General features: G+C 44.1%; 60 protein-coding genes and 3 riboswitches (2 of these 63 only partly in view). Of the genes, 13 read left to right on the forward strand and 47 right to left on the reverse strand.

Going from position 1 to position 57,671, the window contains the following annotated elements; genetic code table 11:
• On the reverse strand, positions 1-741 hold the 5' portion of the coding sequence (locus tag M1J35_RS14425; protein WP_254651553.1) for a CapA family protein. Its footprint begins 417 nt before the window's first position; the window shows 741 of its 1,158 coding nt (coding positions 1-741); the start codon lies at positions 739-741; the stop codon falls past the left edge of the window.
• Between the two features lie 226 nt (positions 742-967).
• Positions 968-1,552 carry a glycerol-3-phosphate 1-O-acyltransferase PlsY gene (plsY, locus tag M1J35_RS14430; RefSeq protein ID WP_224519954.1) on the reverse strand — a complete coding sequence of 195 codons (585 nt, stop codon included), beginning with the start codon at positions 1,550-1,552 and terminating at the stop codon, positions 968-970.
• Positions 1,553-1,750: 198 nt separating this feature from the next.
• On the opposite strand from plsY, the gene M1J35_RS14435 reads away from it, so the two are divergent.
• From M1J35_RS14435 to M1J35_RS14480, 10 genes are all read left to right on the forward strand, one after another.
• Positions 1,751-3,031 carry a purine/pyrimidine permease gene (locus M1J35_RS14435; protein WP_034759276.1) on the forward strand — a complete coding sequence of 427 codons (1,281 nt, stop codon included), beginning with the start codon at positions 1,751-1,753 and terminating at the stop codon, positions 3,029-3,031.
• Positions 3,032-3,204: 173 nt separating this feature from the next.
• A complete protein-coding gene (locus M1J35_RS14440) occupies positions 3,205-4,188 on the forward strand; it encodes an ABC transporter ATP-binding protein (RefSeq protein WP_224519952.1) in 984 nt (327 codons plus the stop codon).
• Positions 4,185-4,841 carry an ABC transporter permease gene (locus M1J35_RS14445; RefSeq protein WP_254651554.1) on the forward strand — a complete coding sequence of 219 codons (657 nt, stop codon included), beginning with the start codon at positions 4,185-4,187 and terminating at the stop codon, positions 4,839-4,841. The genes M1J35_RS14440 and M1J35_RS14445 overlap by 4 nt, the downstream gene beginning before the upstream one ends.
• A 24-nt stretch (positions 4,842-4,865) precedes the next feature.
• Positions 4,866-5,765, forward strand: a complete 900-nt coding sequence (locus M1J35_RS14450) for an ABC transporter substrate-binding protein (RefSeq protein WP_254651555.1) — start codon at positions 4,866-4,868, stop codon at positions 5,763-5,765.
• 202 nt (positions 5,766-5,967) lie between these two features.
• The gene (locus M1J35_RS14455; protein WP_254651556.1) at positions 5,968-6,375 is read left to right on the forward strand and encodes a CoA-binding protein; all 408 of its coding nucleotides are present in this window, start codon (positions 5,968-5,970) and stop codon (positions 6,373-6,375) included.
• A 310-nt stretch (positions 6,376-6,685) separates the two neighbouring features.
• On the forward strand, positions 6,686-8,635 hold the full coding sequence (parE, locus tag M1J35_RS14460; protein WP_179126103.1) for a DNA topoisomerase IV subunit B: 1,950 nt from the start codon (positions 6,686-6,688) through the stop codon (positions 8,633-8,635).
• A gap of 3 nt (positions 8,636-8,638) precedes the next feature.
• Positions 8,639-11,077, forward strand: a complete 2,439-nt coding sequence (parC, locus tag M1J35_RS14465; RefSeq protein WP_254651557.1) for a DNA topoisomerase IV subunit A — start codon at positions 8,639-8,641, stop codon at positions 11,075-11,077.
• 260 nt (positions 11,078-11,337) lie between these two features.
• Positions 11,338-12,762 (forward strand): alanine/glycine:cation symporter family protein, encoded by a 1,425-nt coding sequence (locus M1J35_RS14470; RefSeq protein ID WP_034759253.1) that lies wholly within the window; start codon positions 11,338-11,340, stop codon positions 12,760-12,762.
• Positions 12,763-12,900: 138 nt separating this feature from the next.
• Positions 12,901-13,665 (forward strand): hypothetical protein, encoded by a 765-nt coding sequence (locus M1J35_RS14475; RefSeq protein ID WP_254651558.1) that lies wholly within the window; start codon positions 12,901-12,903, stop codon positions 13,663-13,665.
• Between the two features lie 67 nt (positions 13,666-13,732).
• Positions 13,733-14,191, forward strand: a complete 459-nt coding sequence (locus M1J35_RS14480; RefSeq protein WP_224519946.1) for a staygreen family protein — start codon at positions 13,733-13,735, stop codon at positions 14,189-14,191.
• A 528-nt stretch (positions 14,192-14,719) separates the two neighbouring features.
• On the opposite strand, the gene M1J35_RS14485 is transcribed toward M1J35_RS14480, so the two are convergent.
• Entirely contained in the window at positions 14,720-15,691 is a 972-nt protein-coding gene (locus M1J35_RS14485; protein ID WP_254651559.1) for an LAGLIDADG family homing endonuclease, read from the reverse strand.
• 206 nt (positions 15,692-15,897) lie between these two features.
• Here M1J35_RS14485 and M1J35_RS14490 point away from each other — a divergent pair, with 206 nt between their 5' ends.
• Positions 15,898-16,434, forward strand: coding sequence for a ribonuclease H-like YkuK family protein (locus tag M1J35_RS14490; protein ID WP_224519945.1), 537 nt, complete (start codon positions 15,898-15,900; stop codon positions 16,432-16,434).
• 176 nt (positions 16,435-16,610) lie between these two features.
• On the opposite strand, the gene M1J35_RS14495 is transcribed toward M1J35_RS14490, so the two are convergent.
• From M1J35_RS14495 to M1J35_RS14505, 3 genes are all read right to left on the reverse strand, one after another.
• Positions 16,611-18,170, reverse strand: coding sequence for a long-chain-fatty-acid--CoA ligase (locus tag M1J35_RS14495; protein WP_254651560.1), 1,560 nt, complete (start codon positions 18,168-18,170; stop codon positions 16,611-16,613).
• A 165-nt stretch (positions 18,171-18,335) separates the two neighbouring features.
• Positions 18,336-19,640, reverse strand: coding sequence for a nucleobase:cation symporter-2 family protein (locus M1J35_RS14500; RefSeq protein ID WP_254651561.1), 1,305 nt, complete (start codon positions 19,638-19,640; stop codon positions 18,336-18,338).
• Entirely contained in the window at positions 19,637-20,227 is a 591-nt protein-coding gene (locus tag M1J35_RS14505) for a xanthine phosphoribosyltransferase (protein ID WP_254651562.1), read from the reverse strand. The genes M1J35_RS14500 and M1J35_RS14505 overlap by 4 nt, the downstream gene beginning before the upstream one ends.
• Positions 20,228-20,339: 112 nt before the next feature.
• Positions 20,340-20,441, reverse strand: a riboswitch (purine riboswitch).
• A gap of 246 nt (positions 20,442-20,687) precedes the next feature.
• Here M1J35_RS14505 and M1J35_RS14510 point away from each other — a divergent pair.
• On the forward strand, positions 20,688-20,936 hold the full coding sequence (locus M1J35_RS14510) for a hypothetical protein (protein ID WP_254651563.1): 249 nt from the start codon (positions 20,688-20,690) through the stop codon (positions 20,934-20,936).
• Positions 20,937-20,988: 52 nt separating this feature from the next.
• Here the strand turns inward: M1J35_RS14510 and M1J35_RS14515 are convergent, their stop codons facing one another.
• The 40 genes from M1J35_RS14515 to M1J35_RS14710 all read right to left on the reverse strand — a co-directional run bounded on the left by M1J35_RS14515 (position 20,989) and on the right by M1J35_RS14710 (position 56,467).
• Positions 20,989-21,558, reverse strand: coding sequence for a precorrin-2 dehydrogenase/sirohydrochlorin ferrochelatase family protein (locus M1J35_RS14515; protein WP_254651564.1), 570 nt, complete (start codon positions 21,556-21,558; stop codon positions 20,989-20,991).
• Entirely contained in the window at positions 21,539-22,294 is a 756-nt protein-coding gene (locus M1J35_RS14520; RefSeq protein WP_254651565.1) for a sirohydrochlorin chelatase, read from the reverse strand. Before M1J35_RS14520 ends, M1J35_RS14515 begins: the two co-directional genes overlap by 20 nt.
• A complete protein-coding gene (cobA, locus tag M1J35_RS14525; RefSeq protein ID WP_098440314.1) occupies positions 22,295-23,059 on the reverse strand; it encodes a uroporphyrinogen-III C-methyltransferase in 765 nt (254 codons plus the stop codon). It lies immediately after the preceding gene.
• Between the two features lie 11 nt (positions 23,060-23,070).
• Entirely contained in the window at positions 23,071-23,295 is a 225-nt protein-coding gene (locus M1J35_RS14530; protein ID WP_224519938.1) for a DUF3906 family protein, read from the reverse strand.
• A 13-nt stretch (positions 23,296-23,308) separates the two neighbouring features.
• Positions 23,309-24,919, reverse strand: a complete 1,611-nt coding sequence (locus M1J35_RS14535; RefSeq protein ID WP_224519937.1) for a nitrite/sulfite reductase — start codon at positions 24,917-24,919, stop codon at positions 23,309-23,311.
• Between the two features lie 12 nt (positions 24,920-24,931).
• Entirely contained in the window at positions 24,932-25,534 is a 603-nt protein-coding gene (gene cysC / locus M1J35_RS14540; protein ID WP_224519936.1) for an adenylyl-sulfate kinase, read from the reverse strand.
• A gap of 21 nt (positions 25,535-25,555) precedes the next feature.
• The gene (gene sat, locus M1J35_RS14545) at positions 25,556-26,692 is read right to left on the reverse strand and encodes a sulfate adenylyltransferase (RefSeq protein ID WP_224519935.1); all 1,137 of its coding nucleotides are present in this window, start codon (positions 26,690-26,692) and stop codon (positions 25,556-25,558) included.
• A 43-nt stretch (positions 26,693-26,735) separates the two neighbouring features.
• On the reverse strand, positions 26,736-27,758 hold the full coding sequence (locus M1J35_RS14550; RefSeq protein ID WP_254653767.1) for a sulfate permease: 1,023 nt from the start codon (positions 27,756-27,758) through the stop codon (positions 26,736-26,738).
• 57 nt (positions 27,759-27,815) lie between these two features.
• Positions 27,816-28,514 carry a phosphoadenylyl-sulfate reductase gene (locus M1J35_RS14555; protein ID WP_254651566.1) on the reverse strand — a complete coding sequence of 233 codons (699 nt, stop codon included), beginning with the start codon at positions 28,512-28,514 and terminating at the stop codon, positions 27,816-27,818.
• Between the two features lie 103 nt (positions 28,515-28,617).
• The gene (locus M1J35_RS22850) at positions 28,618-28,773 is read right to left on the reverse strand and encodes a YezD family protein (protein ID WP_224519933.1); all 156 of its coding nucleotides are present in this window, start codon (positions 28,771-28,773) and stop codon (positions 28,618-28,620) included.
• A 77-nt stretch (positions 28,774-28,850) separates the two neighbouring features.
• A riboswitch (SAM riboswitch) is annotated at positions 28,851-28,956 on the reverse strand.
• Between the two features lie 165 nt (positions 28,957-29,121).
• Complete coding sequence (locus tag M1J35_RS14565) at positions 29,122-29,526, reverse strand: MaoC/PaaZ C-terminal domain-containing protein (protein ID WP_254651567.1); 405 nt, start codon at positions 29,524-29,526, stop codon at positions 29,122-29,124.
• Complete coding sequence (locus tag M1J35_RS14570) at positions 29,523-29,972, reverse strand: MaoC family dehydratase N-terminal domain-containing protein (protein ID WP_224519931.1); 450 nt, start codon at positions 29,970-29,972, stop codon at positions 29,523-29,525. Before M1J35_RS14570 ends, M1J35_RS14565 begins: the two co-directional genes overlap by 4 nt.
• A gap of 24 nt (positions 29,973-29,996) precedes the next feature.
• Positions 29,997-30,755 carry a 3-oxoacyl-ACP reductase FabG gene (gene fabG / locus M1J35_RS14575; RefSeq protein ID WP_254651568.1) on the reverse strand — a complete coding sequence of 253 codons (759 nt, stop codon included), beginning with the start codon at positions 30,753-30,755 and terminating at the stop codon, positions 29,997-29,999.
• A 21-nt stretch (positions 30,756-30,776) separates the two neighbouring features.
• Complete coding sequence (locus tag M1J35_RS14580) at positions 30,777-31,952, reverse strand: acyl-CoA dehydrogenase family protein (RefSeq protein WP_061809227.1); 1,176 nt, start codon at positions 31,950-31,952, stop codon at positions 30,777-30,779.
• Positions 31,953-31,978: 26 nt separating this feature from the next.
• Positions 31,979-32,953, reverse strand: coding sequence for a quinone oxidoreductase family protein (locus tag M1J35_RS14585; RefSeq protein WP_254651569.1), 975 nt, complete (start codon positions 32,951-32,953; stop codon positions 31,979-31,981).
• Between the two features lie 11 nt (positions 32,954-32,964).
• On the reverse strand, positions 32,965-33,738 hold the full coding sequence (locus M1J35_RS14590; protein ID WP_371928677.1) for an enoyl-CoA hydratase/isomerase family protein: 774 nt from the start codon (positions 33,736-33,738) through the stop codon (positions 32,965-32,967).
• A 13-nt stretch (positions 33,739-33,751) separates the two neighbouring features.
• Positions 33,752-34,834 carry a phosphotransferase family protein gene (locus M1J35_RS14595; protein ID WP_254651570.1) on the reverse strand — a complete coding sequence of 361 codons (1,083 nt, stop codon included), beginning with the start codon at positions 34,832-34,834 and terminating at the stop codon, positions 33,752-33,754.
• A 16-nt stretch (positions 34,835-34,850) separates the two neighbouring features.
• The gene (locus M1J35_RS14600) at positions 34,851-35,267 is read right to left on the reverse strand and encodes an acyl-CoA thioesterase (RefSeq protein ID WP_061809223.1); all 417 of its coding nucleotides are present in this window, start codon (positions 35,265-35,267) and stop codon (positions 34,851-34,853) included.
• Between the two features lie 77 nt (positions 35,268-35,344).
• Positions 35,345-35,911, reverse strand: a complete 567-nt coding sequence (locus M1J35_RS14605) for a TetR/AcrR family transcriptional regulator (protein ID WP_254651571.1) — start codon at positions 35,909-35,911, stop codon at positions 35,345-35,347.
• Positions 35,912-35,945: 34 nt separating this feature from the next.
• A complete protein-coding gene (locus M1J35_RS14610; protein WP_254651572.1) occupies positions 35,946-37,541 on the reverse strand; it encodes a long-chain-fatty-acid--CoA ligase in 1,596 nt (531 codons plus the stop codon).
• A gap of 45 nt (positions 37,542-37,586) precedes the next feature.
• On the reverse strand, positions 37,587-38,336 hold the full coding sequence (locus M1J35_RS14615) for an SDR family NAD(P)-dependent oxidoreductase (protein ID WP_254653768.1): 750 nt from the start codon (positions 38,334-38,336) through the stop codon (positions 37,587-37,589).
• 19 nt (positions 38,337-38,355) lie between these two features.
• Complete coding sequence (locus M1J35_RS14620; RefSeq protein ID WP_254651573.1) at positions 38,356-39,585, reverse strand: acyl-CoA dehydrogenase family protein; 1,230 nt, start codon at positions 39,583-39,585, stop codon at positions 38,356-38,358.
• Between the two features lie 33 nt (positions 39,586-39,618).
• Positions 39,619-40,392: an SDR family oxidoreductase gene (locus M1J35_RS14625; RefSeq protein ID WP_254651574.1), complete on the reverse strand. Its 774-nt coding sequence runs from the start codon at positions 40,390-40,392 to the stop codon at positions 39,619-39,621.
• Positions 40,393-40,567: 175 nt separating this feature from the next.
• Positions 40,568-41,953, reverse strand: coding sequence for an L-cystine transporter (locus M1J35_RS14630; protein ID WP_254651575.1), 1,386 nt, complete (start codon positions 41,951-41,953; stop codon positions 40,568-40,570).
• Between the two features lie 104 nt (positions 41,954-42,057).
• Positions 42,058-42,702, reverse strand: coding sequence for a thiamine phosphate synthase (thiE, locus tag M1J35_RS14635; protein ID WP_254651576.1), 645 nt, complete (start codon positions 42,700-42,702; stop codon positions 42,058-42,060).
• On the reverse strand, positions 42,699-43,508 hold the full coding sequence (gene thiD / locus M1J35_RS14640) for a bifunctional hydroxymethylpyrimidine kinase/phosphomethylpyrimidine kinase (RefSeq protein WP_254651577.1): 810 nt from the start codon (positions 43,506-43,508) through the stop codon (positions 42,699-42,701). Before thiD ends, thiE begins: the two co-directional genes overlap by 4 nt.
• Before the next feature lie 16 nt (positions 43,509-43,524).
• On the reverse strand, positions 43,525-44,547 hold the full coding sequence (locus M1J35_RS14645) for a thiazole biosynthesis adenylyltransferase ThiF (protein WP_254651578.1): 1,023 nt from the start codon (positions 44,545-44,547) through the stop codon (positions 43,525-43,527).
• Positions 44,544-45,308 carry a thiazole synthase gene (locus M1J35_RS14650; RefSeq protein ID WP_254651579.1) on the reverse strand — a complete coding sequence of 255 codons (765 nt, stop codon included), beginning with the start codon at positions 45,306-45,308 and terminating at the stop codon, positions 44,544-44,546. Before M1J35_RS14650 ends, M1J35_RS14645 begins: the two co-directional genes overlap by 4 nt.
• A 1-nt stretch (position 45,309) precedes the next feature.
• Positions 45,310-45,513: a sulfur carrier protein ThiS gene (gene thiS / locus M1J35_RS14655; RefSeq protein WP_254651580.1), complete on the reverse strand. Its 204-nt coding sequence runs from the start codon at positions 45,511-45,513 to the stop codon at positions 45,310-45,312.
• Between the two features lie 4 nt (positions 45,514-45,517).
• Positions 45,518-46,615 carry a glycine oxidase ThiO gene (gene thiO / locus M1J35_RS14660; RefSeq protein WP_254651581.1) on the reverse strand — a complete coding sequence of 366 codons (1,098 nt, stop codon included), beginning with the start codon at positions 46,613-46,615 and terminating at the stop codon, positions 45,518-45,520.
• On the reverse strand, positions 46,599-47,240 hold the full coding sequence (locus M1J35_RS14665; protein WP_254651582.1) for a thiamine phosphate synthase: 642 nt from the start codon (positions 47,238-47,240) through the stop codon (positions 46,599-46,601). Before M1J35_RS14665 ends, thiO begins: the two co-directional genes overlap by 17 nt.
• Positions 47,230-48,033: an energy-coupling factor transporter transmembrane component T family protein gene (locus tag M1J35_RS14670; protein ID WP_254651583.1), complete on the reverse strand. Its 804-nt coding sequence runs from the start codon at positions 48,031-48,033 to the stop codon at positions 47,230-47,232. Before M1J35_RS14670 ends, M1J35_RS14665 begins: the two co-directional genes overlap by 11 nt.
• Positions 48,030-49,457 carry an ABC transporter ATP-binding protein gene (locus M1J35_RS14675; protein WP_254651584.1) on the reverse strand — a complete coding sequence of 476 codons (1,428 nt, stop codon included), beginning with the start codon at positions 49,455-49,457 and terminating at the stop codon, positions 48,030-48,032. The genes M1J35_RS14670 and M1J35_RS14675 overlap by 4 nt, the downstream gene beginning before the upstream one ends.
• Positions 49,458-49,471: 14 nt before the next feature.
• Entirely contained in the window at positions 49,472-50,050 is a 579-nt protein-coding gene (locus tag M1J35_RS14680) for an ECF transporter S component (RefSeq protein WP_254651585.1), read from the reverse strand.
• Entirely contained in the window at positions 50,043-50,750 is a 708-nt protein-coding gene (tenA, locus tag M1J35_RS14685; protein ID WP_254651586.1) for a thiaminase II, read from the reverse strand. The genes M1J35_RS14680 and tenA overlap by 8 nt, the downstream gene beginning before the upstream one ends.
• 117 nt (positions 50,751-50,867) lie before the next feature.
• A riboswitch (TPP riboswitch) is annotated at positions 50,868-50,975 on the reverse strand.
• A gap of 268 nt (positions 50,976-51,243) precedes the next feature.
• On the reverse strand, positions 51,244-51,843 hold the full coding sequence (locus tag M1J35_RS14690; protein WP_254651587.1) for a response regulator transcription factor: 600 nt from the start codon (positions 51,841-51,843) through the stop codon (positions 51,244-51,246).
• Positions 51,840-52,976 (reverse strand): sensor histidine kinase, encoded by a 1,137-nt coding sequence (locus tag M1J35_RS14695; protein WP_254653769.1) that lies wholly within the window; start codon positions 52,974-52,976, stop codon positions 51,840-51,842. Before M1J35_RS14695 ends, M1J35_RS14690 begins: the two co-directional genes overlap by 4 nt.
• Before the next feature lie 123 nt (positions 52,977-53,099).
• Positions 53,100-53,297 (reverse strand): hypothetical protein, encoded by a 198-nt coding sequence (locus M1J35_RS14700; protein ID WP_254651588.1) that lies wholly within the window; start codon positions 53,295-53,297, stop codon positions 53,100-53,102.
• Between the two features lie 158 nt (positions 53,298-53,455).
• Entirely contained in the window at positions 53,456-55,987 is a 2,532-nt protein-coding gene (locus M1J35_RS14705) for a cyanophycinase (RefSeq protein WP_254651589.1), read from the reverse strand.
• 198 nt (positions 55,988-56,185) lie between these two features.
• Positions 56,186-56,467, reverse strand: coding sequence for a DUF6509 family protein (locus M1J35_RS14710; RefSeq protein ID WP_034759138.1), 282 nt, complete (start codon positions 56,465-56,467; stop codon positions 56,186-56,188).
• Between the two features lie 172 nt (positions 56,468-56,639).
• Here M1J35_RS14710 and M1J35_RS14715 point away from each other — a divergent pair, with 172 nt between their 5' ends.
• Complete coding sequence (locus M1J35_RS14715; protein WP_224519909.1) at positions 56,640-56,939, forward strand: hypothetical protein; 300 nt, start codon at positions 56,640-56,642, stop codon at positions 56,937-56,939.
• Between the two features lie 60 nt (positions 56,940-56,999).
• On the opposite strand, the gene M1J35_RS14720 is transcribed toward M1J35_RS14715, so the two are convergent.
• Positions 57,000-57,671, reverse strand: partial view of a phosphatidate cytidylyltransferase gene (locus tag M1J35_RS14720; RefSeq protein WP_224519908.1) — the 3' portion only. The gene runs 243 nt beyond the window's last position; 672 of the gene's 915 nt are visible here — the last part of the coding sequence; the start codon falls outside the window, past its right edge; the stop codon is at positions 57,000-57,002.

The following is a 57,671-nucleotide window of genomic DNA, read 5'->3' on the forward strand; positions in this document are numbered from 1 at the left end:
TCCCCAGTGAAGGCTCATGACCACTAAATCAACGTCCAAATTTTTGGCTTTCTGGATTTCCCCGATCATTTTTTGTTCATCTATTACATTAACCAAATACTCTTTACCTTCAGGGACAGGAATCCCATTTGTACCATACGTATAAGAAAGCAGGGCAAATTTGATTCCATTCACATTAAATGTACGGATCCGGCTTTGGTCTTCCGGGCTTTTAAATGACCCGACATACGGCATCGATATCTTCCCATAATAATCAATCGCATTCAATAGACCTTCTTCGCCCTGATCCAACGAATGATTATTGGCAGTGGTCACAGCATCCACTCCAACCTCCTGGAGTGTTTTAACCACTTCCTGCGGACTGTTGAATAGGGGGTAGCTTGAAACGCCAAGTTCCACACCACCCGGGGTTGATTCCTGATTGGCAATCAGAAAATCCGGTGCAGAAAGCATATCCTTAATGGGAGAGAACATCGGTGTAAAATCATACCCATTTTGTTTCTTTGCGTCATTATAAACGGTATCATGAATGAGGATATCTCCTATTGCAGCGATGGAAGCATTGGCTTTGATTGATTTACCCGACGCCTGCACTTCCCTGGTTGCATGGAGGAGGGAAGTTGCTTCAACTCCTTTTGTTGTGGAATTCCAGTCGGCATACTGCCTGTTTAGCAGGAAACCGATCATCAGCAGGAATGGAATACAGAGAATCATCCCTGTTATCATTCGCTTTTTATTCATATTCATCATCCTTTATTATGCTCTACTTCCATTTTACAAAAAAAGAAGTAGAAATGGGGATAAATTTAGAGAATTCTGAAGAATATTATCATTTTTTTGGGTACAGTTTTCATTCCTCATCTTTCTCAAATGAGAGAATGTGTATACCTGGTACGTCACACTAAAAAAAGCCACCTTTGCAAAGGTATCCGAGATTCCGGTACCCCGTGCATAGGTGGCTTTTTCGCTAGAGCCATTTAATTTTCGGTTCGGTTTTATTTTTGATCCGGACAATATTTGCCCTGTGTCTGTAAATGACAAAGATGGTGAGGATGCCCACAACAATGATGAGTGGAATGTCGCCAGTGAAGACCGAGTACGCAAAGGCCAGTACCGCTGCAATCATAGAGGATAGGGACACATATTTCGTTGCATACAAGCAAATAAAAAAGACAGCCAGTAAGATTAAGAAAAGAATGTAATTGTATCCCAGAAGGACACCAGCAGAGGTTGCAACTGCTTTTCCTCCCCTGAAGTTTGCGAAAACGGGATACATATGACCGATGACGGCGAATACCCCTGCAAGCAGCATATGTACGTCACTTGCAAACATCAATGGCAGCAAAGTGGCCAGGGTCCCTTTGAGAATATCCATGATCGTCACAATCATACCGGCTTTCACACCCAGGGTCCTGAACGTGTTCGTTCCCCCAAGGTTTCCGCTCCCATGTTCACGGATATCTTTGCCGTAGAAGGTCTTACCGATCAGTAAACCTGATGGAATGGAACCCAGTAAATAAGAAAGTATGAGTATAAGGGCAAAAATCATCATCACTGCTCCTTTGAAATAACTAATCCGTTCTTATTTTAACATGTTTTCCCTCCAATGGGGAGAAAATAAGCGAAAAAATTAGTACCTGTTCATAAAAGTAGATATTATAACTTAAAATTCCTCCTTCACCGTCATCTTATGAGACGAAGTATGGTAAAATGAACACACTTTACATAGTTGAAATGAAGGTGTACACAGATGCAAATACTTTTATCAGCTTTTCAATGGGTGGCCTTCATGGTGGCGGGATCCATCGCGGCACCCATCGCGATTGCTGACTTGTTCCAATTGTCTCCTGCCGATACAGCCGGATTCATTCAGCGGACCATATTCGTTTTGGGACTCGCGAGCCTGATCCAGGCACTCTTTGGTCATAAACTTCCAATCAATGAAGGGCCTGCAGGACTGTGGTGGGGCGTTTTTGCCATTTATGCAGGGTTTTCCGGAACTCTTTACAGCAGTCATGAAGAAGTTCTGACTGTACTGCAGGGGGGGATGATCGTCAGTGGGGTGATTTTTTTCATTCTCTCTTCCACAGGACTTTTAAAACGGTTATCCTCTTTATTCACTCCAACCATTACGTTCATTTATTTGATGCTATTAATTCTGCAATTAAGCGGATCTTTCATTAAAGGGATGTTCGGAATCCAGCATGAAGGACAATCAATGGATCCTCTAGTCCTACTGGGAAGTATTCTGACGATCCTTGCAGCCTTATACTTTTCAAGCCATAAGGTAAAGTGGATCCAACAATATTCCATCATTCTTGCCTTGATCGCAGGATGGCTCATATTCATCATCATGGGGCTTTCTGAGAGTACTTCCGTTTCAGACAGCTGGTTTTCTTTACCTCATGTGTTCGTATTCGGGGCACCAGTGTTTGATACGGGTGTCATCGTGACTTCCATTTTCATCACCTTCCTGTTAACGACGAATATGATCGCTTCCATCCGGGTGATGGAAGAGGTGATGAGAGCAAAGGGACAGCCTACATATGGACGGTATACGAAGAGCGGGTTCGCATCAGGGCTGAATCAGCTGTTCGGGGGAGTGTTTTCTGCTATCGGCTCAGTTCCCATTTCGGGGTCTGCAGGCTTTGTCGCAGCGACACGAATGTATTCCATCATCCCCTTCATCATAGGCAGCGGGATCATCATGGTCATCAGCCTGATTCCAAAGATCATGAATCTGTTCGCCAGTCTCCCTGCACCTGTAGGGTATGCCGTGACGACGGTCATTTTCATCAAGATGGTCGGACTCGCACTATCCGAATACCGTAAAGAGGAAGACATAGAAAGAATCCACTTTGTAGCGGGGATCTCACTCATTGTCGGGGTCGGAGCCATGTTTGTTCCGGCAGCGGCCTTCAAGGACATGCCGGTCGTCGTTGCTTCCATTTTGAATAATGGATTGATACTGGGGACGATAACAGCAATCCTAGTGGAACAATACATCATCAAAAAGTCCAGCAACCGATAGTGTGCTGGACTTTTTATCTTTTGAAAAGGAAGTAAGCTGTATGCCCAAGCCCCATTCATCACAAACTAATGGGGACAAGGGCATTTTCTTTTACAACATGTTTACCTTTTGTATAATGAGGGTATCCCTTCTATGTTTAGTAAAATTTCTCAGTACATAAAGCAGGTGTAAAAATGATTGAATTCCAAAATGTCACGAAAGTCTACGAGGATGGGACAGAAGCCATTAAGGGCATCGACCTCACGATTCCAAAAGGAAAGCTTGTTGCGTTGATCGGTCCGAGCGGATGCGGGAAAACGACAACGATGAAGATGATCAATAAACTGATAGCTCCATCAGGGGGTACCATCCGGATTGATGGAAGGGACATTTCAGAAACGGATGAAGTGGAACTCAGGCGGAACATCGGGTATGTCATTCAGCGGATCGGACTTCTGCCTCATATGACGATTGAAGAAAACATCAGTCTCATCCCCCGTCTAAAAGGATGGAAGAAGGAAAAATATGAAGGAAGAGTCAATGAGCTTCTTCATCTCGTTGGCCTTGAACCCGAAGTATACAAGAAAAGGTATCCACTCGAATTGAGCGGTGGACAGCAGCAGCGGGTCGGGGTGATACGTGCCCTTGCAGCGGAACCACCGATCATCCTCATGGATGAACCATTCAGCGCCCTGGACCCGATCAGCAGGGAACAGCTCCAGGATGAACTGAAAAGCATTCAAAATACGATACATAAAACCATTGTGTTCGTCACTCATGATATTGATGAGGCATTAAAAATCGCGGATGTGATTGCTGTCATGCGTGATGGTAAAATCGAACAGATCGCAGCACCCGCTGACCTTCTATCAGAACCCGCCAATGAATTCGTACGCGCCTTCATCGGTGAAAACCGACTGAGCGTTCATAAGCGGCATAAAAAGGTATCTGACATCATGAGGGATGATGAGAGGCATTTCCACGTCCTCCTTGAGGAACAGGAATACTCATTGATACCATTTGATGCCTCCATCCATGAAGCGGCAAGGCTGCTCCTGTCATCCGGTAAACCATATCTTATGGTGATAAAAGACGACAGGAAGATCGGGACCGTTACATCCAGTGACATTCTTAAGAATGTCGCCTCAGAAGGAAATAAGGAGGCGAGTTCTGTATGAATACATTTTCCCTCCTGTTCATCCAAACCATTTCAAACCGGTCGGATGCCATCTTAACAGGATTATTTGAACATCTTTATTTATCTTTTGTGTCGATTTTTATTGCGATTGCGATTTCCCTGCCTCTGGGTATTTACATATCACGAAAGAAGCAATCGGCCGAATTTTTCATCGGGATCACAGCTGTTTTTCAAACCATACCAAGTCTGGCCCTTTTCGGATTTCTTATTCCCCTCCTTGGTACGGGCAGTATCACAGCGATCATTGCCCTGACGGTTTACGCACTTCTTCCGATCCTGAGGAACACATACACAGGCATAATCGGGGTGGATGAAGGCGTGATCGAGGCAGGTAGAGGAATGGGGATGACCAACTCCCAGCTGTTATTCAAAGTGGAGCTGCCGCTTGCCCTGCCGTTTATCATGGCAGGGATCCGCACCGCTACCGTACTGACAGTAGGGGTCGCCACACTTGCCACCTTTGTAGGTGCAGGGGGACTTGGAGACCTTATCTACCGAGGACTTTCCACATGGAATAATTCACTGGTCCTTGCCGGGGCCATCCCAGCGGCACTCCTTGCATTAGGTTTTGATTTCATATTAAAAATCCTGGAGAAATTGACCACACCTAAAGGACTGAAAGCACGAAAATAAAGCAATATCCAAAGGAGAGTAAGAATGAAAAAGAAATTACAAGGTTTTATCATACTCACTGTATTATCCATCCTCATCGCAGGGTGCGGAAATGGCGGGGATAAAGATACCATCACCGTTTCAGGAAAGATGTGGACAGAGCAGTTCATCCTTACGCAAATGATGGCTGAACTTCTCAAAGAAAAGACAGATCTTGATATAAAAGTCGAAGAAGGGTTAGGGGAAGTATCGATTCTCACACCAGCCCTTGAAAAAGGCGACATTGATGTCTATGTGGAATATACAGGTACCGGCCTTGAAGCGGTCTTGAAAGAACAAGCAAAAGAAGGCGCTTCAGCAGATGAAATCCTTTCACAAGTGCGTAAAGGCTATGAGAAAAAGTTCGATGTCACCTGGCTGAAGCCACTTGGCTTTGAAAATACGTATACGCTTGCTTATACCGGGGATCAGGACTTCGATGCAAAGACTTTCTCAGATATCGTGCCACTTTCCAAAGACTTGAGCTTCGGTGCACCCCACCAGTTCTATGAACGCGAAGGGGACGGATACGATGCCTTCAGTGAAGCATATGGATTCGAATTCAAAGAAAAGAAAAGCTTTGACCCGAACATTATGTATGAAGCCGTTAAGAACGGGGATGTTGACATTATTCCTGCTTTTACAACCGATGGACGGATTCAGCGTTATAAGTTAAAAACGACAGAAGATGATAAAGGATTCTTCCCACCATACGATGCTGCGCCGATCATTCGTCAAGAAGTACTGAAAGAGCATCCTGAAGTAAAGAAAGTGTTGAATGAATTAGCAGGCAAAATCTCGGAAGAAGAAATGAGCGAAATGAATGCTAAAGTGGATATGGATAAACAAGATCCCAAAGATGTCGCACGTGAATTCCTAATATCCAAAGGCTTGATCAATAAGTAAGTAAAACGGGAGTGTCAATGGGGAAGAAGGTGCAGGGGATGGCAAAACGCTCCCTGACCTTTCTCTTGACACTTCCTTTTATTTAGATAATTTTATAAAATTTTGAAAAATTAAAGGGAAATATGGTATAAAAGAAGAATAGGACTTAAGAAACAGTGCAAGCATTTATCGTTAAGGATCAATGAAGGAGTGGTAAACAACCATGGAAAATCCATCACGACAAGAAATCGGAAACATCCTGAAACAATCAAAACGCATCGCCGTCATTGGTTTAAGTGATAATCCTGAACGGACATCCTATATGGTGTCTAAAGCCATGCAGGACCAGGGATATGAGATCATTCCCGTTAACCCTACCATCGAGTCGGCATTGGGTGTAAAGGCTGTATCCACCCTGAAGGAGATCGAAGGAACTGTTGATATCGTCAATGTATTTCGCCGCTCAGAATTTTTACCTGAAATCGCGGAAGAATTCGACCAGATCGATTCAAACGTATTTTGGGCGCAACTTGGTGTCATGAATGAAGAGGCATATCGCTTTTTAAAGGAACGTGGGTATACAGTCATTATGGATCGCTGTATTAAGGTTGAACATGCTTTAACCAAATAATCCTCACTCGTAACAAGCGGCTTTGACCGCTTGTTTTTTTCGTCCATACCTCACATTGACAATGGGAATAATCCTGTGGAAACAGGACATATTTTAAGGGGTTCACGGAAAATCCATTTGCGAAAATCAAATAAAACGCTACAATAAGCAATAGTGGTTTACCTTAGAGATTGATCAAAACAGGTAAACGAACAGATGTTCTTGTGTTATAGTTAATAGAGACATAACCAATAATAGCTTACAAGAACCACACTATTACGGTTAGAGAAGTTTTGAAAGGGGAATGTTCGTGGCCAACCAGAATAAGACCATGGATTACAATGATGATGCCATTCAAGTATTAGAAGGCTTAGAAGCCGTTCGTAAGAGACCTGGTATGTATATAGGCTCTACCGATTCAAGAGGCTTGCATCATTTAGTATACGAAATTGTCGATAACTCAGTGGATGAAGCATTAGCAGGCTTCGGGAATGAGATTATTGTTACGATACATAAAGATAATAGCATTTCAGTACAAGATAAAGGCCGGGGTATGCCGACAGGAATGCATAAGCTCGGGAAGCCGACACCTGAAGTTATTCTGACTGTTCTTCATGCAGGAGGGAAATTCGGGCAGGGAGGCTATAAAACAAGTGGTGGACTCCATGGTGTAGGAGCTTCTGTTGTAAATGCACTTTCCGAGTGGCTTGTCGTCACGATCGAACGGGATGGCATGAAATATGAACAGCGTTTCACTAATGGCGGTAAGCCTGAAACCACCCTCGAAAAGATCGGAAAGACCAAAAAATCAGGCACATGTATCCATTTCAAACCCGATCCCGAGATTTTCAGTAATACCACTTATAATTACGAAACACTATGTGAACGCCTGCGGGAATCTGCATTCCTGTTAAAAGGGTTAAAAATCGAAATCATTGATGAACGTCATGATCAGAAAGAAGTCTTTCATTTCGAAAGCGGGATCCAGGCATTTGTTCAATACTTGAACGAAGAAAAAGACGTCCTTCATAACGTAGCCTTCTTTGAAGGGGAACATCATACGATTGAAGTGGAGTTTTCTTTTCAATTCAATGATGGATTTTCAGAGAACATATTATCCTTTGTAAACAATGTCCGTACTAAAGACGGAGGAACCCACGAAGCCGGCGCGAAGACGGCCATGACCCGTGTCTTTAATGAGTACGCCCGTAAAGCGGGGATTTTAAAGGACAGGGATAAAAATCTTGAAGGGACCGACATTCGTGAAGGACTGGCGAGTATCGTTTCTGTACGTATACCAGAACATCTTCTTCAATTCGAAGGGCAGACAAAAGGGAAACTGGGGACAAGCGAAGCACGATCAGCCGTTGATGCAGTCGTGTCAGAACATCTTCTCTATTTCTTAGAAGAGAACCCTGATACGAGTTCCCTTCTTATCAAGAAATCCATTAAAGCGGCCCAGGCCCGTGAAGCGGCACGTAAAGCAAGAGAAGATGCACGAAATGGAAAGAAGCGGAAGCGTTCTGAAACCGTCCTATCCGGTAAGTTAACACCGGCCCAATCCAGAAACCCACAGCGTAACGAACTTTATCTGGTAGAGGGAGATTCAGCAGGAGGTTCTGCAAAACAAGGACGCGACCGCAAATTCCAGGCGATTCTTCCACTTCGGGGAAAAGTCATCAATACGGAAAAAGCCAAACTTCAGGACATCTTCAAAAATGAAGAAATCAACACGATCATCCATGCCATAGGCGGTGGAGTCGGTCCTGAATTCAATGTGGACGACATCAATTATGACAAGATTGTCATCATGACCGATGCGGATACGGATGGAGCGCATATACAGGTACTCTTACTGACCTTCTTTTACCGGTATATGAAACCATTGTTAGAAGCAGGAAAAGTGTATATCGCCCTTCCCCCCCTGTACAAAGTGAGCAAGGGAACCGGAAAGAAACAGAAACTTGAATATGCATGGACGGATGATGAGCTTCAAGGGGCCATCTCCAAAGTGGGGAAAGGATATATGATCCAGCGCTATAAAGGTCTTGGAGAGATGAACGCAGATCAACTGTGGGAGACGACGATGGATCCCGAAACACGGGCGTTGATCCGGGTACGCATTGATGATGCTGCACGAGCAGAACGCCGTGTGACCACTCTTATGGGTGACAAAGTAGAACCTCGCCGTAAATGGATTGAAAGCAATGTAGCCTTTGGATTGGAAGAAGACGGAAGCATTCTCGAAAACGAAAACATTACGGTCCGAGAGGAGGGGTAATCAATGACAACTGTAGAAAGATATCAAGACTTACCTCTGGAAGAGGTGCTTGGCGACCGATTTGGACGTTATAGTAAATACATCATCCAGGAGCGTGCATTACCGGATGCACGTGATGGATTGAAACCGGTACAAAGGCGTATTCTTTACGCCATGTATGTGGATGGGAACACTCAGGAGAAAGGGTTCCGGAAATCAGCGAAAACCGTCGGTAACGTTATTGGTAACTATCATCCCCATGGTGATACATCTGTGTATGATGCCATGGTACGGATGAGTCAAACGTGGAAGGTCCGTAACTACCTGGTGGAGATGCACGGGAACAACGGGAGCGTCGACGGAGATCCGCCGGCTGCGATGCGTTACACTGAAGCCCGTCTTTCTGCGATATCCATGGAGCTTCTTCGTGACATCGATAAAAAAACCGTGGAGTTTGTTCCGAACTTCGATGATACATCAAGTGAACCGACTGTTTTGCCGTCACGGTTCCCGAACTTACTCGTCAACGGTTCCACCGGTATTTCGGCAGGTTATGCAACGGATATCCCGCCTCATCACCTCGGTGAAGTGATTGATGCAGCCATCATGCGGATGGACAAGCCTGAGAGTACAGTCGATGACCTTATGACGGTCTTAAAAGGACCGGACTTCCCGACAGGGGGCATTATCCAAGGGGTCGATGGCATCCGGAAAGCCTATGAAACCGGAAAAGGAAAGGTTGTCGTCAGAGGGAAAGCAGATATCGAAAATATCCGTGGCAGCAAACAACAGATCGTCATTACGGAAATCCCTTATGAAATCAATAAAGCCAATCTCGTCAAAAAGATGGATGAATTCCGTGTGGACCGAAAAGTGGAAGGGATTGCAGAAGTCCGCGATGAAACGGATCGCGATGGGATGCGCATCGTCATCGAACTGAAAAAAGATGCGGATGCATCAGGTGTCTTAAACTACCTCTATAAAAACAGTGATCTTCAAATCACCTATAACTTCAATATGGTTGCCATACATAATAGACGTCCTAAGTTGATGGGATTACGTGAACTGCTCGATGCATACATACAGCATCAAAAAGAAGTGGTGACCAATCGGACCAGGCATGATCTAAATAAAGCAAAGGACCGTCAGCATATCGTTGAAGGTCTTATGAAAGCACTGTCTATATTGGATCAGGTGATTGCAACCATCCGTGCTTCAAAGGATAAACGTGATGCAAAGGATAACCTGATTCAAAAGTTCCAGTTTACAGAAGCACAGTCTGAAGCGATAGTCAGCTTGCAGCTTTATCGTTTGACGAATACAGACATTACCGCCCTTCAGGCAGAAGCGGAAGAATTGGCGAAAACGATCGAAGAACTTACGGCAATACTGGAAAGTGAAAGCAAACTTTACAGTGTGATCAAAAAAGAACTAAAAGCAATCAAAAAGCAATTTGCTGACGCCAGACGAACTCAAATCGAGGAAAAAATTGAAGAAATCAAAATCAATCTGGAAGTGCTGATTGCCAGTGAAGATGTCATGGTCACCGTGACCCGGGATGGATATATGAAACGAACCAGCCTTCGTTCTTATTCTGCATCAAATGGTCAGGATCTTGCCATGAAAGAAACAGACAGGCTCCTGGGACAATATGAAATGAATACGACAGATGTCCTTCTCGTATTTACAAACAAAGGGAACTATATTTATTGCCCTGTCCATGAGCTTCCGGATATCAGATGGAAGGATCTAGGTCAGCATGTAGGGAATATTGTCCCGGTCGACCGGGATGAGCAGGTTCTTAAAGCGATTCCGGTTAAGGAATTCGACCCGTCGCATTACTTACTGTTTGTCACCAAGAACGGTATGATCAAGAGGTCAGAGCTGCCTCAATATAAAGCACAACGATATTCCCGTCCGCTGGTGGGAATCAATCTTAAAGGTGACGATGAGCTCGTTGATGTCCATATAACAGATGGATCACATGATGTTTTCATTGCCACGCACTTAAGCTACGGCCTTTGGTTCGCAGAAGAAGATGTGAACATCGTAGGACCAAGGGCAGCGGGAGTGAAAGGGGTCAACCTCAAGGATGACGACTTTGTCGTATCCGGTAAGATCATAAGAGACCCAGCGAAAGACTTCATTTTCCTGGCTACGCAGCGTGGGGCCGTGAAGAAAATGAAACTGGCGGAATTCGAAAAAACGTCACGTGCTAAACGCGGAGTCATTATGCTTCGGGAATTGAAATCCAATCCTCATCGTGTAGTGAGCATAGAAGCAGTGAAAGATACAGATAAAGTAGGGCTACTAACAACTAAAGGGAAAGCAGAAGAGGTAAATGTTTCAGACCTTCGACCAAATGACCGCTATTCAAATGGTTCATTTGTGATTGATGAAGGGGAGAGCGGCTCCGTTTGTGAAACCTGGGCAGAATCCCGTACATCCGAAGTAAAAGAATAGACATTCAAAAAGCGACCAGAATTATTTCTGGTCGCTTTTTTCCATCATAAGGGTAAGGATGAATGGTAAATGTATATTCATTCAATATTGTAGTACAATGCCGGTATTGGATTGTACTACAATTCATATTCTTTCAAAAATATGAATCTATCTGTTGAAGAAAAACCTTTTTTTTGATAGATTAAAACAATGTCTGAATGGGTAAACATACAATGGCCCAACCATTATTTGTAAAAATAAAACAACTAGGGGGAACATTTATGGAGTTATTAACAAGTATCGTAGGCACCTTGAATGATTATATGTGGTCATACATACTAATCGTGGCATTAATCGGACTCGGATTATATTTCTCGCTACGCACACGATTCGCACAGTTCCGTTATTTAGGAGAAATGGGGAGACTATTAACGGATAAAACGACCATTTCTTCAGAAGGAAAACGAGGGATTTCTTCTTTCCAGGCATTCACCATCAGTACGGCTTCGCGAGTCGGTACCGGTAACCTTGCCGGTGTGGCAACAGCGATCGCAGGCGGAGGGCCAGGAGCTGTGTTCTGGATGTGGCTGATCGCCTTACTCGGTGGAGCAACCAGTTTCGTGGAAAGTACACTCGCTCAGATCTACAAAGTGAAAGACGGAAAGGACGGTTATCGTGGTGGGCCTGCTTACTACATGGAAAAAGGATTAAATGCTCGTTGGATGGGGATTCTGTTTGCCATCATCATCACCTTCTGTTTTGGTCTTGTATTTAACTCTGTCCAATCCAATACCATATCACTTGCTATGGAAGAAGCCTATTCATTCGATCGAATGACAGTCGGCATCATTCTGGCAGTGCTAACTGCACTCGTCATTTTCGGTGGGGTCAAGCGGATCGCGAGTGTCACTCAAATCGTCGTTCCGATCATGGCCGTTCTTTATCTGATCCTTGCTTTCTATATTCTGGTCACCAACATCACCATGCTTCCAGACATGTTTGTGGTCATCTTTGAGAATGCATTCGGTATTCGAGAAGTAGCAAGCGGCGGAGTAGGAGCAGCCATCATGATGGGAATCAAGCGTGGATTATTCTCGAATGAAGCGGGTATGGGTAGTGCACCTAACGCAGCGGCGTCTGCAGGGGTTACGCACCCTGTTAAACAAGGATTGATCCAAACGCTGGGTGTCTTCACAGATACGTTACTGATCTGTACGGCTACTGCCTTCATGATCATCTTATCCGATCAATATACAACCGGGATCGATGGCATTCAACTGACTCAGGCAGCTTTGAGCTTCCATGTGGGTGCATGGGCGGATACCTTTGTCGCTGTCGCCATATTCCTGTTCGCTTTCAGTTCAATCATCGGAAACTACTATTACGGGGAAACCAATATCGAATTCATTAAATACAGTCCGGTCTCCCTATTTATCTATCGAATCGCTGTTCTTGGCATGGTGATATTCGGAGCCGTTGTGAAACTCGATATCGTATGGAGCTTAGCCGATTTATTCATGGGTCTGATGGCCATCATCAACTTGATTGCCATTACATTACTAGCCAAGATTGCCATTGCTGCATTAAGGGATTATAGAGAGCAAAAAAGGCAGGGGAAGGATCCTGTTTTCTACTCTGATTCGATTAGTGGGTTAAAGGGCATTGAAAGCTGGGAAGCAAAGCCTGAAGCAAGAGAACAACAATAGCAAGAATGGACCGGCCTGAATAGGGGCCGGTCTTTTTCTTATTATGTAAAAGGAATAATAAGATGGATATTGATTACATAGAATTACCTTCTCTGGAGAAAATAATGATGAATAATTTTCCACTGAGGAGAGAGAATCATGAGAAAAGAATTACTATTTGCATTCGGTGCCTTTTTTATTATGTCGCTCCATGCCATTGCCGGGAACTATTCCACTGAACCGATGGAAAAACAACCAGTAAATGAAATGACTTTAAAAGTATATAAAAAAGATGTAACCGGTGATGGTAAGAAAGATACGATCACACTCAAAGCGATTCCTTTTTCTCCTGATGCCCTGTTTCTCAAACAAATTTGGGCGGATATCAAGACGTCCAAGGGAAGCGACATCCGGATTGATTATGAGGGTGGTTATGAACCGAAAATTCAATTTGTCGATCTAAATCATGATGGTATTAAGGATATGCTGTATTCAGCTGCAACAGGTGGCAGCGGCGGCCTATACAATATGGCTCTCGATACATTGGCCGACAATAAGCTCGTCAATATCGGATTGGCTGAGCCCATTACGATTCAAGCTCAATTTGAAGATCAATACAAGGCATCCATTACGTTTGTGGATACAAACCAATCCTACACAGTGGATTTAAGCGATCGGAAAGAGGAATACGAAAGACTGGGAATTTATACCGACGGCAATCTAAATGAACCTATGGAATTAATGGTGGGACCGTATGCGTTTTTCGAACCGGTCAAAATCCTTGGGAAACGCGGAAAAGGGCTGAAGGGATATCAGCAAATCAGTGGTGCCTACCATGCTGATGGTATCGGTACAGCCACTTCTTATTGGTATTATGAAAAAGGTGAATGGAAGTTGATCAAAATCAAGTGGAAAGAAAATTGAAAGAGAACCGTTTCTAGGCAAACGTCATACTCTGTAGTAAGCCCATTACTGTAAAGGAGGCTTATGCATGAGTGAATTTAAGCCTGAAAAGTTAACGGTTCAATATCTGCCGCCTGCGTCCGTCTTTAATCCCATTGATAACAGGAAGTACACGTTAACCCATTCCGATACGACAGGCGAACTATACTTAAGTATCGGCTGCCGCTATGATCTTGAAAAGATCAATATGACCATGAGGGACGAAGTGTTGGGAGAATGGAGACGGAATCTCGGTCAATATACGCTGACCGGGACTGTATATATCAGTGGGGGGGAATTCGATCAGCAGCTTTCCAACGTACGATTCATGATCTTTAAGAAGGAGCTGCCACTGGCCCTCGCAGCAATGGTGAACGGGGATAAAGGCTTTTACACGTATTATCCATGGCTTCTTGATGCACCCATTATCATCTGTTTTGAATCCATATTCCCTGAATATCAGCAATCGCTTTATTTTGGAACACCAAGGCAATATCTCATTAAATAATGCATAAAGCATAGAGAGGACCGAGGGACTCTTTATGCTTTTTTATAGTGGGAATTACCATACGAATTAGAAAATGTGATCGATTATTGGACGAAAAATCATATGGGGAGTATGAATCGTCACTCCGATATTATGTAAACTAAAGTAGCTGAATAGACAGAATCCAGTAATTAGGAAAGGAACATTAAAATAACAAGAATGCTTAAATATTTCGATTGGAAACTTAAAGAGTCAGATAATAGCATTTGAATGGTGATAAGAATTGATTCTTTATAACTTGCTTTGGATTTATAGCCAGATAACTATTGATAGGATTGAAACATTTGATAACGATATAACAAATTACAGATAATCATGATTGATCATCCTTATTTTTTCTTCTGTCTCATTATAAACAGTATACTTGTGATACGAGACTGAAATGAGTGATTTTATTTAGGTTCCTATAATTTACATTATGGTAACTAGAAAAATGACATTGCGTAAATTCACCTGCTTAGTAAATGAAATAAAAAAACTTCACTTTTATTAAGTGAAGTCTCTTACCACCTTTTTAATCAGATTGAATTGGTCCTCGAATTCTAAATCATTCCTTAACCATATATCCAATGTTTTTAGATCTATTCCAATTCCATTACATGCTTTATTTACATCAATACAATGGCTATACAACTCTAAGAAGTTCTTCTTTTTTTCTAAAATTGTTTTCGCCATACTGATTTTATTGATAAGTTCTGTAGCTTCTAAAGATTCCTTTTCAAATTCTGAATACTTCCGTTCTAAATATATTTCTTTTTCTCTGTAGATCCAATCAGCAAACATTTTTAATGATAATCTACTCACAATGAATAGTCTGTAATGATTTCTGACTAACTTCAGTTTTGTTGTGAAGCCTCTCAGGTCAAATACTGACTTCAAAGATAACAGAAAGCCTAAGGAATTGCCCACGAAGGTTACCGTATACCCTTCATAGTTCACATTCCCATCCCCATCAAAGTACCCTCTCACAAAATGACTCAAATACTTTTCTGGAATTTCCGGTATCTGAAGTGCATTTGATTTGTCACTGGTCATTCCGTGCAGGTTCATCAAGTCATATTTCATAACCTTGCTCCCAATAATAAGTGTATATACATCCGTATTATTCATCACTAATGGATGATTTGACTGAAGTTCCTCCCGAATCTGCTCTAGTATATCGGGATCCTTTTGAGAAAAACAAACCGTATGATTGCTGCTGCTGATATACCCGTCTGCAGCAAAAAACCCGAGTATATAGGCCATGTTGTTGCTCCAGGTCTTAAAGTAATCCTCATTAACCCTGTATTTTCGTTTCCAGCTCCCGTGTGGGTTTCTGACCACTTTATTCTTTTGTAATACTGAATTGATATAACGGGCGGATACATTCGCTCTCCGGGCAATTTCAGCTGTTCTTTCACCTTCTTCATACATCTTTATAATTTCAGATTTTTCTAGGGTGCATTTCTTATTTCTAGTCATATAAAGCACCACCTTTATTCATATGTACCTCTATTTTACCGAACAAACGTTCTATTATCAAAGATAGAAACTCAAAATATTTATAGACTTAGGTAAAATCATAATCATAGGTAATCATTTCACACTAAATAAATTCTCATCATAGAATATAGATAAAATCTACACCTTACACTCACAAATCGGTTAAGAAAGCTGTGATTGAAAAGATGAAAAACGGTAAACATCATCACTTTTCATTTCAAAATCTACAGGAAATCGGGATGTCATTTGACCAGGTCTTTGAACATATTGTGAAATTCATGCAATCAGAGCCAAACGGCCACTATCGATTAATGGTTGGGACTGATTCTCAAGTTCATCACTCACATACGACCTTCATAACAGGAATTGTCATCTTAAATGAAGGAAAAGGTGTGTGGGCATGTATAAGAAAACTGATAATCCCAAGAAGAATGCTGCAATTGCATGAGCGGATCTCATACGAGTTATCATTATCCGAAGAAATTGTTTCGCTGTTTACTGAGGAAAGAAAAACTCAGTTAATCGATATCGTCCTTCCTTACATTTATGCCGGAGCCTCGTTTACTATGGAGGGGCATATTGACATCGGAAATGGGAAGCAGAATAAAACGAGTAAGTTTGTAAAAGAGATGGTTTCAAGGATGGAAGCCACTGGTGTGGAACCGAAGATTAAACCTGATGCTTTCGTGGCTTCGAGCTATGCCAACCGTTATACAAAATGAGCCATCTATCCTCCCTCACTTCTTCAAACCCTCATAACAAAACGCCTGGAAAAGTATTTCCAGGCGTTTTGAATTTCATTATCTTTAAAATTCTTCATATATCTCTTGTTTTCTACCTTACATGCTTATTTTTCCGTTTTAGAACATATGTTTCATTTTGATTCAACAGCCCTTTATTATTGTTTTTCCTGGTGTTTAAAATTCTCCCTCAGCAGGAACTTTTGAATTTTCCCACTTGCATTACGTGGAAGCTCATTCACAAATACATATTCCCGTGGCCTCTTATAATCTGCCAACAGATCACCATTCTTCAAAAATAAATCTAGATCCCCCGATGAAAGAGAAGGATTTTTCGATACCACTACTGCCCAAACCTGCTCTCCCCATGTTTCATCAGGCTGACCGAGGACGGCGACATCCAACACATCTTCATGAACATGGAGGGCGTCCTCTACCTCACGGGGATAGACGTTCTCCCCTCCTGTAATCACCATATCATCTACCCTGTCGGCCACATACAAATATCCTTCCTCATCCATGAAACCTAAGTCACTGGAGTGGTACCAGCCTTTATACAACGCTTTTTCCGTCGCTTCCTTCCGGTTAAAGTATTCAAGCATCGTGCATGAGCCCCTGACAATGATTTCCCCGACTTCACCGGGTTTACATGTATCTTCAGGATCAGAAGGGCCATTCTCATTCGGTCTTACCACTCGTATTTCATGGTTATAAGCGGCACGACCGGCGGAACCAGCCTTCGTCAGCTGTTCATCCTGGAGCAGGAACGTAACCGCTGGCCCCATTTCCGTCTGACCATACGCCTGGATCAGGTCGACATTCATCGTTTCATGAAGAGCCCTGACAAGAACAGGCGCCATCGGGGCAGCCCCGTAGAGACCGATTCGAAGTGATGAAGTATCATACTTCTCCACCCCATGCTGGAGAAGCATATTCCACATGGTCGGTGCCGCGAAAAGATTGGTGACTTTCTCACGTTGTATGACATCCAATACCGTCTGGGGATTGAACTGATGAACGATGATATTTTTCGCTCCCGCTTGTACCCGTGGAAGGAAACAACAATGAAGTTCGGCACAATGGAACATGGGCGCTGTCACAAGTCCGATATCATTTGGTGTAAGCCCCATAACCGATGTACAAATCAAGCTTTGCTCCGCCATATCCCGGTGTCTGTGGAGCACTCCTTTTGGTCTGCCGGTGGTACCGCTCGTGTACATGATGGCATATTTGTCCGTGTCTTCTACTGAAAAATCAGCAAGTGCCGTGGAACAAGGACTCACTACCTCATGATAGCTTTGAGCAAATGCTGGCGTGTTGTCCCCCACATACCAAAAAAGGGTCCGAGGAAAGTTCTTGGATATCCCATCAATCGGTTGGGAAAGAGCTTCTTCAAACAGTACGACCTTAGGTTCTGCATCTTCCAATATAAAGTGTATTTCCTTCCCTTTCAGCCGGAAGTTTATCGGATTGATCACGGCACCGATTTTCCCGCATGCAAAATAGACATTGGCTAACTCCAATGTATTGAATAGATACGTAGAAACCCGGTCCCCTTTCCTTACGCCTGCTTCCAAGAGGGCATTGGCCACACGATGTACTTCATCCTGCCACTCCCCAAAGGTCAACCGTTTACCAGTCTTCTCTTCTACGATTGCCTCCTTATTGCGGAATTTCATTACCGTTTGGTCAAAAATAGATCCAGTGGTTGCGTACATTTTCTTCCTCCTTCTAAGTAAGGTGTTCCATTCTGACACATTCCCTACCCATAATGTTCGTGACCGGTGTCCTTTTCCCCTCCTTGATATCAGATAATTCAGAAATATAACATGAAGAAAAAACCGTCATCTCTAAATGGAATAGAAATGACGGTTTTATCAAAATTATGAAGCTTTTTGCTCCCTCACCACAACATTCAACTTACGTTTAGATAACACATTAAAAAAGATATTCAGCCCAATCGCGGTTAAACTTCCGGCCACGATTCCGTTATCCGTCAAGATGCGGATGCTTGTTGGCATTTGAGCAAACAATTCAGGGACAGCCGTTACCCCAAGTCCCATTCCTACAGAACACGCGATGATTAATAGGTTCTCCTGTGAAGCAAAATTCACGTGACTAAGCATTTTAATTCCGTACGCGACCACCATACCGAACATGGCGACCATCGCACCTCCCAATACGGAAGAGGGAATCACAGTGGTGAGTGCTCCGATTTTCGGGACCAGACCAAGGATCACAAGGAAGGCACCCGTTGCATATATCACATTATTCCTCTTCACACCTGAAAGCTGAACCAATCCGACATTCTGGGAATACGCCGTATACGGAAATGCGTTGAATAATCCACCGAGGACGATGGCCAATCCTTCTGCACGATACCCTTTTGCTAAATCTTCTTCTGAAATCTTTTTATCAGTGATATCCCCAAGGGCGAAATACACGCCCGTTGACTCTACCAGGCTGACCATGGCTACAAGAATCATCGTGAGGATGGCTGTTATTTCAAAGGTCGGCATCCCGAAGTAGAATGGTTTAGCCATATGAAACCACGAAGCATCGCCAACAGCACTGAAATCGACTTTTCCGAGAACGAAAGCGACCGCCGTTCCTGCCATCAGTCCGAGCAAAATGGATACTGAGCGGACAAAACCTGTAAAGAATTTATATAAGAATAATATGAATACCAACGTTCCAAACGCTAATGACAAATTTTCCAATGAACCAAAATCCGCACTCCCCTGACCGCCTGCCATATTGTTCATGGCAACAGGGATCAGTGTGATTCCAATAATCGTCACGACAGAACCCGTCACGACTGGCGGGAAAAAGCGGACAAGCTTCCCAAAATATTTACTGATCGCAATGACGAATAGACCTGAAACGAGAATCGATCCATAGATGGCTGAGATCCCATATTGACCTCCAATCGCGATCATGGGCCCGACTGCCGTGAACGTACATCCCAGTACAACGGGTAGTCCGATCCCAAAGAATCGATTACTCCACACTTGCAGCAGGGTAGCGATTCCACACATGAAAATATCGATGGATACAAGATACGTAAGCTGTTCTCCCGAAAGTCCAAGGGCCCCTCCGACAATCAAGGGGACAATGACCGCACCCGCATACATGGCAAGAACATGCTGGATACCAAGTGAAGCCAGTTTAAGAGGTTGATCCTTCATGATACAGTCGCATCCTCTTCCTTAAATTGTACTTCTCCGTTTTCAAGGGACTCAATTTCAGCTAAAGATTCCACTCTATAGCCCGTATCCCGAACGATTTTCCCACCATTTTGAAAAGACTTTTCAATGACAATTCCGATTCCGGCAACAACCGCTTCCGCCTGTTTCACTAAGTCGATCAACCCCAATGCTGCCTGCCCATTTGCCAGGAAATCATCGATCAATAAGACTCGATCATTTTTTTGTATGTACTCCCTCGAGATGGAAATGGTATTTTCTTCTTGCTTTGTGAATGAATACACCTTTGAAGTAAGAACTCCCTCTGTAAGCGTCAACGATTTCTTTTTTCGTGCAAAGACAAGTGGAACATTCATCTGAAGGGCAGCCATCACACCTGGCGCGATCCCTGATGATTCAATGGTCAGTATCTTTGTGATTCCTTCTTCTTTGAAACGATACGCAAATTCTTTCCCAATTTCCATCATCAGTTCCGGATCAATTTGATGATTTAGGAATGAATCGACCTTTAATACCGTTTCCGAGAGGACGACACCCTCCGCTTTGATCTTATTTTTTAATACATTCATGTATGAACCGCTCCTTTACCTGTTGTAGATACTAAAAAACCCAAAGGATATTGTGCTCACATCAGAGTGAGACAATGACCTTTGGGTTAGGCAAAGAGCGTCCATAAAGACGCATCTATCATTGCTCACCCATAGTCGGACCATTTACGGTAATCCGGTAGAAACTCGCGGGCCATATCCCCGCTATTATATGAGTGAAAAAGTAAGATTGTTTTGATAGTGGTTAGTATACCGTCAACTTATCCTTTTGTAAAGACTCATTTCCTAACATTAAAACAAATTTAAAGTTAAATGTTCGTGAAAAAAGAAGTGTTTTCTAACGATTCCCTTTACAAAGGGAAATAGGTTCAGAAAATATCTCATTGATAAAATAGATAAAAAGTCATATCTTCAATGGTCAGAACTATAATCATATTATGTAGTGATTTTTTCATCTTTATTGGAAAACAGGAGGGATTTTATGAAACAAAATGCCGTTGCCATAGGTCTTAAAGTATTTGCATGGTTTTTATTTTTTGCCGGTAGTATTACCGCAATGAAATTGGATGTTTCTAAATCCGGTATTTTCGGGATCGAGGATATGACATCTGCCATTTGGCTGCTATATCTTCTTTCTTTGGGAGCAACGATGTTTTTCTTAGGATTAAGTGAGCTTGTACATTTGAATCAGCAAAAAATAAATCAGAGCCTTGTAGAGGGCGGATCATAATCTTCATAGATGACAAATGAGTAAAGCATGGGGAAACTATACTCCCCATGCTTTACTCATTTTCCATTACCTCAAGCTTATACGAAAGTTCTCTTAACAGCTTTCTTTTTTCCCATTCAGGTAAATCCGATGCTTTGATATCCTTTCTCTCAGATGAAATGATTGCAAGCTTCTCAATGAAGGAATCATCAAATGATTGAGACAGTTGATTCGTAAGCTTCTTTGCTAAGAATGGACTAGCACCGCCTGTAGAAACAGCAATGGTGAAAGTCCCTTTTTGTGTAAAGGAGACCATCTGCATATTTCCACAATCCCCATCGTCCACTACACATAGAAGCTGATTTCTGTCGGAGTACTTTTTCACCTGCTCGTTCACCGATCGCTTATTCGTGGCAGCGATGACGATGAACGCTTCATTCACATCATCTTCCAGCACTTCTCTCTTGATCCAGACTATTTTCTTCTCTTCATGTAGTACTCTGATCTCATCGACCACTTCAGGACTGATGATGGTAATATTTGCTCCCTGCTCAAGAAAGACAGAGAGCTTACGAAGTGCCACTTTTCCTCCACCTATAATCGTCACTTGCTTATCCTTCACATCAATCATGATTGGCAGCATAGTCTTCTCCTTTGACCCACAGAGATTCATTTACCCGGTCCAGAAATGCCTGCTCCACAAGAGGGTCATACCCTAAATAGTTCGCCAGGAGGATATGTTGATTATGGGTTCTGCGGATTTCTTTCTCGATCCCTTTCATCAATAACCCGGTGAATAGGAGATAAGGCACGAAGACGACGTTTCCCTCTGTATTTTTTAAGGACTCCAGAGTCTCTGTAAAGCTCGGTGAGGCTGCCGTTAAATAGCATGTTCTTACCTCGCTTATCGCTGTTTTTCGGTGGACAAGCTCAGCTAGTGCACTGAGATCCGTCTTGACATCCGGGTCTGAACTCCCCCTTCCGATTAAAATGACCGTAGTTAATGGATGACGTGGAGCAGCCTCCTCGATTTTATTAATGACACTTTCGACCATCCGTTCGTGTACGCCGATTGGACGTCCGTATTTCACCCTGATATGAGGATATAACCCCATGCATCTTTGGATTTCATCAGGGATATCCTTCTTGGCATGGACCGCCGTCAGAAGAAGGAGTGGTACGACAGTCAGGTGAGTGGCCCCTCTGTCTACGCATGCACGGAATCCTTCTTCAATGGAAGGGCTGGCAAGTTCAAGGAAGCTTATTTCCTGAATATCCGCCTCGACATGTTTCTGACATCGCTTGATGAAGGCAACAGCTTCTTCACGGGCTTTCACCAAACGACTGCCATGGCACACATACAATACCGCACGTTTCATCTATAAAGCCTCGCTCATGATCATTTTCTTTTCAAACCATTGAATTTTCTCACGGTACCGTACCACTTCGCCTACGATGATCATGCTTGGATTTTCTATTTTTTCCTCTTTCACGATATCAATGATGGTATCAAGGGTCCCTGTAACGGTCTTTTGCACTTCTGTCGTCCCCCAGTGAACAAGTGCCACAGGGGTATGCTTGGATTTGCCATATTGTATGAGCTTTTCTCTGATATAAGGGAGGTTGCTGACTCCCATATAGATGGCCAGGGTATCGATTCCCTTCGATAAGCTTTCCCATTTTTCATCTTCAAGTTGATTGTTTTGTTTATGCCCCGTCACAAATGCAACGCTTGAGCTTGCATCCCTGTGAGTGACGGGTATCCCTGCATAGGCAGCGGCTGCGATTCCTGACGTGATACCCGGAATGATTTCAAAAGGAATCCCTTTTTTCGCGCATGCTTCCGCTTCTTCACCGCCTCTTCCGAATACAAAGGGATCTCCCCCCTTTAACCTGACCACCACTTTTCCGCTTGCCGCGTAGCGTACCAGAAAATGATTGATCGTGTCTTGTTTCATCGTATGATAGTTTGGCAGTTTTCCACAGTAGATCAAATCTGCCCCTTTCTTCGCGTATGTGAGAAGTTCCTTGTTCACCAGGCGATCATAAAGAATGACGTCTGCTTTTTGGATGGATTTCAGCGCTTTTACCGTGATCAGTTCCGGATCTCCGGGTCCCGCTCCGACTAAATATACCTTTCCCATTGTTTCCCTCCTCAGGATGTAATGATGGTTTCCTGTTCGTACAGGACAAATCCTGCACCATTTCCCCGGATTCTCTTTTTTTCATAAAGGGAGATATCCTCGACATCCGGCTTTTTCAAAAAATACTTCTCAAGTTCGACCTCAACCAGATCAAACGCTTTTTCATCCGTGTCAGCTGCTACGACGACAATCGTGACAAGGTCCCGGGCAGTGACTTCAAATCGATATAAATTCATCTATCTAGCCTCCTTATGCTTCCTGCAGCAGTTGATCCAACGATTCCTGAAGAGGAGTGGTACCGACTCGGTTGATATAGTCAAAGAACGTTTCCCCTTGTTCCTTTGTTTGTTTGAAATAAATCAAGAGTTGCTTGACGACTTCGGACAGATTGGCGGCTTCCACTTTCCCTTTCAGCTTTTCATTCAATTTCCCGCCGTCCTGAAGGGTACCCCCTACATAGATTTCAAAGGCTTCGATCATTTTCTTATCTTTCGTCCTCATTTTGATTCCCTGGAGACCGATGTCTGCAATTTGTCGCTGACCGCATGAATTGGGGCAACCCACCATATGGATTCTCACTGGGACATCCAACGTCAATTCCTGATCCAAGTCATTGGCGATCTGTCTCATCCGCTCCTTTGTCTCTACCAAAGCAAGATTGCAATATTCGATTCCTGTGCACGATACAGAGTACCCGATGAAAGATAAAGGACTCGTTGAAATCCGGTCAAAGATCTTTTCGTTAAGCAAAGCATCCACATGCTCATCGGGGATATTCGGAATGATGAGATTCTGAGAATTACAGTTTCTGAGTTCACCATTTCCATATTTCTTTGAGATCCTTGCAAGCTCGAACACTTCATCGGAGTTCAGCCTGCCGACAGGAACATTCAGCCCCACGTAATTAAGTCCTTCCTGTTTCTGTGGGTGGACCCCGTAGAAGTATCCAGCGTTCCATCCTTTCACTGCGTCTGTCCCTGCCGGAAGAAGCTCTACATACTCCAGCAGTTTTTCCTTGAACTTCTCAGGCCCCCAGTCGGCCATTAAGAATTTCAAACGGGCTAAATGCCGTTTTTCACGATATCCGTAGTCGCGAAAAATGGTCGTAAGGGCAATCGTTACGTCTTTCACCTGATGGGGAAGGACGAATACGTCCAATTCTTGTGCCAGAAGAGGTCTCGAAGACAAACCACCTCCGACCTTCAGGTGAAATCCGTTCTTCTCTTTCCCGTCTATCTGCTTTTTCGCCGGAAGGAAAGAAACACAGTTGATTTCGGCATTCGCTGCATTATTGAGATTGGCGGAAATCGCTACTTTATACTTTCTCGGTAAATTCGAAAAGTCTTCGTTATGCTGGAAAAAGTCATAGACTTCCTTCACAACGGCTCTTGTGTCAAAGAGTTCATCCGGATCGATGCCAGCAAGAGGATTTCCGACGATGTTACGTGTGATATCCCCACATGCCCCTGCAGAAGACAATCCCACTTTTTCCAGACGCTTGAAGATATCAGGGATTTGTTCAATCTTCAACCAGTGGAACTGGATGGCCTGACGGGTCGTGATATCATAGACGTCCCTGCCGTATTCCTTACAGATGGAAGCAAGCTCCCTTGCCTGATCATACGATAAGATGCCGGAAGGGACATTGACCCTCATCATGAAATATCCGTCTTCTTTAGGTCTTTGCAAGTAAAGGCCAGCCCACTTGAATTTATCCCATTCCTCTTTGGGGATGGAAGAGAATCCGTTTTTGGCATAATGCGGAATATCTTCGAATATCTTCAATCCGTCTTTTTCGAGCTTCCATTGTTCTGTTTTGTTCAGCTTTTCATTTGACTCCCAAGATTTCTTATATGCCATGTTTTTCTCTCCTTATATCAATTGTTTTTGCTTTAATTCCGTCAAAAGACTCTCTACACATTGTTCAATTGAGTTCCTTTCTGTATCCAGGACGATTTCCGGATTTTCCGGTTCTTCATACGGAGCACTAATTCCCGTGAAATGGGTGATCTCCTGTTTACGGGCTTTTTTGTATAACCCTTTTGGATCACGCTTTTCACATTCCTCCAGGGAACAATGTACGTATATTTCCAGGAATTCTTCAGGGCCGACCAGGCTTCTCACAAGATCCCGGTCTTTTCTGAAAGGTGAAATAAACGCGGTGAGCACAATTTGACCGCTATCAATGAAAAGTTTCGACACTTCACCTATCCGTCTGATGTTTTCTTTACGGTCGTCCTCGTTAAAGCCCAAATCCTGATTCAATCCATGACGGACGTTATCTCCATCCAGAACGTACACCTGCTTTCCCTGATTAAAAAGGGAGGCAGCAAGTGCATTCGCCACTGTCGATTTACCTGAAGCGGATAATCCTGTGAACCAGAGAATGAAACTTTGATGACCATTCTTTTTCCTTCTATGCTGCTTGGTGATTGTTGATTCATGCCATACAATGTTTTCTTGTTTTTCACTCAAGCTATCTTCCTCCCCGGCCGATTATTTGGATTCTTGTTTGAGACCCTTGATCAATACATCAATGACCTCTGGACGACTGAATGTTGAAGGAGGGACTTCCCCGTTCCTCAGCATTCCCCTTACTTTTGTTCCGGATAGGATGACGTGATGCTCTTTTCCATGGGGACAGGTTTTTGTCGTCGCCATCCCCTCACATTTCTCACAATAGAAGCTATGTTCGAAGCGAAGAGGGGTAATCCCGATCTCTTCTTCCGTAAACTGATCAAAAATCTTTTGGGCATCATAGGTTCCATAATAATCACCAACCCCTGCATGATCCCTCCCGACAATGAAGTGAGTACATCCATAATTTTTTCTCACTAACGCATGAAAAATGGCTTCTCTAGGCCCTGCATATCTCATAGCAGCAGGAAAGACGCCGAGAAATACACGGTCTTTCGGGTAATAGTTCCTCAGGAGAACGTCATAGCTCTTCATCCGGATTTCAGCAGAAATATCATCCGCTTTCGTTTCACCCACCAGCGGATTTAAAAATAAGGCATCCACCGTTTCCAAAGCCGTTTTCTGAATGTATTCATGCGCCCTGTGAACAGGGTTTCTTGTCTGGAAACCAACAATCGTTCTCCATCCCTTATCATTGAACCTTTTACGTGTTTCAACTGGATCGAAGGTATACTCCCTGAAAGGCTTGGAGAGCCTTTTCACTAGTGTAATCTTACCTCCGACATACACATCACCGCGCTCGAATAGCTTCTTTACTCCGGGATGTTCCCCGTCCGTCGTTCCATAGACAAGAAGGGCTTCTTTATATTTGTCAGGTTCGTAGATATCCTCTACGTCGATAACCCCGTATGTTACTCCTTTATAGACCAGTCTGCTCCTTTTCCCTATCTGTACAAAACCAGCCTGCTCCTTATCGATGGGCAAAGTGATGGGAATGCTCCATACACATCCGCTCTCAAGCCGTAATGATTCCACCACGGTCTGATAATCCCGATTGGACAAGAATCCTTCTAAGGGACTGTAAGCACCGATTGCAATCAGTTCCAGGTCACTCAATGCGATGTCGTCCAATGGCAATTCGTGTACGATGTCCTTATAGGATTTTTCAGGTAAATAAGATTGGACCAGTACTCCTCCGTGTGGCTGTAAACTCATGTAAAATATCCTCCTTAACATATTTGTTTAATCGGGATTAAAATCAAATGCCTCCTCCATCTTCGTGGACAGACCGTCTTTCCTCATGAATGACCCTCATCAGGGACAACGCACCTACTGTGGCAATAATGACGCTTATCGGTACAACAATTGAGTACAGATCACTATCGATCAACAATTTGACCAAAAAGTATGAAATACTGAGTGAAATCAAGGGGGAGACCACCCAGATTTTGACGATTTTTTTGACGATTTTCTTTTGCAGCATGTGCTTGCCGTTTTTAGATACACCCAAACCAATAATGGAAGAGGACGTAACCTGAGTCAGAGGGATCGGCAATCCATACAGAGAGCTCAAGATGACGAGGAAGGCTCCTGTTGAGGAAATGACAATTCCTTCAGCTTTAGAATATTGCGTAATTTTCTTGCCGTTTGTTTCGACTACTTTCTTTCCCAGTAAAACAGCTCCCAGTGCAACAAATGCACCACCAATCAAGATTCCACGTGAAGGTGATATCAGCTCTGCCCCCACCAAAGGACCAACGGCATTGGCAACATTATTCATGCCTGCTGAGAAAGCTTCAAAGAATCCAGCGATGATCAACAGATAAGCAAGCCACTGTTTATCAAAATGATACCCCCGCTTTTCAAGCTGAACTAAACCCAATCCTGCAAGCCATGTTACGAAAAAGGCGATGACAGGGACGATCACCCAGAAAGACATGATCGTAATAAGTGATTTTACATACAGAACCTGATAAGCTACCCCGACTCCTACAACCGCGCCAACCGTTACTTCACTCGTAGATAGCGGAATGCCGATCACATTCGCAAGAAACAATGAAATCGTTGCGGATAACAAAATAATGAGAACGACCTTTATCGACAATAGATTCTGTGGGATGATCCCAGAACTGATTGTCTTTACAACCTCTCCACCACCCAGAACCGCTCCACTCAGGACACCTGCCGCGCATATCCATAGCGCTGTCCGGATGTTCTTTATTGCGCCTGCACCATATGCCACTCCCATTGACGCTGCCGCTCCGCTGGCACCAATGTTCATGGCGAAGAACAAGCTGATCAGAAGGGCCGAGATTTCAAGCAAATCCCGTCACCCTATCTAATGGAGACCGCATTCTGTCTTTCCTTTTCCTTTCCATCTTCCGGAGCGAAGATCATTGACATCAATAGCCGGTGTGGTGCAATGGAAGCAGCCAATGCTCGGATACCCTTGATCGTGAAGGGGGTTATAAGAAAGATTATGCTTATGGGTATAACGCCAGATCTCCTTCCACGTCCAGTGAATCAGCGGACAGATTTTAACGGATTGAAATTTGTCATCTTTATTGATGAATTCAACATGTTGTCTTGTTGGGGATTGTTCCCTCCTTAATCCTGAAATCCATGCGTGCCCCTTGGATAATGTTTCTTTTAACGGGTCAAGCTTCCGAATTTGACAGCATTGGTTTGGTTTGGTTTCCCATAACTTATCCCCATATGCCTCTGCCTGCTCCTTGAGGGTCAACTGAGGCTTTTTCATATGGATGGTCAACTCGGGATACGCCTTCTTCACTTTCTCGATGATTTCATACGTTTCCTTGAAATGAACCCCTGTATCAAGGAATACAATGGTTGCCTGCGGTTTCACCTTGGATATGAGATCGATAAGCACAATGCCTTCTATCCCGAAACTGCACGCATATACAACCTCGTCACCATAATGATCATATGTCCATTTCAGGACGTTAAGCGCTCCTTTATAGACAGGATCCACTTCAAATTCCATGGATGCCTGTTTCCAAGTCTGATACGTTAACATAGTACACCCCATTCCCTGACGCTTATCCAAAGAAAAAGAGGCGGTAACAAAATATAAGGAGTCCCTATATTTTTGCTACGCGCCTCTAGTTTGTCTAGTCAGCTTATTTTATTCGGACTTTCTCATTTTTCTCTAATTGAATGACTTTTCCATCCTGTACGATAATCGTGATTGAACCAAAGCTCATGGTTTCAAGCATGGACTGGATTTTCTCTGCTACCAAGTCAAACTGTACATGCTGGTTCTTCTCTTTTTTCACATGATACCCCCAATTTTCTTCTTATCCAGATCAGAAAAAAACAACTTCCCATTTTGGAAAGTTGTTCAGGTAAGGTTACCTTATCTTCCAAAATGACTTCACATTTTGCTGGAATTAGCACCTTACAATACGTAGGTTGCTGGGCTTCGCAGGGCCAGATCCCTCCACCACTCTGGATAAGAGTTATTCATTTTAATATTCTAAATAATATCACAATTACAGCAGAAGTCAACCCGAGTTTTTCGATCGGATTTATGTCTTTTGTCTTATTTTATTCAAACATCATTCCATACATGTTTATTCGATTGGGGGTGGTTCTACGACAATTTTTCATAAAGCATTGCGCAACTATTCAAGGACCCTAAACGCGACGTTACCCTCAATTACGTTCTTCCCGGCTTGTTTTGTGGCTAAAACCTTAAAATGAAGGAGGTTTTCCTGTTTGTCCGTCAATTCTGCCCGTAATGTCACCACATCATGTAACATGACCATCCCTTTAAATCGTACCGAGTAATCCTGGATAAACCCTTCCTCATAGTGTGGGCTGAAAAGTTTGGACACATTGCCCATCGTCCACATTCCATGAGCGATGATTCCTGGAAGACCCAGCTTCAAGGCTTCATCATCGATGGTGTGTATCGGATTGTAGTCTCCGGAAGCTCCTGCGTATTTGATCAGGTCCATCCTCGTGACCGGAGCGAGTTCAACCGGGGGGAGTGTATCTCCTATTCCGAATGATTGTAGTATTGTCATTTACTCAACCTCTTTCTGACTTCTTCTGTAATAATGACAATCGCCTGGGAAGTGAAGATTCTTTCCCCACGAGAATCTTCCCCGACATCTTCGATGACAAGGAATCCCAGTTTCCCCCCGGTACCTTCCCGTTCATAATAGTTTTTTATTTCCGTATAACATTGAATCGTTTCCCCTACCTTCAAAGGTCTTTCATAATGAAAGGATTGTTCACCGTGAATCAACCCATCATTCGGTAAATGAAAGCCTTCGATCGAACCATAGTCGAATACTCTCGGAAAGGTGGGAGGGGCAATGTTCCCCCCATAAGAGGAGGACTTCCCGGCATCTTCATCCACATAAAAGGGATGGGGATCGCCAATGGCGTCTGCAAATTTCCGAACCGCTCCTCTTTCCACTGCATTTCGGGTGGAAGTAGACCTCTTTCCGATATAGGATTCAAACATATTCTTCACCTCTTTCTTCTTTATTCAGGCTTTCGGCCCTCCAGCAACGTAGAGAACCTGACCATTGACGAATGAAGATTTTTCATCTGCAAAAAAAGCGACGGCATTTGCAATATCTTCAGGAGTCCCGCTTCTTCCAACAGGGATTCCCTGGAGACTTGCTTCCACTAATTGATCGAAAGTGATCCCGATCCGTTTCGCAGTTTCTTTCGTCATATCGGTTTCAATAAAGCCCGGTGCTACAGCATTCGTGGTGATTCCGAATGGACCAAGTTCTATGGCAAGGGTTTTCGTCAAGCCTTGAAGACCTGCTTTAGCCGTTGCGTAGTTTGCCTGCCCGCGATTTCCCAATGCTGAGGTGGATGAAATATTGATGATGCGTCCGTACTTTTGTTTGACCATGTATTGTTGGGCTGCCTTCACTACATTGAATGAACCCTTTAAATGCACATCCATGACCGTCTCCCAATCGTTTTCGGTCATTTTGAATAACAGATTATCCCTGATGACCCCTGCATTATTCACCACAATGTCCAGGGAACCAAAAGATTCATATACTTCCTTCATAGCATTTTCAACTTCCCGGGATTCTACGACATTTGCCACTTTTGTATACAATTCATATTGTTTAAATACCTCACTCGCTTCATTCAACGCATCCTCATTGACGTCGATGATGGCCACCTTGGCCCCTTCTTCAGCCAGTAATCCGGCAATTGCCCTGCCGATCCCTCTGCTTCCACCTGTAACTAAAGCCACTTTTCCTCTGAATCGCTCTCCCATTTCGTCTGCCTCCATTTCTGTTTATACAAATTGCCCAAGTTTCACATGACCTTTTAATAAGTTCCTTGAAATGATCAGTTTTTGAATTTCATCGGTTCCATCATAAATGCGCCATAACCTTGCCTCCCGGTACCATCGTTCGATCGGCAGCTCTCTTGTATAGCCCATACCACCATGGATCTGGAGGACGCGATCTACGACCCGATTCCCCATATTGGATCCATATAGCTTGGCCATCGACGCAACGTGACGATTGTCTTCCCCTTGATCGAGTGTGAATGCTGCATTTAGCACGAGCCAGCGGGCCGCTTCAATTTCCACGGCTGAATCCGCAATCTGCCACTGAATCGCCTGCCGGTCCGCGATAGGTTTTCCAAATGTTTCTCTTTCTTTCGAATAGTCGATGGCCATTTGAAGAAGTCTTTCTGCTGCTCCCACCGCCTGGGCCCCAACAATCCAGCGGGCAAATCCGATCCACTCCAATCCCAGATTGTAGCCGCCATCGATTTCACCAAGGATATTCTCTTCAGGAACCCTTACATCATCAAAGAAAAGACTTGCCGGGCCCCATTCCCCCATTGTATGGATATATTCGGATTTCCAGCCCATGCTTCGATCGGCGATGAAACAAGTGACTCCTTCCCGACCTGTCCGACGATGTTTTTCTTTATCCGTCACGGCCATGACCATGACGAAATCTGCTTCGTTTCCACCGGTAATGAACGTTTTCTCACCATTTAATATCCATTCGTTTCCGTCTTTCACGGCTGTGGTCCGGATATTACGGGTATCAGATCCCGCTCCGGGTTCGGTCATGGCAAAACATGATTTCTTTTCTCCATTGATTGTCGGTATCAAATAGTTTTTCTTCTGCTCATCGTTGGCGTAGTACAGAATGTTATCCGCATATCCTCCAAAGGAGAACGGAACAAAGGTCTTGGAAATTTCCATATAGACGATGGCCATCATCATTTGACCGAGATCAGCCCCTCCGTATTCCTCGGGAGTGTTGATTCCCCAGAAACCTGCATCCTTGGCCTTCATTTGCAGCTCTTTCTTTTTTTCCGGAGAGAGGCTGGGCTTTCCCTCCCTTTCATTTCGCAACACTTCATTTTCTAAAGGAATCAATTCTTTCTCTACAAATTTCCGGATGGTCTTTTGGATCATCTTTTGTTCATCTGACAAGCGTAAGTTCATTTTTATTCCCCCCTAATAAGATAAAATTATGGCTTCAGGATCACTTTTCCCACTGTCTGTCTTCCCTGCATGAGGGAGTGGACCTTTGCCGCTTCTTCCAATGGGAACACGTGCCCCACTGTGACCTTTAAATCTCCGTTCGCCACGTAATGAAAGATTTCATGAAGGGTTTTTTGGGTCAACTCAGTGTCCCTCATCAGAGGAGGAAGGAAAAAACCGGTGACCGATTGATTTTTTGCCATTAAGGAAGAGGGATAGAATCTGCTTTGCTCCCCGCTTGCTACACCGTAGATGATCATTCTCCCGAAGTGGGCAAGGCATTTTAATGTTTTGTAAAAGACGTCACCACCTGCCATCTCCAGCGCAAGATGCACACCCTTTCCACTTGTAGCATCCAGAACTTTTTTCTCCCATTCTTCCTCTGTATAATTGACCAGTACATCTGCTCCCATATCTTCTGCTAAGCGAAGCTTCTCCTCGGTGCTTGCAGTGGCGATCACTTTACCTGCACCGAATCGCTTTGCGAGTTGAACGGCTAAGAGCCCTACACCACCTGCAGCCGCATGAATGAGGACCGTCTCACCCTGCTCGAGTCTCCCAAGTGTTTTCAAAATATGATACGCACTCAGTCCCTGTACAGGTATTGCAGCCGCTTCTTTAAAATCCAAGCCATATGGAAGGGGGATGATGGATCGTTCATCTGTCATGGCATATTCTGCATACCCGCCTGAATCCATCATCGCTACGACCCGGTCTCCTTTTTTGATCCTGGTCACATCTTCTCCGACTTCGGTTACGATGCCTGAGACTTCCGCACCGGGAATGTAAGGAAGGGGGGTCTTTACCACATATTGACCTTCTCTCCTGGCCGTATCCGCATAATTGACAGCAGAGGCATGCACTTTGATCAATACCTCCCTCCCACGAGGTGAAGGCATATCAATGTCCACATTCTTCAACACATCAGGACCACCGAACTCCCTAAATTGGATCGCTTTCATCTATACTCCTCCTAATTCCCCGAAAAAGAGGGGGTCCTTTTTTCTTTAAACGCTGAAACTCCTTCTACATGATCTTCCGTTGAAATCATCAGGGTTTGAGTGATTCTTTCCTGCTCCAGTATTTCATCCAGGGTAGTGGTGAATGAACGATCAATCATTTTTTTCATCATGCCGTAGGCTTTGCTTGGACCCGAAGCGAGTGTAGAAGCCAGCTCATATGTTTTTTCTTCCAGACGATCAGCGGACACCAGCCTGTTAATCACCCCTAATTCATACATTCTCCTGGCAGAAACAGGTTCTCCGGAAAAAAAGAACTCCTTTGCAAGATGAGGGCCGATCAACCGTGGGAGAAAATAAGAACCCCCTCCATCCGAAATGAGCCCTACTTTGGAAAAGCTCAGTGCAAATTGACTTGTTTCCGATGCAATGATTAGATCACATGCCAATGCTAAATTAAATCCGGCACCTGCGGCGAAACCATGGACGGAGGCAATGACCGGCTTTTCTATTGTTTTGATGGCTTTGATACATGAATTCAGTATTCCGATATGTTCATAGACTTGGGCTGATGTGGCACTTCCCATCGTTTTTACGTCGCCACCAGCAGAGAATGACCTTCCGGCACCGCGGATTACGATTGCCCGGATCTCCTGATTCCGCCCAGCCTCTTCTACCGCTTCTATCAATCCGGTAAGCATATTCTCATCAAATGAGTTTAAGCTGTCTGGTCGATTCAAGGTAACATTCAACACCCGGTCATTCATTTCGACTAATAATGATTGCATCCTATTCATCCCCTTATATTTGTTCCCTGGAATCAAATGCTGCCTGATTACCCAGGGTAATTAAAGACTCGGCAAACCGATCGAACCCGGAAAAACGGGCATCACTTGTCTGACCCATCTTAAAACGGTAATAAATTTGCTGCACAATAACCGCCAGCTTAAAGTAGGCAAAAGACAAATAGAAATGAATGTGATTTACGTCCCTGCCGCTTTTTTCTGCATATTTTTCAATAAACTCTCTTCTGCTGTAAAAACCGTCCATGATGGTCACTGGAGGCTTCCCGAGACCGTACTTTAACAATTCAGGATCATCTTGCTGGATCCAATACCCCATGGCGACACCCAGATCTGCAAGGGGGTCTCCGACGGTCGCCATCTCCCAATCGAATAAACCCACCATGGATGTCAGGTCTTCAGAAAACATACTATTGTTTAATTTAAAGTCATAATGAATGATCGTGGACTCAGCATTTTCCGGAACGTTTCTGATCAACCATTGTGTGAGATGTTTTACATCACGAATCTCACTTGTTTTGGCACGTTCATAGCGATTGATCCACCCGTGAACCTGTCTCTCCATAAAGTGTTCGGGTTTACTGATTTCATGTAGTGAGGTTTTGGTATGGTCAATGGAATGAAGCTCAACCATTCTTAAAACCATTTCTTCCGAGATTTTCTTGCACACCTCAGGCGTTACATTCAGATGAGGGGGAAATGATGTATCGAATACTTCCCCCCTTTTTCGTTCCATGATGAAGAATGGGCTTCCGACTATCCCTTCATCTTCAGAGAATACATAGGGTTTTGGTGTAACGTCGAATAAAGGGTGGATCTCTGAAAGGATCCTGAATTCTCTTTTCATATCATGTGCCTTCGGTGCGACGGGCCCTAAGGGGGGACGTCTTAAAACCCCTTCCCATTCTCCCATTGAAAGCAAATACGTTAGATTTGAGTGACCTGCAGAAAACTGTTTAATGCTCAACTTTTCTTGTTGCAGATCAGGAAAATGCTCAACCAGGAAGTCATGTAATTTCCTTTTATTTAATTCTTCTCCTTTTCGGACTGAAACCGTTTCATATTCCATTCGCTCCGCCATGTTACCCCTCCCAGATTCAAGAATATTCAGTTTTTTCAGAACGAAAATGATTGTTTAACTGAGCTTTTAATAGATCAGGGATTGCTTTGCTCCGTTGTTCCTGAAAGTCAAAATATACAATGACCGCGTTTCCCCTTGCGATCAGTTGATGAGTCTCCGCACACAGGATATCATGGTCTAACTGAAAACTCTTGGATCCGATTTTGGAAACATCGGTGGTGATGACAAGTTCTTGATTAAAATAACCCTGTGATACGAAATCACATTTGGTGGAAGCCAGGATAAACTGCCAATCCTTCACGTCCATATCGAATCCGATTGTTTGAAAGAATTTAATTCGCGCTTCCTCTAAATAGACAAAGTAAGTGGTATTGTTAATATGCCCCAGTGCATCTGTTTCGCAGAATCTACTTCTTACGGTGATAGAATCCATTTATCCGCCTTCTTTCATTATAAATACTAACCAGTCGGTATGTTAAAGGAAGAGGAAATGCTAAAACCGCTTCCCCTCTATTGTGTTTGAATTCCTTTCAAGACCATATCGACAAACGTGCCTGCGATTTCTTCATCCGTCTTCGCCCCGTCAGGCTTATACCATTGATAGCTCCAGTTCATCATCCCAAGTATACCGAAGGCTACAACGGAAACATCAAAGTCGTTTCGGAAATCCCCGGACTTTCTTCCTTCTTTCAAGAGCTTTTCAATATTGTATCGGTACATATCCCGCTTGGGTTCGATTTGGTCCACACTTTCATGGCTTAAGTGTCTTATCTCCCTGAAAAACACTTTGGCACTGGCTCCTTGTTCTTTGATGTCCACGATGGAAAGATGAATGATGTCAAAAAGTTTCTCGCGGAAAGATTTACTCCCATCTTCCAGTATTCTTTCCTGCTTGGACAATAAGCCATCGATATATCTCATATGAATTTCCTTTAGAAGCTCTTCTTTACTGGAAAAGTAATAGTAGAATGTTCCTTTTGTCACCCCGATCGATTCAACGATATCCTGAATGGACGTGACGGTAAAGCCTTTTTGATCAAATAATCGTACTGCTTGCTCTGTCATTTTTTCTTTCATATGAAGTCCCCTCAATCTGCAAATATCCCCTGAATTATATCACATTTTCCCGGAGGTCCCTTCTTAGTATCTTCCCTACACTCGTCTTTGGAAGTTCATCCCGGAATTCAATAATCCTTGGGACTTTGAATGAAGACATATTCTCCTGACAGAACCCCATCAATTCCTGTTCTGACACCTTTTCCCCAGCCTTAAGGACAATCACGGCTTTCACGGTTTCTCCACGATAGGAGTCAGGGACCCCGATTACGACCGCTTCCTGTACAGAGGGATGTTCATAGATGACTTCTTCCACTTCCCGGGGATACACGTTATATCCTGAAGCAATGATCATATCTTTCTTTCGATCCACTATCGATACATACCCTTCATCATCCATCCGGGCAATGTCTCCTGTGTATAGCCATCCGTCACGAAGGGCATTGGCGGTTTCTTCAGGTAAATTCCAGTACCCCTTCATGACTTGGGGACCTTTGATGATCAGCTCTCCAATGTCTCCCGGAGGTACTTCCTTCATGCCGGTCGCTATATCCACTACCTTATAATCTGTAGACGGGAGGCCGATTCCGACAGTTCCAGGCTTTCTTTCTGCAAAGGCGGGATTACAATGGGTCGTCGGCGAGGCTTCGGACAAACCATACCCTTCCAATATCTTTGCCCCTGTTTTCTTCTCGAACTGATTTAAGAGTTCAACAGGCATGGGAGCACTGCCGCTGTTACATAGCTTGATCGAATGAATCCCATAGTCTTCTGCAGAAGGATGATTCGTAATCGCCACATACATGGTCGGCACTCCAGGGAACAATGTGGGTTTCTCCCTCTTAATGGTTGATAATACTTCTGAGAGCTCAAAACGTGGCAGCAGGATCATTTCATTTGCTGTATAAATGGAAAGATTCATGCATGAATTCATTCCAAATACATGAAAGAAGGGAATTACACTCAGACTTCTTTCTTCCCCTGTTTGAATGCTTTCTTTAAAAAACCGCTGACTTTGCATGACATTTGAAAGGATATTGCTATGTGTGAGCATCACACCCTTGGACACGCCGGTTGTTCCTCCTGTGTATTGAAGGACCGCAACATCTTCCGGCTCTATTGAAATGGGGGAAACCCCACCGTCCCCAAGCCTCAAAAATTCACCGAACGTATAATCCGTCTCTTGATCCTCTCCTTGGAAGCTGACGACAATGATCGTTTTCACCTTGGTTTCCTTTTGAATGGATTGAATCATGGGATAAAAGCGGTCCAATACAATGATGGTCTCCGCCCCGGAGTCATTCAGTAAATGAATGAGTTCCCTTTCTACAGACATTGGATTAACCTGGGTAACAATTCCGCCAGTGGTAAGGATCCCATAATAAGAAATGACATATTGGGGACAGTTAGGGAGCATGATGGCAACCCGGTCTCCTTTCTTCGTCCCGATATGCTGGAGGGACGAGGAAAACAATGTGACGGCACCTTGAAGTTCACGATACGTCATGCGCTTTTGATAGAAGCTTATACACGGGTATTCAGGGTAACTTGATACGGTTTGTTGAAGCATATGGGGTATTGAGAAATCAATTGCTGGTATATCAGTATCGAACGATTCAGGATAATGAACGTGCCAGGATTTAGTTGTCACAAAATCATTCCTTTCATTTTTTTATTCTGATGCCACTGCACGGTCTTAATAGATCAATCCACCACCATCAACAGATAACGTGGAACCGGTGATAAAGGAGGCTTCATCCGATGCCAGGAACAAGATGGCGGAGGCAACTTCATCCGGGTTTCCAATCCTCCTGAGAGCATTCGATTGAGAAATCACCGACCACTTCCTTTCATCTTGTTTCCACCCTTCAATGATGTTTGTATCGATGACACCTGGAGCTACAGCATTTACCCGGATTCCTTCTTTTCCGTACTCCAATGCGGCATTTTGCGTCAACAATACCACTCCGCCTTTTGCCGCATTATAAGCTGATACGTATTTTCTCCCCTTCAGACCCAGAAGACTTGAAACATTCACGATGACCCCGCCTTTTTTCATCAGTTCCGGTACGCAATATTTCATTCCAAGAAAAATGCTCTTTAAGTTGGTATCAAGGACATCATCCCATTCCGTTTCTTCCAAATCGACACTCCTGACTTCCGACTGACCGATTCCGGCATTGTTCACGAGGATATCCAGACTTCCGAAATGCTCGACTGTTTTATGTACGAGCCCTTGAATGCTTTCACTGTCTCTGACATTCGTCCTTACATACACCGCCTGCCCATTTTTTTCCCTGATGAGTCTTACCGTTTCCTCCCCCCTCGATTCCTCCAGATCTGCCACAACGACTGATGCCCCTTCTTCAGAAAATCTTAAAGCGGTCGCACGTCCTATTCCACCGCCTCCTCCAGTGATGATCGAAACCATTCCCGATAGCCTCATATTCAATCACTCTCTCTTCCTAGCTCTCTACCGGAGAGGCTTTTTGATATTTTCTCAGTTCTAATTTTGCGAGTTGGGCACGGTGTACTTCATCAGGTCCGTCGGCAAGTCGTAATGTACGGGCGTTCGCCCACTGTGCCGCCATCGAATGATCACCTGATACCCCGGCCGCCCCAAATGCCTGAATGGCCCGGTCTAACACCCGTAACGCCATGGAAGGGGCCACTACCTTGATCATCGCGATTTCCTGTTTGGCCAATTTATTCCCTACGGTGTCCATCATATAAGCAGCTTTCATGGTCAGAAGGCGAGCCTGCTCGATTTCAATACGTGAATCAGCGATCCATTCCATCACGACCCCCTGACTTGAGAGCGTCTTTCCGAATGCTTCCCTGTTTTGAACACGCTTACATAATTCTTCAAGCGCCCTTTCCGCTGCACCGATCAAACGCATGCAATGATGGATCCTGCCTGGTCCTAATCGCCCTTGAGCAATGGCAAAACCTTTCCCTTCCGCCCAGATCATATTTTCCAGGGGCACCCGCACATCGGTAAAGGTGATTTCTCCATGACCATGAGGAGCATGATCGTATCCAAAGACCGGAAGCATCCGTTCGATTTTCACACCCTCCGCGTCCAATGGGACGATGATCATCGATTGCTGCTCATGTCGTCTTGCATCAGGGTCTGTTTTCCCCATTAAGATGGAGAAAGTGCACCGGGGATCCCCAGCGCCGGAAGACCACCATTTCCTGGCATTGATGACGTATTCATCCCCATCCCGAACGATGCTTGCCTTGATATTTGTGGCATCGGATGAAGCGACTTCCGGCTCCGTCATCGAGAAACAGGAGCGGATCTCACCATTCAGGAGGGGGATCAGGTATCGCTCCTTTTGGGCAGGGGTTCCATACCGCTCCAACACTTCCATATTACCGGTATCGGGAGCGTTGCAGTTGAATACTTCCGGACCGATCAAAGACCTGCCCATGATTTCGCAAAGCGGTGCATATTCCACATTACTTAATCCCGCCCCATATTCACTTTCTGGTAGAAATAAGTTCCATAACCCTTGTTTCCTTGCTTCTTCTTTTAATTCTTCCATGATGGGCGGGACTGAACTCCATCGGGTGTCCTGCCTGTTTAATTGCTGTTCATAAAGGGATTCATTCGGGTATACGAACTCTTCCATAAAGCGGGAGAGTTTATTTTGATATTCTTGTACTTTTGGAGAATAGGAGAACTCCATGACATCCAACCTTCCTTTTTAGAAGTAATCTTTTTACATCGCTGATGAGCCGCCATCCACCACAAGGACCGAACCTGTTACAAAATCAGAGGCACGGGAAGCAAGGAAAAGAGCCGCTCCCTTTAAATCATCTTCGCTTCCGAATCGATTTAACGGCGTACCTTCTAAAATGGCTTCACCGGCATGAGAGAGGATCCCCTTTGACATTTTTGTCGGAAAGAAGCCTGGTGCGATTGCGTTAACATGGACTCCGCGAGAGCCCCATTTCACGGCAAGATCCTTGGTGAAGTTGATGACTGCTGCTTTACTTGTACTATAGCCGATGGCATCCATATATCTTGGGTCCGTTCCTTGAAGACCCGCTACAGACGCGATATTGATGATTTTCCCTTCATTCTGTGCTAACATCAGCTTTCCTACGGCCTGTGACATAATGAAGGTCCCGTTCACATTTACGTTCATGACTTTATGCCATGCCTCGAGGGGCATTTCTTCTGCAGGAGCCCCCCATGAAGCTCCGCTGTTATTCACCAGGATGTCAATTCGTCCAAATGCTTTTTGGCTTTCATCCACAACCCTCGCGACGTCTTCCGGATCCGTGACATCACATTGAAAGGAAAGTGCTTGTACACCCATACCCTCTAAATTCTTTTTGACTTCATCACATGCTTCTACATTTCTTGAACAGATGACAACATTTGCTCCTGCTTCCGCAAAACAGGTTGCAATCTGCTTTCCAAGACCCCTGCCTCCACCAGTCACCAGTGCCACCTTACCGGATAAATCAAACAATTCCTTTACATGCATTTTCCTGCCTCCCTCTTTCATACAGTCATTCACACACCAAGATACTAACCGGTCGGTATGTTACTTCTATAGTAAATAATATAGTCTGAATTTTCAATCATAAACACTTAAAAACATGTAAAATTTCCTTTTCCAATAAAAAAGCCGACTCACCAAAAATGAGCCGGCCCGCCATTTAAGCTTCAGCTTCGATCATTTCTTTATTATAGGTTTCCGTATCCAGTTCTCCCGTTACCTTACTCGTGATGATTCCAGATGTCATCGCACCACTCACATTAACGGCTGTCCGGCCCATGTCGATTAAAGGTTCGATTGAAATCAAAAGACCCGCTAACGCCACCGGCAGGTCCATGGCAGAAAGGACGAGGATAGCAGCAAATGTGGCACCACCGCCAACTCCCGCGACACCGAAGGAGCTGATGGCAACAATGGCAATGAGCGTGAAAATAAATGTTGGGGTAAAGGGATTGATGCCAACCGTAGGTGCGATCATGACGGCAAGCATAGCCGGGTACACGCCGGCACATCCGTTTTGCCCGATGGATAATCCGAAAGATCCCGAAAAGTTGGCGATCCCTTCAGAAACACCCAGTTTATTTTTCTGGGTTTGAATATTAAGGGGCAACGTCCCTGCACTGGATCTTGAGGTAAAGGCAAAAGCCAATACGGGAAGTACTTTTTTCACGTATGTGACCGGATTCAGTCCTGTAAGCGTCAATAATACTAAATGGATCAAGAACATAATAATAAGGGCAACATAGGACGCCCCTACAAATTCACCCAGTTTCATGATGGCATCGAAATCACTCAGTGCGACTGTTTTAGCCATGATGGCCAGCACACCGAATGGCGTCAGCCTCAATACCAGGGTCACAATTCTCATGACGACACCATAGATGGAATCCACGATTTTCTTGAAAAATTCCGCCGCTTCAGGTTCCTTTCGCTGAACCCCTAAATAGGCGATGCCGATGAAGGCTGCAAAAATTACAACAGCTATGGTCGACGTGGCTCTTTCTCCGGTTAAATCAAGGAAAGGATTCTGAGGCAGGAGTTCCAGGATTTTTTGAGGATAGCTTTGGCCTTCTAAAGCCGCTGCCCTCTCCTCCAGCTGAACACCCCTTGCCGCTTCGGCATTTCCTTGATCAATTTGGATGGCTTCCAGGTCGAATGCTGCAGTTGTCGCAATACCTACTGCAGCCGCGACGGCAGTCGTACCGACAAGCAATCCGATGATCAATACAGAAATTTTCCCTAGATTGGAAGATCGTTTCAATTTTGAAAAGGCTGAAAGGATCGATACGAATACGAGTGGCATGACTATCATCTGAAGCAGCTTAATATAACCCGTTCCCACAATATTGAACCATTCAATCGATTGGGTGACATTTTCATCCCCTGCTTCATACACCCACTGTAAACCGAGACCGAAAACAATTCCCAGTCCGAGTGCAGCAAACACCCGTTTTGAAAACGAAACATTTTTTCTTTGCATATGAAATAGTACACCAATGAGAACAAGAAACACCAAAATGTTCAACAAAACAAACCAGACATTCATTCTAAACCCTCCCTCTTATCGTTGATAGTGATACAAGTTAGACCGGGGTCTACTGTATCGTATGATAGAAGAGGGCAGGATATGTTGTTTTGTCCGGTGATTTTCTACAAGGATTTTAACAAACTATCCTGAACCCCTTGAAAGAGAGTATGGGTACGCTCCGGATGTTTTGAAATCGCCGAGATGACAGCCACACCATCGGATCCTGCTTCCATTACTTTATGGACATTTCCCGAATGGATGCCTCCAATTCCGACCACGGGGAGACGGATCCCCGTTTTTCTCATAGATTCAATCACCTTTGGTCCTTGGACGGGTCTGCAATCATTCTTAGTTGTAGTTTGAAACATGGGACCCACACCCAGATAATCCGCTCCCGATTCTAAAGCGAGTTGTGCTTCCCTAACATTATGAGCGGAAATACCAAGTATTTTATCACCCAACTTCTTTCGGACCACTCCGAATGATTCGTCCTCCTGTCCTATATGTACACCATCTGCACCCATTGTCAAAGCCAACTCCACATCATCATTGATAATAAAGGGAACCCTGTACTTTTGACATACATGCTGGAGTTCAAGAGCCAGTTCCATCATGGGCTTTCCCTCCAGACAACGAGTCCCCTTTTCCCGAAATTGAAACATGGTAACCCCGCCCGAGAGTGCTTCTTCCAAAACATCGACAGGAGATCTTTCACAATTTTGACTGCCCATCACGAAATATAGCTTTAAGGAGTCTCTAAGATTCATAGTTTGACTCCTTCATGATAGGCCCAATGATTCGTTGGCCCATGTCCACTCCCGATCCCGAGTGAATGTGAGATGGCAGCTGTAATAAATCCCTTGGCAGTATGGACTGAATCAAAGACCGTGTTCCCTTTTGCCAATTCTGCCGTGATGACCGCAGAGAACGTACAGCCCGTTCCATGCGTATGGGGTGTAGAAATTCTTGGACTTGTAAACTCAAAGAATTCTTTCCCGTCATAAAGAATGTCAGTCGCATAAGATGATTGAGACTGTGATTGGTGACCGCCTTTAATGATCACATGTTTGGCCCCCATCCCGTATAGATCCTCAGCAGCTTTCCGGCAAACACCAACATCCCGTATCTCTCTTCCCGTTAAAGCTTCTGCTTCAGGGATATTGGGTGTGATGACGTAAGCAACCGGGATCAGACGATTGATCAACGCTTCAATGGATTTTTCTCCTAATAAAGAAGCTCCCCCTTTGGCAATCATCACAGGATCCACTATAAGCTTCTCCCATCCGGAGGAGCTGGCGAAATCCGCAACAGAAGCAATGATCTCTTCATTCACCAACATTCCGGTTTTTACGGCTTGGGGCGGCAAATCTTCATTAATGGAAGTCAATTGTTCCAAGACTTCTGATGCCGACGATGGAAATACACCCTGCACCCCTTTTGTATTTTGAGCTGTCACGGCTGTTACGGCAGACATCCCATAGACATGACACTCTTGAAACGTTTTTAGATCCGCCTGAATGCCGGCGCCGCCACCACTATCCGACCCTGCAATCGTCAATGCTTTATATACCATCTGTCCCACTCCTCTGTTAACCAAAATAACGATGATAAATTGATTTTGCTTCCTTCATTTCTTTCGTTCCATGGATAAGCGCCCGTCCGTCATAAAATAAGACTATTTGGAGGGAATCGACCTTGAATCGGATCAAATAAGGATTCCTTTCCACTTGCTTGCCCTGGTTCTCAAGTGTTTTTGAAATGTCCAAGAGATTAACAGAGTGCCTTGACGCTGGCCGGATTTGCACGGAATCCCGTCCACATAGGACTGCCGTTTTCGTTTGATTCTCATATCGAAGACTTGGGTACATTCGATGAACACCACACGAGGGACACTCTTCTTTTTTCAACTTCCTTACATCAAGAGACGTATGTTCATTTTTCCATAAATCGAAAGAGACGACCCTATGGCTGAGAGATTCATAATCTTCCACCAACATTTTCAGTGCCTCGGTCGTTTGATGGGTGACCACCTGGGAGACGGCAGGACTGATGATTCCTGCTGTATCACAGGTCAAGCCCCCTATCGGAACTTCATCGATTAAACAGTGAAGGCAAGGTGTGACACCGGGGAGAATGCTGAATGAAATGCCATAACTCCCCACGCATGCTCCATAGATCCAGGGAATGGAATATTTTTGAGATACATCATTTATGATCATCCTCGTTTCAAAGTTATCTGTAGCATCGATGATCAGGTCTGCACCCATGGCCAAGTTCACTAACTCTTCAGGCATGACATCGAGAATATGTGCTTCGATATCAACTGTTGAATTAATTTCCCCCAGTCTCTTTTTAGCAGCGATCGCCTTCGGTAGTCGACTTTTTGCATCTTCCTCATTGTAGAGCTGCTGTCGTTGCAGATTGCTCCATTCGACGTAATCACGGTCCACGATCGTCAGCTTTCCAATTCCGGCACGAACGAGGACTTCTGCGTTCCCCGTGCCCAAAGCTCCTGCTCCAATGACCAGTACATGTTTATCCCTTATTCTTTCCTGACCTTCACTTCCAATGGGTGAAAATAAAATTTGTCTTGAATATCTCTCCTTATTCAAACACTCATCCCCTCCATCGGGCTGCTCGCTGAAGCATAGGGCTTTCGGGGGATTCTTCCGGCTTCATATCCAAAACGGCCACCTTCGATTGCAAGCCTCATGGCATTGGCCATTTTAACAGGATCTTTCGCCTGTGATACCGCCGTGTTCAACAACACAGCATCTGCACCCAGTTCCATAGCATAAGCAGCATCAGCAGGAGAACCGATTCCAGCATCAACGATGACCGGTACCTTTGCCTGCTCAATAATGAAACGGAGGTTTATGGGGTTCACAATTCCCTGCCCCGATCCGATCGGGGATGCACCAGGCATAATGGCATGTGCGCCCAACTCTTCCAATTTTCTCGCAAGAACCACATCATCGGAAGTATATGGGAGGACGGTAAATCCTTCTTTGAGCAGTTCTTCCGTTGCTTTCAGGGTTTCAACCGGGTCCGGCAATAGTGTTTTATCACAACCGATTACTTCCACTTTAATCATGTCACAAAGTCCCGATGCCCTGGCTAACTGTGCATGCCGCACCGCTTCACCAGCAGTTTTTGCGCCAGCCGTGTTCGGTAATAATGAGTAGCTCTCCAAGTCGAGCTTTTCCAGAAAGTTTGGTTGATTGGGCTCGAATATATTCATTCTCCTTACCGTGAACGTAAGAATCTCTGCCCCAGAAACCTCCACCGCTTCCTTCTGGATATCAAAATCAGGATACTTCCCTGTCCCTAACAATAATCTCGAATGAAATGTATAATTTCCGATTTTCAACATATCAACCGCCTCCTACAAATTGGACCAATTCAATGGTATCTCCATTTTCAACTGTTGCCTTTTCATGCTCGTATGCCCGTAATATAATGTGATTTTTTTCGACCATGATTGTACGATTCTTCAATTTATAATGGTGTATAAGATCGTCTATCGTCGTGACTGTGTCTGGCACGGTTACCAGCTGTCCATTAATCCTTAATTCCACTTTCTCAGCTCCCCATGTGTGAATGTAGTAATGGATTCTCTTTGCCTTCCATCAGGTCTGCCATCATGACTCCCGTTATGGGAGCAAGGAGGATGCCATTCCGGTAGTGGCCCGTTGCAATGGAAAGCCCTTCAAAGCTTTCGCTCCTTTCGATGACAGGCAGTCCTCCTTTTGTTTGAGGCCGTATCCCTGACCAGGCTCTTTCCCAATCGGCATGGATCAGCTCTGGTAAAATGTCTGTAGCTTTCTGCATTAAACTCATCATTCCACTAACGGAAATGGCTTCATCAAAGGTGTGCGCATGTTCTGTTGCTCCTATTAAAAATTGGCCACCCACCTTTGGGACAATGTAGCAGCCCTCGGTGAAAATGGTCCTCTCCACCAATTTCCTGGAGTATTTCACCGAAAAGCATTCACCTTTAACTGGAAAAGAGTGAAGTGTCAAGCCGACTCTCTCCAGTAGTGATTGACTCCACGCACCGCCTGCAACGATGATTTCAGATGCATAATAGGGGCCGATCGATGTTTGGACTCCCACTATCCTGCTTCCTTTAACAATAAAGTCATGGACTTCCGTATACTCCTTGATATCAGCCCCTAGTCTGACTGACGCGTGGCCCAGTGCTTTTGTCAGCTTTGCGGCCGACACGTTCCCGTCACGCGGAATGAACAAACCGCCGGTTGCCTGCTTAGAGAGATAAGGTTCGAAGGTTGATAGTTTTGGAGAGGATAGCCATTCAACCCCTTCATCCTGATCCATTTTGGAAGCAACACTTACTAACGTCTGTGCCTCTTCCTCTGTCCTTGCCAGTTTGATCATTCCATTTTCCATATACTCTATATCCATACCGGTTAGTTCTTTTAATTCCTGTGCAAGGGCAGGGTACATATTCCGGCTTTTCTGCGCCAGGCGATAGAGGGGGCTTCCCCCATTGAGCTCCGTATGGACCCCTAGCATCCCCACTGCAGCTTTTGAGGCTCTGGATGCCAATTGTTCCTTCTCAATCAGCAATCCTTTTTTTCCTCTTTTGGAAAGCTGATACAGAATCGAGCAGCCGATCACACCTCCCCCAACAATCACCACATCATATGCTTTCGCCAAGCTGTTTCACCTCCTTATGGATTGCCTGATAATAAGCCCGTACTGCTTCAAGAGGGTCTTCTGAAAGAAAGATCCCCGATAATACCGCGATACCTTTAGCCCCGGTTCTCAAAATGTCCTCAACCCGTCCGGGTGTAATCCCCCCGATGGCGATAATGGGAAGGGGAATGTTCAATACGATGTCTTCCAAATTGACAATCCCTGTGCCTTGCTTCCCTGGTTTCGACATTGTTTTATAGATATTCCCATATAGGAGAAAATCGGCTCCTTCGTCACATGCCCAAAGTGCTTCTTGCATGCTGTGCACCGATGAACCGACCTTCAAAGATGGAAAACGTTCCTTCACAAGAGCAACAGGAGCACTATGATGCGAAAGCTGGACTCCTCTCACATGTTTCATCCAAGCGATGTCTGCACGATCATTGATGCACAGCTTCCTTAACGGAATACCAGCAGCTGTTAATTCATCAACGGTTTCAATCAACTCCGCAGCTGTCCAGGTTTTTTCACGGATATGAAGCATATCGATATAGGGGTGAATGGTTTTCGATATTTCCACCAATACTTCCCTTGATTGCTGACCAGTGGAAATGACATGTAGCCGTCTTCTCTTTTCAATTTCCATAGCGAACATCTCCCGTCGGAAATAGTGGTAGATAAATAGAAAGAATGTAACTTATGGAAACCATGAGTATGATGCTCCCCATAAAATAGCCATCAAATTTCGATAATCCGACTTTGTAGAAATAGGTTCTCTCCCCATCATCCTCAAAGCCTTTCGTATCCATGGCAACTGCAATTCTGTGAGCCCTCCTGATACTTTGTGCCAGCAAGGGGATGGAATAAGACTGTATGGTATGGAAAAGTTTCGTATAGCCCGTTCGTTCACGGGTGCCCCTGACTTTCAGTGCATTCCGAATGGTAGTAAATTCTTCAATCATGATGGGGATCAGCCTTATACCGGCCATAAAACTATAAGCGTACTTCGGCTTAAGGCCCAATTGTTGCATAAGTGAATAAAACAGGAGGACAGGTCTCGTCGTCAGAGCAAACATTAGGCCTAAAACAGCGAATAGGAATGCCCTTAAACCAATGTGAAACCCCCTATAAAAACTTTCCTCTGTTACATGGATCATCCCCCAGGTAAACCACGTCGTCTCTCCTTTCCCAAACATGATCATCGAGGATGCCGTAGAGAGAAATACAAGGAAAAATGGCATGGCCATCAGCGTCACTAACCTCTTTGAATATCCAGAGAATGACCACAATAAAAGGAAAGTGAACAAGGTCAAATACACGAGCCAGTTCAGGTAATGAACGAAAAGTAAAAGCAGAAAAAGCGCAACCATTACGATCAATTTCATACTCGGGTTAATGCGATGTAACCAGGTGTGTTTATGAGCTATTTCCATGTTCATAATGCTTCACTCCTCGCTGCTTCTACATCCGCATCCTGAACCACTCTTCCTTCTTCGACGGTCCAAATCCTGGTTGCATAGTGTTGGATGATTCTGATATCGTGAGTCACCATCAAGATGGTGACGCCTTCACTCTGTAATTCAAGTAGCATCTCGAGCAATTCAAATGTATTGTGAGCGTCCTGTCCGAAAGTTGGTTCATCCAATAACAGAATATCCTTACCGGGAACGATGGAAGCTGCAACACTCAGTCTGCGTTTTTGACCCACGGATAACGAATAAGGATGTTGTACCTTACATGAACGAAGATTGAATCGCTGGAGTAGCTCATAAACCTTTCTCTCTATGCTTTCTTCGCTCAAATCCTTTAGCCGGTAACTATAGGCCACTTCGTCAAAAACGGAATGGGTGACAAATTGTAATTCGGGATTTTGAAAAACGAAGGCACATTCTTGAGAAATCTTTTTCCCTTTCATCTGTACTCCGTTTAATTCGTACGTCCCGCTAGTACGGTTGAATTTCATTAAGCTGTGCAGTAACGTTGATTTCCCTGCACCATTCCTTCCTGTAACAGCAATCCATTCCCCTTCGCGGATCACGGCATAGGGCAGGTGAATCTTCACTTTCTTTTGAATATAGCCTTTAAAGTCCTCCATTCTTGCAATCACAGGTCCGAATGAGGGACTCTCCCTCATCTGACGGGATGACAGATATTCCTCCCATGCGCCCGAGTACCAGACACCCAAGTTCTTCAACGAATCTTTGTTTTGGTTCAGGATCCACTCTTTCGCTCCATCCGCCATAATGGTTCCATCGGCATCGAAAAGAATGATTCGATCGATCATGTCAAGAACGTGATCAAGTTTATGCTCTACGATCACCAGGGTCTTATCTAAACCGATTTCTTTGATTGTTTTCCAGACAGACTTTGTACTTTCCTCATCCAATAATGAAGTCGGTTCGTCCAGGAACAAGGTATCGGGTCTCAGGGCAAGCGCAGAAGCAATGGCCAATTTCTGCTTCATGCCTCCTGATAATGTTGAGATTTTCGTATGGGGATCCTCAAGTTCCAGTCCCACCTCCGATAGCAGCCATTGTATTTCCCCTTTCATCTCTTCACGGGGAGTCTGTAAATTCTCCAGCACAAAGGCTAATTCTTCATCCACAAATGGCATACAAAATTGCGAATCCGGATCTTGGAATACATAGCCATAGGAATCAGACACCTCCAATTTTGCAGCCCTCATGGGAACATCCACGGAGCGGGGGATCACTCCGGATAAAACATGTAAAAGTGTTGACTTCCCGCATCCTGATGGACCCAATAGCAATACTTTCTCCCCTTCATTTATAGAAAGACTGACTTCATTAAACATCCGTTTCCCTGTTCCGGGATAGGTAAGTCGAAGGTTTTCGACATGCATAAGCATCATCCCCTTTACTGGTTCAATACATCGTAATCATCCTGACTTGCACGTCTGACCAGACTTGTGACTCCGGTTTTCTCGAGGGCCCTGACCAAATAAAATGATCCTGCACCTGCGATGACAATCGATCCCAGTAATCTTGCAAAGATAAACAATGACAGATTCCAAAGGACTAAATCTCCCATATACCCTTTCATGTAATCCATGAAGATGGATCCCCATGCAGAACCGAACGCAGCAAAACATATAATCGAAAGATCATAGCGTCTATATTTCGTCAGGAAGAAAACCGATTCTGCCATTAACCCTTGAATGACTCCGAATAAAAGGACCTCGAGTCCCCATTCAGAGCCCATGAGAAACTCTCCTGAAGAAGCGGCGATTTCGGCTAAAAGGGCGACGCCGGGTTTACGGATGATCAAGAATGCTACTGTGGCCGCCATGAACCACATTCCATAGATGAGTTGGTCTGCATGCAACCCGATCGGCTTCAACAAGTTATAAAATGGACCCCAAAGCTTATAAATGACCCCGAACATGATGGAAATGACCACCGTCACTAAAACATCGGTTAGTTTTAATTTAGACATGGTGTCCGCTCATTTCTTTCCCTGCATCCAGTGCATGCTGAAACGGCCATTTTTCAAGGGTGTAAGCCATCTCCCAAAACTGCCATTCATAAATGCTGCTCAAAATGAAATTTTCTTTCATTCTTTCTTTATCGTGTTGGGTCATTGTTTCTGCCAATTCATCAAGACGATTGATTTGTTCCTCCACTAACTCTTTAAACCATTCCCCACCGTATGCCTCAATCCATTTCTGATACACCGGTTGTTCCGGCGTGCATGATTTCAAGCGTTCCCCGATCTCATAATAGAGCCAGTAACATGGGAGGATCGCCGCCAGGATATCAGCTAAGCCCCCATATCTTGCGGAACGATACATATGGGACGTATAAGCGTACGCTGTAGGAGCCGGTTTGAAATTCTTTTTTTCTTCATCCGTGATCCCTAAACGTTTAGAGAAATTTTCATGAAGAGAAAGCTCTGCTTCATTGGTTCCTACAGCGTGGGATGCCATTCGTGATGTGGTATGTAAGTCCAATGCTTTTGCAGCACCAAGCGCCTGCACCTTCGAGAAATGTGAAAGGTAATAGGCATCTTGCAAGAGGTAGTACTTGAACTTCTCGATGGGGAGAGTCCCATCCCCGATCCCTTTGACGAAAGGATGATCGAAGCTTGCGTCCCAAATGTCGTTGACTTCGTTTCGTAACACTGTTGAAAATGTCATGATTTCCTGCTCCTTTTCCAGACGACCCGAAATGGGCAACAAAAAAGCCACTTTCCATTATGCATACAGCATACAGAAAGTGGCTTGAGATCAGAATGATAGAAATATATTCTATGTGACCGTCAAACACCACTTCCCTACGCTGGTCTCAACCAGATCAGGTTCAAAGGGTCTTAAAGTCACACTTTAATCTCAGCCTTTTCGAAGGCACCCCTAGTGGATCGTCTTATGAAATTTTGTTTTCGATGTTATCGTATCATGATTCATTGAGTTGTCAACATAAAAAAAACAATATCATCATTCTTAATCGGATTCCATATGGCTGTCGAACTCAATGACAGCAAAAGGTGGAGCAGGATAAATGGTATGATATATTTTTTTATTAGAAATTTCGTCAGTTCATTTCTACATCCCTATCATATCCGAATAAACATTCAATATCATGCAAAATTATTAAAGAGGGACGGACCTTCAAAAAGGTCCGTCCCTCTTTTTATTTAAACCATCCTTTTTCTTTGGATTGTGTGATGGCTTCGATTCGGTTTTTCACTTCCAGCTTGTCGAGTATAGTGGAGATATAGTTCCTTACAGTACCTGTTTTAAGCTTTAGTTCATCGGCGATTTCCTTTGTGTTTTTTCCATCGGCAACGAGCTCGAGTACTTCTTTTTCACGGTCTGTGAGGGGATTTTCTTCGCTGTAGACATCATCCATCAGCTCCGGTGCATAGATACGCTTACCATTCATCACAAGCCGGATAGAGTTCGCCAGTTCCTCACTCGGACTGTCCTTCAACAAATACCCTTTCACTCCACCTTTTAATGCCCGCTGAAAGTAGCCTGATCTGGCAAAAGTGGTAAGGATGATCACCTTACAATCTTCCCCTTTTAATTCCTCTGCCGCTTCAAGCCCCGTTTTTTCAGGCATTTCAATATCCATGATACAAATATCCGGCTTCAGTTCATGAACGAGGGTAATGGCTTCTTCTCCATTGCCTGCTTTTCCTACCACTTCCATATCATCTTCAAGGCTCAATAGAGACCCCAATGCGCCCAACAGCATCCGCTGATCTTCCGCAATCACAATTCGAATCATTCCATTCCCTCCCTGTCTGTCTGCTTGATTACTTTCGGAACCCTCATGATTAAGGTCGTACCATCCACCGATACAATATCAAGGCTTCCATTGACAAATTCCAACCTCTCCCTCATCCCGATCAGGCCACTGCCTTTGGACTCTGTGTAATCACTCCCGATCCCCACACCATTATCCTTCACCACAATGGTCATCTCTTTATCCGATTCTTCAACGAGCAGTTCACAGGAGGAAGCCTTACTGTGTTTCACCACATTGGTCACGGCCTCTTTCAAGCACATGCTTAAGATGTTTTCCAAAAAGAGTGAGGTTTGAGGAATGGTCGTGTCATCAGTCATGCGGAATTCGATCTCAGCCGCCTTCAGGAGTTGCTTGATCCTGACGATTTCATCTTTCAATCGGATCCCCCTCATCTGGGAGACCATCGTCCTGACCTCACTTAATGCGGTTCTTGCCGTTTGCTGGACGTCCTGTAATTCACTTCTGGCCTGCTCCGGATCCTTGTACACCAATTTTCTCGCAAGGTCACTTTTCAGTCCGATCAATGAAAGCTTTTGACCAAGTGTATCGTGCAGGTCCCTGGCAATTCTCTGACGCTCTTCCTGTTTGACAAGATCCGATATCCGCTTATTAGCATCCTCCAATTGGTCTTCCAGCTGAACCTGTTTATTCCGGTTATAAATGTTGAACGGAAGCAGGATGACGCTGATCCAGATAATCAGAATGAAAGGAAACTGGGAAAGGAATAATTCATCCTGCAGCACGAAATTATAATTGATCGATGCCGTCGTCAGGACAAGATGAATGATGTACAGGGTCAAAAATGCAACCCGGTTTTTTATATTCCCATTATAGTAAGCAATGTAAAAAGCAAAATAAATAAAATTAAACTGGATGGTCATGGTGATGGAAATCGCAATCAATATCGATGTCCATAAATAAACCGGCCAATCCTTCGAGATAAAAGCAAAACGTAAAGAAATAAAAAAAGTAATGGTCAGGAAAATCCCCACTGCAATTTCGATCGTAGAAGAAGATTGAAAGATAAAGTAAAATGGCAGGATGCTGATAATGCTCCATATGTAGGGGGAAATACCTGAACCTCTTTGAATGTTGATTAATTTTTTCGGCATTTGCACGCTGAATACCTCTTTTGTTTTCAATGTTTTGAAATTACCCCTATATTATGACATATATGACCCTGTTTTTCACATGTTTCCTATGAGAATTCATTTATCTCCAGGGGTATCTGAATACTAATATTTTCGATTTTGAATCCTTTTTTGCTTCTCCATGACCTCATAGGATTTGTGGATGATGTCAGTCAAAACGTCTCCTTTATAGACCCTGCCAATTTTTGTGTTCTCCTGATAGTATTCAACAATTTCATCCAATTTCTCCGACGTTTCTTTATCAACCCTTACATTAAGTTGCATTCTTCCTTGATCTGACAAGGTTCGCCCTCCTATTCTATCAATGTGATATCATCTGCTAGCACTTTGTTATCACAAGTATATCAGATGATATAACATATACATACAGTTCAATTGTCATATTTATCTTGGAATAGCAAAACAGCCCGGGCAAATTTCTCCCGGGCTGTTTTCCCATATTAGTTGTCTTCAATCGTGACTGTTACCGGATCGATATCCATCTTAACTTCGAGGAATGAATAATCATCCTTGTTCCCGTCCCGGTACCCCCAGAAACCTTCTGTCTGATTTCCTTTACTGAATGTAAGCTGAAATCCTTCACCCTGAGAAAAGCTAAAGCTTTTCACTTCATCCTGACCATAATTATCAAGGAGGCTGTAGCTTAAGTAGTTTGCAAGTCCCGGGTGTGGAGTTAATACTCCCGTATGTGGACCCGCGCTATATTCATAGTATTCATAGTCTTTTGTCGACACTTTGTGGTCGCTGATTGAGAATTCTTTCGATTCAACATTGTATTGATCACCTGATGTGATCCACGATAAACGGATATCTTTATACGTATGAGTGGGTGGTGACAGATCTGACTGACTTAAATCCACTAGTGATACACCGCCTCTTCCTTTTACTTCAACCGTCTTGGATGCGTTATCCAAGATCAACGCAGTGTCCTCATCGATTCCATAAGATAACTCATTTTCTTTTCCATAGACTGCTGTCGTTGCAATCAGCCGGCCCAATCGTGCTTTTTTATCAAAGTGCTGGTCAACGATGCCATACGGGAAGAATCCAAGCCCCTTCTCAAGGTATCCGGGGCCGCCTTCTTGCTGGGACATGCCATCATAGTTTTCAGTAAACCCCTTTGATAGTGTGTCGTAGCTTCCACCGCCTGCTATCATGACATCACTCATGATGGCGGCTCCTGCACTTGTACCACCAAGGACCGCTCCATTTCGGTAAATTCTCCACATACTGCTGAGCACCTGTGAATTCGTTCCGTCTTCGTTCAATAAAGATTGTGTGATATTCGTTTGATCGCCTCCCACAAACCAGATCCCATCATACTCCAGGATGCGTTTTGCAAGACCAGAATCATTCTTATTGTCCATCCAGTCTTCTTCATTTTCTTCCGTCCCTTTAAAGTCATGATTGGATATAGGAAGGATATCGATGTTGTCCGCCTGTACTCCATATGAGGTCAAATCTTCTTTAAAGGCATGTGAGGACTTCAAGCTGGAACTTGCTGCCGGGACGATCCCGATTTTCCCATTTTCACCCGCACGATTAATGAATTCATTATAAACTTCTTCATTGCTGCTGCCTAAAGCACCTCCGACAATCACCAAGCTTCCTTTTGTTTCAGGATCAAAAGAACTCTCGGGAACGTCGAGCGTAGATTTCTTAAAGTCTTGTTGTAGACGATCTTTATCACTAAAATTGACTTTCACAGGAGATACATCCATTTTCACATGAAGGATGGAATAAGAATCTTTTTGACCATCCTCATAACCCCAGTAGCCATTTGTTTCATCCGTTTGTTTGAATATAAGCTCAAATCCATTTCCTTTACTATCATAAAGATAGCTGGATACTTCTTCTACCGCTTCATTGTCTACCAACGAATATGAAAGATAGTACGGCAATGTCCCATACGACGATAAGACCCCGGTGGCAGGAAGAGGTTTAAAGTTGTAATATTCATATTCCTTTGTTTCGACCTTATCCTCAGCTATGGTGAATTCTTTCGTTTTCACCTGTAGCTTATCACCTGGGGAGAGATAGCTGATATCAAGATCACGAATCCCGCTTCCGGTTGTAGTTGAGCCAGAAGTATCTACAATGGTCACATTGGATCTACCCAATACGGAAATGGTCCCTTCCTGATTGTTCACAACCATCGCCGTATCCTCATCGATTCCATAGGCTAATTTTTCATCAGCCGTTTTATAACGTAAGGCCGTGGCGGCTAACCTGCCAAGGCGGGAGCGTTCATTGAAATGTTGATCGACAATGCCCCATTGAAAGAATCCCAGTCCCTTCTCAATATAAACTGGTGCATATTCGTCTTCCGGATTAGATACGTCCTCTGTTGTAAATTCCTGACGGAGGCCCCCTAAGCTGTCTCCACCCGTTATCATCACGTCACTCATGATGGCGGCTCCGGCGCTTGTCCCGCCAAGTACGGCACCTTTCCGGTAAATACCCCATATTTCTTCCAGTGCTTTTGTCCTTTCCCCATTCTCTTTCATTAATGTATCGGTTATTTTCAGCTGGTCACCACCGACAAACCAAATACCTGTGAGTTTTTTTATCCTTTTGGTGATGTGATGATTTTCAGCGTTTTTCTTCCATTTACTTTCATCCTCTTCTGTCCCTTTGAAATCATGAGAAGAAAAAGGAAGGATTTCAATGGATTTTTCATCCACTCCATATGAGATCAAATCTTCTTTGAATTGAACGGAAGACTTCATAGAACCGGAAGCGGATGGAATGATCCCTATTTTAGCTTCCTTCTTTCCTCCGGATAATCCAATGAACTTTTCATACACATCTGAGTTACTGCTCCCTAATGCCCCTCCAACAATCACCAGGTTCCCTTTAATGTTCTTTTCATTCTTTTTGGCCATGATTCCAGTAGTAGCCATACTGCCGATCAATGCCAAAACAGTCAATACAACGATTCCTTTCTTCACTTTCCCCCAATAACCAATCATCAACCATTCTCCCTTCCAATCATTCTTTCATAAAGGTAACATGCAAATTTCATGCCAACTCTGAAATCTCCGAATTATCAGTCAAAAATGCAGGAATGGGTTCTAATTGGATCTTTCTGGTGACCAAGACTTTACCCAATAACAAAAAGCACCATCCCCTTTCTTCAGAAATGAAGGGGGTGATGCTTTCGATACACTTTACGCAATATGTTCTTCGCAGTAAGCAAGAAGGAGCCTTTCTTCGTCTTCTTCCAATTCAAAGTCCAGGAAGGACTCCGTGTTTCTTTCAATGATCGCAGATTGTACGAGCCTTGCTCCATTTTCGTCCCGGACAAAGATGGCTTTTATATAAATACCCTGTTCCGAATACAGTTCATCGTCTTCGGGTACTTCAACATCCAGCATCACTTCATAACGATCCCCGCTTAAAATCCCTGTTGGGTCTTTAAGTTCTTCCACATGATGATTGGTAATATTCATTTATCTATCTTCCTTTCACTATCAAACAAGTTTCTGCTTATCCACCTATTATACACGTTCCGTCCCCCATTTAAAAATGTATTCCTATCTGTCCACTAAAGGATATAAATAGGCTTCCTTCCCAAACTCCGCTATAATAATGATAGATCTACTGTTTAAGGAGAGATTTGAAGTGAACTCTAAAGAAATGCAGGAAAAAATCATCCAGAATTATCAGAAGGACGAACATATGATGATCCTTGTGTTTGCACAATGGTGTGTGAATCACGACCTCGATCCCACTGAACTTTATCAAAGGGCGTATCCCCAACAGGGAGATAATCCCGCCCTGCAGCAAGGAATCGACTTGACCGTTTCAAAAGAAGAGTCCGAAGAAATTCCAGACACCACTATACTAGGTGTCCTATCCCTATTCGGGAACGATGACCTGGCTCATGTTGTGACGGAAGAAATCAGCAAACGTACAAAATAAAAACGATAAATTCACATAGAGGGACGGACCTTGTTAAAGGTCTGTCCCTCTGTTATTTCTTCACATAAAATCAAAATAATATCGAATGATGTGAAAGAAGATGGGCGATGTATAAGCGAGGCTGTCGACACGATTGAGGTAGCTCTCTTTTAACGCAGCTACTCTTTCTTGATTGCCGATGAGAAGGTCGCGCTTCAATACGGATATTGTCAAGCTTCCGACAAAACCGCTGATGCTGATGATGAGTCCAGAAAGAATGCCAAATCGAATGTCAAGGGGAGTTAAAAAAGGATACAAGAAATATGACACTCCGGTTGTAACCACCATCGCCGATAGAAACCCTTCCCATGTAATATAAGGATTTGAAGTCGGAACCACCTTCCTCTTCCCGATATACATGGAGACAACAAATTGAACGATATCGCTTACCTGGGTTATCACTACCAGGAAAAGAACAAGATTAGCCCCATATTCAGGGCTCGCAATCTGGTAATATGCGAGGTGACTTAAACCAAACACCATCAGCATAATCCCCCATTGGGTTGAGCTAACGGAGCGCAGGAATCCGAGTGTGCCTTTTCCTAAAAGCCGGGGCAGGGGAAGCAGTAAAAATACGTAAACGGGAATAAATACTATGAACATGCCATACCACCCTATATAGATCCAGTAAAACTGAATCGGGATCGATACATAAGCCCATAAGAATATCCGCCTGTCGGCTTTCCGTGTCTT

The sequence above is a fragment of the Rossellomorea sp. KS-H15a genome (genome assembly GCF_024195245.1).
GTDB lineage: Bacteria > Bacillota > Bacilli > Bacillales > Bacillaceae_B > Rossellomorea > Rossellomorea vietnamensis.

Bases quoted from the DNA above. Each gene is read 5' to 3' on its own strand.
- fabG (WP_254651568.1), bottom strand. From the start codon at position 30,755: ATGGGAGAGCGATTCAGAGGAAAAGTGGCTTTAGTTACAGGTGGAAGC.
- M1J35_RS14605 (WP_254651571.1), bottom strand. From the start codon at position 35,911: ATGAAAGAAAAAATGACAGAGCAAGCAGTACGATTATTTGATCAAAAA.
- M1J35_RS14630 (WP_254651575.1), bottom strand. From the start codon at position 41,953: ATGAATGTCTGGTTTGTTTTGTTGAACATTTTGGTGTTTCTTGTTCTC.
- M1J35_RS14695 (WP_254653769.1), bottom strand. From the start codon at position 52,976: ATGCCGAAAAAATTAATCAACATTCAAAGAGGTTCAGGTATTTCCCCC.
- M1J35_RS14480 (WP_224519946.1), top strand. From the start codon at position 13,733: ATGAGTGAATTTAAGCCTGAAAAGTTAACGGTTCAATATCTGCCGCCT.
- M1J35_RS14620 (WP_254651573.1), bottom strand. From the start codon at position 39,585: ATGGAGTTCTCCTATTCTCCAAAAGTACAAGAATATCAAAATAAACTC.
- M1J35_RS14505 (WP_254651562.1), bottom strand. From the start codon at position 20,227: ATGAATGTATTAAAAAATAAGATCAAAGCGGAGGGTGTCGTCCTCTCG.
- M1J35_RS14475 (WP_254651558.1), top strand. From the start codon at position 12,901: ATGAGAAAAGAATTACTATTTGCATTCGGTGCCTTTTTTATTATGTCG.
- M1J35_RS14625 (WP_254651574.1), bottom strand. From the start codon at position 40,392: ATGCATGTAAAGGAATTGTTTGATTTATCCGGTAAGGTGGCACTGGTG.
- tenA (WP_254651586.1), bottom strand. From the start codon at position 50,750: ATGACATTTTCAACAGTGTTACGAAACGAAGTCAACGACATTTGGGAC.
- cobA (WP_098440314.1), bottom strand. From the start codon at position 23,059: ATGGGAAAGGTATATTTAGTCGGAGCGGGACCCGGAGATCCGGAACTG.
- M1J35_RS14510 (WP_254651563.1), top strand. From the start codon at position 20,688: ATGAAACAAAATGCCGTTGCCATAGGTCTTAAAGTATTTGCATGGTTT.
- parC (WP_254651557.1), top strand. From the start codon at position 8,639: ATGACAACTGTAGAAAGATATCAAGACTTACCTCTGGAAGAGGTGCTT.
- M1J35_RS14580 (WP_061809227.1), bottom strand. From the start codon at position 31,952: ATGAACTTACGCTTGTCAGATGAACAAAAGATGATCCAAAAGACCATC.
- M1J35_RS14485 (WP_254651559.1), bottom strand. From the start codon at position 15,691: ATGACTAGAAATAAGAAATGCACCCTAGAAAAATCTGAAATTATAAAG.
- M1J35_RS14550 (WP_254653767.1), bottom strand. From the start codon at position 27,758: ATGAACATTGGTGCCAGCGGAGCGGCAGCGTCAATGGGAGTGGCATAT.
- M1J35_RS14530 (WP_224519938.1), bottom strand. From the start codon at position 23,295: ATGAATTTATATCGATTTGAAGTCACTGCCCGGGACCTTGTCACGATT.
- M1J35_RS14490 (WP_224519945.1), top strand. From the start codon at position 15,898: ATGAAAAACGGTAAACATCATCACTTTTCATTTCAAAATCTACAGGAA.
- M1J35_RS14470 (WP_034759253.1), top strand. From the start codon at position 11,338: ATGGAGTTATTAACAAGTATCGTAGGCACCTTGAATGATTATATGTGG.
- M1J35_RS14615 (WP_254653768.1), bottom strand. From the start codon at position 38,336: ATGAGGCTATCGGGAATGGTTTCGATCATCACTGGAGGAGGCGGTGGA.
- M1J35_RS14570 (WP_224519931.1), bottom strand. From the start codon at position 29,972: ATGTTTGAATCCTATATCGGAAAGAGGTCTACTTCCACCCGAAATGCA.
- M1J35_RS14565 (WP_254651567.1), bottom strand. From the start codon at position 29,526: ATGACAATACTACAATCATTCGGAATAGGAGATACACTCCCCCCGGTT.
- M1J35_RS14555 (WP_254651566.1), bottom strand. From the start codon at position 28,514: ATGTTAACGTATCAGACTTGGAAACAGGCATCCATGGAATTTGAAGTG.
- sat (WP_224519935.1), bottom strand. From the start codon at position 26,692: ATGAGTTTACAGCCACACGGAGGAGTACTGGTCCAATCTTATTTACCT.
- M1J35_RS14680 (WP_254651585.1), bottom strand. From the start codon at position 50,050: ATGTCTAAATTAAAACTAACCGATGTTTTAGTGACGGTGGTCATTTCC.
- M1J35_RS14455 (WP_254651556.1), top strand. From the start codon at position 5,968: ATGGAAAATCCATCACGACAAGAAATCGGAAACATCCTGAAACAATCA.
- M1J35_RS14440 (WP_224519952.1), top strand. From the start codon at position 3,205: ATGATTGAATTCCAAAATGTCACGAAAGTCTACGAGGATGGGACAGAA.
- M1J35_RS14515 (WP_254651564.1), bottom strand. From the start codon at position 21,558: ATGCTGCCAATCATGATTGATGTGAAGGATAAGCAAGTGACGATTATA.
- M1J35_RS14585 (WP_254651569.1), bottom strand. From the start codon at position 32,953: ATGAAAGCGATCCAATTTAGGGAGTTCGGTGGTCCTGATGTGTTGAAG.
- M1J35_RS14665 (WP_254651582.1), bottom strand. From the start codon at position 47,240: ATGGAAATTGAAAAGAGAAGACGGCTACATGTCATTTCCACTGGTCAG.
- M1J35_RS14435 (WP_034759276.1), top strand. From the start codon at position 1,751: ATGCAAATACTTTTATCAGCTTTTCAATGGGTGGCCTTCATGGTGGCG.
- M1J35_RS14450 (WP_254651555.1), top strand. From the start codon at position 4,866: ATGAAAAAGAAATTACAAGGTTTTATCATACTCACTGTATTATCCATC.
- parE (WP_179126103.1), top strand. From the start codon at position 6,686: ATGGATTACAATGATGATGCCATTCAAGTATTAGAAGGCTTAGAAGCC.
- thiE (WP_254651576.1), bottom strand. From the start codon at position 42,702: ATGAATCTTAGAGACTCCTTAAAGCTATATTTCGTGATGGGCAGTCAA.
- M1J35_RS14690 (WP_254651587.1), bottom strand. From the start codon at position 51,843: ATGATTCGAATTGTGATTGCGGAAGATCAGCGGATGCTGTTGGGCGCA.
- M1J35_RS14595 (WP_254651570.1), bottom strand. From the start codon at position 34,834: ATGGCGGAGCGAATGGAATATGAAACGGTTTCAGTCCGAAAAGGAGAA.
- M1J35_RS14520 (WP_254651565.1), bottom strand. From the start codon at position 22,294: ATGAAACGTGCGGTATTGTATGTGTGCCATGGCAGTCGTTTGGTGAAA.
- M1J35_RS14500 (WP_254651561.1), bottom strand. From the start codon at position 19,640: ATGAAGGATCAACCTCTTAAACTGGCTTCACTTGGTATCCAGCATGTT.
- M1J35_RS14590 (WP_371928677.1), bottom strand. From the start codon at position 33,738: ATGCAATCATTATTAGTCGAAATGAATGACCGGGTGTTGAATGTTACC.
- plsY (WP_224519954.1), bottom strand. From the start codon at position 1,552: ATGATGATTTTTGCCCTTATACTCATACTTTCTTATTTACTGGGTTCC.
- M1J35_RS14535 (WP_224519937.1), bottom strand. From the start codon at position 24,919: ATGGCATATAAGAAATCTTGGGAGTCAAATGAAAAGCTGAACAAAACA.
- M1J35_RS14670 (WP_254651583.1), bottom strand. From the start codon at position 48,033: ATGAACATGGAAATAGCTCATAAACACACCTGGTTACATCGCATTAAC.
- M1J35_RS14705 (WP_254651589.1), bottom strand. From the start codon at position 55,987: ATGATTGGTTATTGGGGGAAAGTGAAGAAAGGAATCGTTGTATTGACT.
- M1J35_RS14650 (WP_254651579.1), bottom strand. From the start codon at position 45,308: ATGTTGAAAATCGGAAATTATACATTTCATTCGAGATTATTGTTAGGG.
- M1J35_RS14495 (WP_254651560.1), bottom strand. From the start codon at position 18,170: ATGTACGCAACCACTGGATCTATTTTTGACCAAACGGTAATGAAATTC.
- M1J35_RS14675 (WP_254651584.1), bottom strand. From the start codon at position 49,457: ATGCATGTCGAAAACCTTCGACTTACCTATCCCGGAACAGGGAAACGG.
- M1J35_RS14710 (WP_034759138.1), bottom strand. From the start codon at position 56,467: ATGAATATTACCAATCATCATGTGGAAGAACTTAAAGACCCAACAGGG.
- thiD (WP_254651577.1), bottom strand. From the start codon at position 43,508: ATGGTATATAAAGCATTGACGATTGCAGGGTCGGATAGTGGTGGCGGC.
- M1J35_RS14445 (WP_254651554.1), top strand. From the start codon at position 4,185: ATGAATACATTTTCCCTCCTGTTCATCCAAACCATTTCAAACCGGTCG.
- M1J35_RS14600 (WP_061809223.1), bottom strand. From the start codon at position 35,267: ATGGATTCTATCACCGTAAGAAGTAGATTCTGCGAAACAGATGCACTG.